The following is a 57,671-nucleotide window of genomic DNA, read 5'->3' as shown; positions in this document are numbered from 1 at the left end:
TATTCTTAATGGATTTGCTGATGAAGAGCAACTCGAGCTCAGCCTCAATCAGTATCAAACCTGGTTTACCCAGGTTTACGCCCCTAAAAAAGTACATGAAGTGTCGCAATACAGCCGTCGCAATATTCGTGCTCCAATGCGAATCATGGAAGCCGTGCAAAAGATAAAGGGCATTTCATGGCTAGACGATATTGACTCATCTGAAGAGTTGCTTAATGCGTATTTTAATTTACAGCAGGCGCCTGCTCATCAGGTGAGTAGAGACAAACAATGGCGTAAATACCCGCATCGCAGCTATGATCCTGTCGGTTTGGGTGATTGGAAATATATTCCTCTAACTCACCATTTGAAAAAAACTGTTAAACTGTTTACCGACTTTTTCAAACCTTATAAAACCTCTGCTTCATGGCATCCATTCAAACAAGACTTAAGACAACCCCTGGTTGGGTTGCTGAATGTGGGCAGTGGCCTCCTTAAAACACTTGTTGGCCTGCTGACCTTAAATCCTTGGCGATTTTTGGATGGAATATTCAGTTTCGTGAGGGGGGCGATAGAAATTGCGACCACCCCGCTGACCTGGCTGCTCAAGCCAATTACCCGAGGTATAGCGACCTTAATCTACAAAAGTTTCTGGGGGCCTAAAAAAATCGAAGACAACACCGGCATGCGAAAACTTGCTAAATTAGGTATTAAGGCTGTCGATGAATTCGATCAAGAATCCCGCGATCATGACCCCTCTCCCCAATCTAGTTATAACATTATAGCCCTTTGTCATGATATGCATCGCAAATATATGAAAGGCATTCGTCATCAACAAATGACGGATGTGGCGATGGATGAACATGCAGCCTATAAGCAGGTAGTGGATGAGCCTGTTGTGGATCCAACCACCGCGCGCCAATACTTCTCCCTTTTCTATAACAAGCCAGAGAATAAGGGCGATACAGCTGAGGCTCCAGCGGATAAAGAGGGTTTATCCATCTAATTATAAAGCCCTGAGGATGCAAAGCGGAATCAGGGCTTTTTTCTATCTTACTTCTACACTGCGACTTCCACCATGTGCTCTTGCGTAAATAAAATCAAGCAACTAACCTAGTGTCTTTGCGAACAAAGTGAAGCAGATCGATACTTGGACAGAGTAAGGAGATTGCTTCGCTAACGCTCGCAAAGACGGCTTTTTGCGCAAAAAAACCTGCTAAATAGGCGAAGCTCAATAGTTGTGGGGTCTACATGTAGAAATGCCGCGATCAAGTCGCGGCATTAAACGGAGCGGTAATTCAGGCAAACTCTGGCAAGCAGGGCAGTTGATTGTCAACAGGCCTTGTCTTGATCTTAGTCTTCTTTGCGGCTGCTTAATTTTTCTTTGATGCGAGCAGCACGGCCAGCCAGATCACGCAGATAATATAATTTGGCACGACGAACATCACCACGACGTTTGACAGTAATGCTGTCGACGATTGGGCTGTAAGTCTGGAATACACGTTCTACACCGACGTTATGAGAAATCTTACGCACGGTGAAGGCAGAGTTTAAACCACGGTTACGTTTGGCAATTACAACCCCTTCAAAGGCCTGTAAACGCTCACGAGTACCTTCTTTTACTTTTACTTGTACTAAAACGGTATCGCCTGGGCTGAAATCAGGAATATTTTTACCTTGCATTTGCTCGGCATTCAGCTGATCAATAATGTTAGTCATGAATCATCACTCCTCAAGTATGGTCTGTCGCTGCAAGCTCAGGTGTATATCGATGCTCCATAGCTTGCCGGTTGTTACTTCTCTCGGTTATTCCGTGAGAGCATTCATTTTAAAAGCTTTTAATGCTGCAAGCAGTATGCTGCAGTAGAAAAATGCTCCGTTTTTTAGCAGGAATCACTGTGTTCATTTTGAAACTCCCTCAGTAATTCCCTGTCCAAATCGTTTAAATCGATTTTTTCTAATAAATCCGGTCTTTTTAACCAGGTATTTCCTAAAGATGCCTTACGTCGCCAGCGTTCAATTTCCCGATGGTTACCGTTCAGTAAAACGTCTGGAACCTTCTGTCCGTTAACCAGCGCCGGGCGGGTATAATGCGGGCAGTCCAGCAAGCCATTCATAAATGAATCCTGCTCTGCAGAGCCCGCGTGGCCCAGGCTGCCGGGCAACAAACGCAAAATTGCATCAATAAAAATCATTGCGGCTAATTCTCCGCCGCTCATCACGAAATCGCCAACCGTCCATTCTTCATCGACGTGTTGCTGGATAATTCGCTCGTCTATCCCTTCATACCGACCTGCGATAAAAAGCAGGGGGGTCTTATCCTGGGCAATTCTAATCAGGTCGTTCTGTTTAATCTGCCTGCCCTGCGGGCTCAAATAAATAGTACGGCATCCTGAAGGCAGAGCCGCTTTGGCATGCTCTATTGCGGCATGCAGGGGCTCATACATCATTACCATTCCAGGACCGCCGCCGTAAGGCTTGTCATCAATCTGACGGTAAGGCCTTTTTGCCCAATCACGTGGGGTCCAGTATTCAATTCGGGCAAGCCCCTGTTCAAGCGCTCGTCCTGTTACACCATAGCTCAAACTGTTAAAAATTTCCGGAATGAGACTAATCACACCAAGATGTAACATTAAAAATCCGCGTCCCAATCAACCAGAATCTGTTGCTGGCTTAAATCGACCTTTATAACGTAATGACCAGGTAAATAGGGAATCAGATGACGTCGTTCACCATTCACAATCAGGACATCGTTTGAGCCAGTCGCAATCACCTCGGTGACTGTACCCAATAGCTCATTGGATTGATTGATAACTTTCAGCCCAACAAGCTGGTGCCAGTAAAACTCATCTGGCTCTAGCACGGGTAATTGCTTGCTGCTTATCGCAATCTCCAAATTGGTCAGTTTGGCCGCTTCTTCTCGCTCATTGTAACCTTTTACTCTTACGAGAATGTGTTTATCGCTGAGTTCAACCTGTAACAGCTCAACAGGTTGCCACTGTTTGGCGATAGAAATATGCCAGTCTGCATAGTCAAGAATATTATTACGGGGTTCAGTAAAGGAATGTACCGTAATAAGGCCTTTTATACCATGAACTCGACCAAAACGACCTACAATTATCCAATCAGTTAAATCACTCACATTATTCAGCGTTAGCAGCTTTCTTATGTTCTTTAACAAGAGCGCTTACGCGATCGGATAACTGTGCACCCACGTTTAACCAATGCGTTAATTTATCCATTTCGATATGGAGACGAATGTCTTGTCCCTGAGCGACCGGGTTAAAATAACCAATGCGTTCAATGTAATTTCCATCACGACGTTTGCGGCTGTCTGTAACAACCATGTGATAAAATGGACGCTTTTTAGCGCCAGCTCTTGATAAACGTATAACGACCATTATTTTCCTCTTCTAAGAGTGGTTACGTAAAAATGCCGTGTATTGTACGAAAATTCACACGACATGTGAAGTCATTCTGACAATTATTTGAAATCATCGGGTAAAATACCCTTCATTCCAGTAAGGCCACCCAAGCCGCGCATCATTTGTTTTAAGGCGCCCGGCTTGGAAATTTTCTTCATCATCTTCTGCATTTGCTCATATTGTTTCAGTAAGCGGTTAACATCCTGAATCTGTGTGCCTGAACCCTCTGCAATGCGCTTCTTGCGGGAGCCAATGATAATCTTGGGCAGACGGCGTTCTTTTTTGGTCATCGAATTAATAATAGCAATTGTTTTTGCCAATGCTTTATCATTCACTTGCGACATGGCCTGTTGCGGCAGCTGGCTCATACCGGGCAGTTTGCTCATCATACTGCTGATGCCACCCATATTATTCATTTGCAATAACTGCTGCTTGAAATCTTCCAGGTCAAAGCCCTTTCCTTTTTTCAGCTTCTGCGCCAGTTTCTCACTGCTTTTTTTATCCGCCTTACGCTCAACTTCTTCAATCAGCGTCAGAATATCGCCCATCCCCAAAATTCGGGACGCGACACGGTCAGGATAGAATGGTTCAAGGGCATCAATTTTTTCGCCGGTTCCCATGAACTTAATGGGCTGACCAGTGATTTCCTTCACGGATAAAGCCGCTCCTCCACGGGCATCACCATCGGTTTTGGTGAGAATAATACCGGTTAAGGGAAGGGCATCATGAAAGGCCTTGGCGGTATTGGCTGCATCTTGTCCAGTCATGCTGTCGACGACAAACAGAGTTTCAACGGGTTTGACCGCTTGATGCAATGCTTTGATTTCGTCCATCATGTCCTGATCGATATGCAGACGGCCTGCTGTATCGAAAATAACGACATCCACATATTGCTTTTTAGCATTATCGAGTGCGCGCTGGGCAATATCGAGCGGGTTTTCATGCGCCTGCGCCGGAAAAAATGCAATATCAAGCTGCTCCGCGAGCAATTGCAACTGTTCGATGGCCGCAGGTCTGTAGACGTCCACGCTCACCAGCATGACTTTTTTGTTCTCTTGCTCTTTTAAATAGCGTGCGAGCTTGGCTGAAGTGGTCGTTTTACCGGAACCCTGCAAACCAGCCATAAGAAAAATGGCAGGGGGTTGCGTTTTAAAATTGAGTTCTGAGCGCTCACTGCCCAGAATGACAATCAATTCATCATGAATAATTTTGATCAGTGCCTGCTCGGGCTTGAGTTTATCATCGACTGCCTGACCAAGCGTTTTTTCCCTGACTTTCTCTATAAATTGCTTAACAACAGGTAAAGCAACATCCGCTTCCAGCAAGGACATGCGCACTTCGCGAAGCGCCTGCTGTGTATTCTCTTCGGTAAAATGACTTTGCCCAGTCAGTGTTTTGAACGCCTGGTTCAACCGTTTGGTTAAATTATCAAACATGGAATGTCTGCCTGATTTCAAAAATAATCATAGTACCACAGGTGTTTCTCTCTGTGTAATCTTTACTTTATAAAGAGTATAATTCGGTTTGTTATTTAACCGGATAAGGAATCCAAGTGCAGTTTTCACTGGTCACACTATCGATTATTCTCTTTATTCTGATCCTGCTTTCCGCCTTTTTTTCGGGAACGGAAATCGGCATCATGTCGATTAATCGGTATCGACTGAAGCATTGGGTTAAAACGAATCATCATCAGGCTGTTCGGGTTTCCAGGTTGCTGCAACGACCTGATAGACTGTTGGGAGTTATTTTAATAGGTAATACCTTTGCCAATATCACGGCCTCCATGATTGCTACTCTGATAGGTCAGAGGCTGTACGGAAATGCCGGGGTCGCCCTGGCGACACTTGTGCTCACTTTAATTATTCTGGTTTTGGCGGAAATGGTTCCCAAGACGCTGGCGGCATTGCATCCCCAGCAGGTAGCGTTTCGCTCCTCTTTGCCATTGCTCCTTTTACAAAAAATTCTGGCGCCGCTGGTTTATCTGATTAGCACTATCACTAATTGGATTTTACGCCTGTTTGGTATCTCTCTGGATAAAGCCCAGCGCGAAGCGTTAAGCGCTGAGGAGTTGCGTTCTGTCGTTAATGAGGCTGGCGGCTTATTGCCCGCCGAGCATCAGGGAATGCTGATTAGTTTACTGGATCTGGAAGAAGCGACCGTTGAAGACATCATGATACCCAAGGCTGATGTGATTGGTATTGATTTGGAGCAGCCCTGGCATCAGATTCTTGATGAGCTGGAAACAGCTCAACATACCCGCCTGCCACTGTTTCGTCACAGCATTGATGATTTGCTTGGTATGGTGCACGTGCGCAATGTGTTAAATCTTGCTCTTGAAGAAAGGCTGGACAAGGACAGTCTATTGAAAATTGCAGACGCTCCTTATTTTGTTCCCGAGGCCACCCCTTTAAATGTGCAGCTTTTGAATTTTCGCAAGGAAAAGAAGCGCAGTTGTTTCGTGGTGGACGAATATGGCGATTTGCAGGGGCTGGTTACAATTGAAGATATTCTCGAAGAAGTGATTGGTGAATTTACAACGGACATCGCCGCCCTGAGTAAAGACATTGTGCAGGAAAATGAAGAGACAATTATTGTCGACGCCAGCATCACTCTCAGGCATTTGAAACGCGGTTTAGGCTGGCAATTACCCATGATTGGGCCGCGCACACTCAGTGGACTTATTATTGAGCATTTGGGTTATATTCCAACAGCTGATAGTTGCCTGCAGATTGAGGATTTTCAAATTGAGATTTTGAGGGTGGGTGATAATATGGTTAAAACGGCAAGGATAAGAAAAGTAAACAGGAACGAGCCAAGTCAAAGTTAAACCTTGAAGCATTGAGCATCAGGATTTAACTCTGTCTCTGCGTTTGCTGTTGATTAGCAAATAAATGCCGGGCAGCACAAAGAGTGTAAACAAAGTGCCGATTGCCAGACCACTGACTAACACTGTTCCAATTGCATGTCGTGACTCAGCGCCTGCATCCTGGGATAGCAGTAAGGGGATTGCACCAAAAATCATCGCCCCCGTAGTCATTAATATAGGGCGCAGGCGAAGTGAACAAGCCTGCCTCACCGCTTCACTGACAGCAAGTCCTTTCGCACGAAGCTGGTTGGCGAATTCAACAATCAATATACCATGCTTGCTAATCAGCCCGATTAAAGTGATTAACCCCACCTGTGAATAGACATTCAGGGATTGTCCGGAGAAATAGGTAGCGGCTAAGGCTCCTGAACAGGCTAAGGGTACGGTAAATAGAATAATAAGCGGGTCAATAAAATTTTCAAATTGAATCGACAAAATGGCATAAATAAACAAAATCGATAAAAGTAACAGGAACAGCATGGTATGAGACGATTCGTTATAAGCTTTTGCAGCACCGCTCCAGGTCAGTTTGTACTGGGAGGGTAATTCAGTTTTGGATAATTTCCATAACTGCTTCATTGCTTTATCAATAGATTCTTTGGCAGGAAATTGAACATGCAAGGTGGTAGAGCGCATTTGCTTATAGTGCTCGAGGGTGGCTGGTTGGGATTTAGCATTCATAGCAGTAAAAGCTCCCAGCGAAACCCGCTTGCCCTCCGGTGTAGTTAGATAAAGCTCGTTTAAGGTCCAGGGAGCGCTATTGCCTTTAACCGTTAAATTGTAAAGCACACTATCTTTTTGAAAAGTGAGTGATTTATCGGAACTGAAAAATACTTCAATGGTTTTGGCGACCTGGGCGGGAGTTAATCCCAGTTTGCTCAAGGCATTATTATCCAGCTCAATGGAGTAGCCGAGAGTATCCAGACGTAAATCATAACTGGCGGATTCAAATTGTCCGCTGCTGTCGAGCACCGCTTTTAATTTTTCAACATGATCAAATAAATCACGAAAGCTGTCGGGTGTTGAAATAATGAGAGAAAGTTCAGCTCCCTGGCCTGCATCATCAATTCCCGGCAAACCAGTATTCCAGCTCCACACGGAAGGATCCACTGAGGGAATTTCTTTAAACTGCGGGCGCAGATGCTCAACGATCTGTTCTGCCGACTGTGATCTCTGAGAATGAGGTTTTAGCGGGAGTAAAATACTCGCGCCCCAATCCCCCATAAAAGTTAATTTGTAATCCGACTCCTTGATGGAGGTGGTAGTTTTTTCAAAGGCACTCACTTTCTTATCCAGATCATCTAAGGATTCGCTGCTAAGAGGCGGGGTATAAATGCCAACCAGGCCGCGATCTTCCTTGGGAGCGGTTTCTGCAGGAGTATTATAATACAGCAGAAAGCAAATGCTGATGGTGAGGATTGAGGCCAGTGCTGCAAACCAGCGTTTGCTGAGAACACGCGTAAGCGCATGGTTGTACTGCTTTGTCAGGTTTTCCAACAGTGTGTCAATTTGAGGCCAACGAGGCGTTGCATGGTTACCTAAAAATTTTGCACACATGAGCGGTGATAAGGTAAGAGCCACCATTCCGGAAACAAAAACGCTGCCGGCCAAAGCCACCGCGAATTCTACAAATAATTGCCCCAGCATCCCATCAATGAAGGCGAAAGGCATATAAACGCTGGCAAGGGTGAAGGTCATCGCTATAATAGCGAAGCCAATTTCTTTGGCACCCAGTATCGCCGCATTCAATGCGGTTTCACCTTTTTCGATGTGACGCCAGATGTTTTCCAGAACAATGATAGCATCATCAACTACCAGGCCTATCGCAAGCACCATCGCAAGCAGCGTCATTAAGTTGATGGAAAAACCGAATAGCTTTAGAAAAATCATAGCGCCGAGCAATGAAATGGGAATGGTCACCAGAGGAATGAGTGTGGCACGCCAATTTCTCAGAAAAAGAAAAACAATAATGAGCACCAAAATGACTGCTTCAAGAATTGCGGATTGAATATTATGCAAAGAGGCATTAATAAATTGCGATTGATCCAGAATAATACTGGCATGGACTGAAGAGGGGAGGCTTTGCTGGACCGCCTGCAGGGTCGCTCGAACTTGCCTGGAAACCTCAATAGGGTTGGCGTCATTCGCGCGATTAATGGATAATACGATCCCTGAATGGCCATTGACGCGCACTCGAAACTGGCTGTTATCGCTTATCAATTGAACATCGGCAATTGATTTTAAAAAAACAGGATGTTTTTTATCTGCTTTAATGAGCAGGTTTTCATAATCCTCCACAGATTTTAGGTCGGAGTTTAAGGTGCTCGGGATTTTGTTTTGATAATTCCCTGCCGGCAATGAAACACGGCTTCGCTCAAGGGCGCTCATTACCTCATCTACATTGATGCCAAATGCGTATAATTTCTTGGGATCAAGGCTGATGTTATAAGTGTAAGGCTGTCCCCAAACTCTCACTGATGAAACACCTGGAACACTGCGAAACTCATTTTTTAAGCGGAGATTGGCAAAATGAGTCAGGTCGGCGAAGGCTAAAGTCCTGGATTCAATCGCGATCCCAATAAACGGCAGACCAGTATTCTGGCGCTGACGCTCGATGCGGGGGGATTTTACTTCGGCGGGTAAGTAGGATTTTGCCAGACCTACCGCGTCCTGGGTGGCGCTTAATGCTCTGTCCATCGGAGTGCCGATGCGAAAGCTCAGAGTGATTTCAGAAGAGCCGCTTTGTGATTGAGAGGTGATGGTGTCCAGACCTTCAATCCCTGATAAATTATCTTCAAGTATATTGGTAACAGCGGTTTCGACCAAATCCGGACTGGCGTTGGGGTAATTGGTACTAACACTGATCGTTGGAAAGGTGATGTCAGGATATTCTCTGAGTGAGAGCGACTGAATACACAGTAGCCCCACTACTACGACGAGTGCGTTAAGAATAATGGTTATGACCGGGTGTTTAATGAAATAACTGGTGATTTTCATAATGAGGCATTTTTTATTGGCTGTGGTTTAAATTCACTGACTGACATTCCTGGATATAGGCGCTCTTGCCCTTTAATAATCAGTTTTTGCCCCTCTTGCAAGCCTTCAGTAATTTCTACAGTCGATTTATCTTTGAGTCCCGTTTTAATCGATGCCAGTTTGATTTTTCCACCATCAAGAATGTAGACGAATGGAGCGCCATTTCTTAGAAAAATGGCGGATGAGGGTACCACTATTACATTTTTCTGTTCGCGTACAAGCAAGTCGAGTTCCACGGTTGAACCAATCAGGCATTCCTTACAAACAATGTCGATATCGGCAGGGCACATGTGCGTTTCTTCATCCAGCATTGCTTGTACATGGGAAAGCTTATAATTCCGGTTCAATAATTTCACCGTTTGCCCCACCCTTATTGTCGGGAGAGTGCTGCAAGGCAGGTCGATATCGACGGCCAGCGATTTGGGGTCATAGATAGTAACGATTGCATCTCCTTGGGTGACCTGCATGCCTTCACGTTTTTTGTAGACACCAACCACGCCATCAAAAGGCGCATAAAAACGCAGATTGTCCAAATCAAGCTTTGCCTGAGCTAATTCTTTCTGCGCGGCCAGCCAGATTTGTTTTTGCTCATCTGCCTCTTTCGGGCTGACATAGCCTTTTTTAATCAAAGCGGGATCCGCAAGGCGCTGATATTGCTGACGAGCTATTTGCTCAGCAGTTTCTGATAATTGCAGGGATTTTTCATTATCGGGATTATCGATTTTGGCAATTAATCCATTTTTGGAAATTGTTTCGCCAGGGTTAGCCATGATATCGAGAATTCCGCTGCCTTTTGCGGTTAACACCGCAACGTGCTTGGGACGAATAGTACCTAGCAGATGAATAGTTTCCTGAATATCGGCTTTTTTTAATGTCAGTGTTTCAACTACTTTTACCGGGTTGCTATTGTCCTTGACGGAGCTTTTATGAAAAAGCCAGTAGGCAACAATCACAAGAGGCAATATCACAAAAAGGATATGTTTTTTGGTTAATCGAATTGGCTTAACTCTAAAATTCGCCATAATCAGACTCTCTAATCATTGGTAATATCTGAGCGAGGATGGATTATCCTAACACAACTACGGTAGAGATTGGACAACTTATTGATTAAGGTATTTTAATGAGATTCAACTGACTCTTTCAGCACTTCAACCGGTGCTGTAAATAAATACCCGCCATTACGAATCGTTTTTATCAGCGCGGGCTTTTTGGCATCCAGTTCAATTTTCTGCCTTAAACGGCTAATTTGAACATCAATGCGGCGATCGAATGGGTGGAGATCGGAATGTTTGGTTATCTGTAACAAAAACTCTCGTCCCAGCACTTGCTGCGGCTGTCGAACGAATGCATGCAGCAGGTCATACTCACCCGCGCTTAGCAGGAGCTCATGGTGATCATTGCTAAAAACCTGTCGAGATGCCGGGTAAAGACGCCATTCTGAAAAAAGTAGTACTTCTTTTTCAGCTTCTGCATTTTGAGTTGCCCTTGCGACTCTTCGACTAATGGCTCCGATACGAGCGTGCAATTCGCGCGGATGAATTGGTTTAACCAGAAAATCATCAGCTCCGGCTTCAAGCATGTTTACACACAGTTGTTCATTGATTTGATTGCTGATAACAATTAGCGGTACATTGAAACGTTCATAGATCTGATGAATTTTTGCCGGGTTTGCTTCAAGCAGTGTGGCCGAAATAAGCAAGGCGACAGGCTCTTCACAAGTTGTTTCAAGTTCTGACAAGCTCTTGATCGAGACAATATTAAAATTGAATTTATTAAAATAATCAGCCATTTGGCTTTCCGGGAGCGCATCGTCAATGAAAAGCAGGGGTTTGCGATGCATGGGCATAAATAAAACTCCATCAATTTTTAATAGAAAGTATTTTCACAATTATATACCTATTACACTTTAATTTCATCGCGTGTGAAGGGGATATCCGCCCCCATTTTCTGCTGAAAATTGTTATTGTTCAGTGCCTTGGGACTAAGCTACAATCAAATAATAAGCGCTATTAGTTAAGGGAATTTGCAATTACCTACAATAATCCTTACTTAAGGGATGACAGAAACCATGCATGTACCGTTACCTTGGTTGATTGATGAAAATTGCCGATTAAAGGCTGAATTAAAATATGCGATTAAAATTAACGAGGCTAAGCTAAAGCCATTGCTGGAATCTTCGCCGACCCCATCCTACAAAACGAGCAGTATTGTTGAGTATTGCCATGAGTTAATTGAACTGTATGAGAAATTATCCCGTCTAAACTCCTCTGAGGCTAATCCCGTATGGGAGTCGCCGCTTTTGTTTGAAACAATTTATTCACAATGTATTGCCAGAATTGAAAAATGCCGTATTAAATGGAGACAGGGCAGTACTGATGAAAATGAAGCCCGCAGCGTTGATAGCTTATTATTTTATTACAGGAATCTAATGGCCTTGGTTCTTGACCACGATCCAAAGGCTAATTGCGGCGATAATGAACTGCTGGCTCCTTTACTGAAAAAAATAATACAGGCGAAATCAGTCAGTGAATGGCTGAGTGCAATTATTCATTTCGCCAATCGCTTCAATGACAAGGTCAATATGGCGAAAGAGCAGTTTTTGCATTTAAATGAACGCGATTGTCTGGGTTTTTATCAGCAATTGACCGAGCCTGAATATGTCGAACTGGTCAATGCCCTGTTTTTTTATAAAACGCAACCGGGATTGTTATACGGCAATCGATTGAGTACTGAAAAAGAAATTGAAGTTAAAAATACGCTCTGTCAGTTACATTATTTTATCGAGGTCATCCATCAAACGATTTTCCATAATCTAAAACAGCGTGGCTATAATCCAGTTCAGGATTATCTTTTTCATGGAGATGAATTACCTCCCGGGATTTGCGTTGAAATAAATGAGATGACAAGAGAAATTATCAAATCCGCCCTCCAGCAATGCGAAATGCCCAATTTTCTGTCCACCAATGATCTTATCCATCAGGGCCTTAATGATTTGTTCCGCGCGTATAAATACTGGTTTAATCCCAATCGCCTGATTGACGCCGCTATGTACCTGCGAAGCCAGTTGGTCTCTCCTGTATCAGAACCAGAGGGCAATGAATTTCTGCAGCAAATGGTTATTCTTTATCAACAGCTAAGCACAGAGCAATGTATCGACCTGTATGGTTATTTTTCAAATAAAGATACACGCTATTTGCTCAGGACTTTACAGGCAGCGGCGCAGGGTCAGATGATTCGTGATGTGGAGTTGCTCAAGGAGAATGAGCGATTAGCAGTCATTCGTGTTTACCAGGTTATGGAAGACTTGATGGCCGCTTTACTATGCGAATTAAAAAATCGCCATATTCTAATGGCGGCCTATCCTGATTTCAGACAGGATACAGTTGTAAAGCCAGGGAGGCGAAATCTGCAGGCTCTAAGCCGTATTCTGACGCTTTATTCGTCACCAGAGATGAATCAGAATTCGAGACTGGAGACATTATTTAAGTCCCTGGAAAAACTTCAGCAGGGATAGACAAGCCCTCCGCGGGCTACGTCATCCCGTTCATGAGGATGAGTTAGAAATCTTTGGCATCTCTTTAAACGCTGGCGGAGTTTGCGGATAACCTGACAATTGTTTCTGATAAAAATTAAGCAATTGTTCGAGCAGTTTTTGTCTCGGTGAGTGTTTTGCGAAAGCCGACTGGGCCTCATCAGTCCATTCCCCGGTTTTTAAATTCAGGATCACCGTAATATAGGTCTCATTATCGGGATAAAGAGCAAGCAGCCAATCGCCATCCAATATTCCATAAAGCTTCATTGCATCGATAAGGGGCCAGCGATCGGGACGAATTTCCAGATCATCGGTTTGAGGATTCACCCAGAAAAGCAGTTTGCCATATTCGACTGCTTTTTCATTACTTAGGGCTGAGTTGGGTAGAAATCCGCTTTCAAGCATCACCGGTCGGCTTTGTTCATTCAAATGGGTTTGTGTTTTTAAAAAACCTGCCAGTGATACGCCGTCAGATAATGGGGTCGGGTGAATTTTAAGATAGGAGTAGACAGTGGGGGCGATGTCCATTAATACCACACGGTCCTGCACAGTTTTTACCGGGTTAACGGTTGCTCCCTGCTGAAAACTTACCATGCCCAGAACACAGAAAAACTGGTCCGGACTTAATAAATCGGAGCCATGTCCGGCGCTACGTTGTAATTCAGTAGCGGTTTTTTGAGGAAAATAGGACTCGAGACGACTTGAGCCGCTGCCCTGATACAGCTCAGGATCGATTTTCCTGGAGCCTTTTTTATATAATACTTCGCCATGATCACTTAATAAAATAATAAGACTGTTATCAGTGATTGCGGTTTTTTGCAGGAAATCAAACAATGTTTTAACTTGCTGATCGACTTTATGCAGTGCTGCATAATAAAGTCCCTCCCGCTCTTCGAGACTGTATTCATTTTTAACTTGGGCCGCAGAAGAGGCTGCCCAGGCATAGGGCCAATGAGGTAAGGTAAAATGTACGGCTAAAAAAACAGGTTTTTTCCTGTTTAGCTCAAGAATAGAGTGCTGCAATTCTTTATTGAAGGTCTCAGGGTAATAGGAAAAATGACCGGCGCGATTCATGTAATTGTAAGGAAGCAGCCAGCGGCTAAGGCGAAAATTAATTAAAAAATTGCTGAGCGGAAAATCATAAAATGAGCCGAGCAGTACATCATTAGCGCCAATTTTAGGGCCGACTATTTTTTGAAAACCAAACTCTTCTCCCAGATTATTGAATCGTCTGTCGTCTGTGGCAAAAATGGTTTGATATCCTGCCTTCTTTAAAGTCCATGCAAAGCTTGCGGCACTGTCAATTTCTTTCTTTGAGATAAGATTTTCTCTGGCGCGATGATGAAGTGGATGCAGGCCGGTTAAGATACTTGCCCAGGCAGAGTAAGTTCGTGCCAGAGGACTGACCGTGTTGGTAAAATGCACACTATTGGCAAGAAATTGAGCGATGAACGGGGTATGTGCCTTGCTAACCTGGCTCGGGCTTAAAGAATCCACGCCGATGATGATAACATTTGGCGATGCCCCTGCGATAAAATGTGTCTCTTTTTTTGACCAGGGCAGGAATAGAATAATGATTAATAATATTAAGCTGATGCTCACTTTTGTATTTAGCAAACAGAATCGATAAAGGCTAATCAGACTTGCCAGCAATAATAAGCCAAGTGAGATCAGAAGGGCAGCAGTAATCAGAAAGGGTGGAAGTCCCGGAACAAACAATTTGCTAAAGGCGCTTAAGGGAAAAAAGTAGCAGTTAAGGCTTAGAATGGCAATCAGAGAAACTATTAGGATAGTAAGAATACGCTGGTCCAGGCGCTTTTGGGAAATGGGTATCGGTGTAATTCCCCATAATAAGAAAACCTGAATCAGGGTCAGGAGAACGTGCAGGATAATTTGCAGCAAAAAGGCGGCAATTAACTCCACATAAACTTTCCAGGGCAAGGTTACCGCGTGGATAAAGCTGGCGCTTAAGGAGAAACTGTAAATTAATTGAAATAAGAGAAATAACAGGTTAAATCCTGCAAAGCTATAAATGCCCTGTTTTATAATCTGCCTAAAACGCGTTACCATCCGATGAGTAGAATATTAGTTAACCCTAATGGCATTCTGAGCTTGAAAGGCTGGAATAGCAAGTAATCTTAACCGGCCTGATTTCCAACGGTTGTATTCAAATGCCAGTTGTAAACATAATTGTCAATGGTATTAACATGCTTTAACTGATGTTTGAGGGGCTCTTTGGCAAACTGCCTGATATGATTAATTACATTTTGTTTGGTTTCGCCAAAATCCTCACTAAACCAATCGTATATTTTGGAAACGACCAATTCACCCTCAATAACCTGCACGCCTCGCAGAGAATTGACATAATCAAAGGCCGCCAGATTTAATTGCTGTTCCAGTTTTTCGCCGGTATAAACCTCTTTCCCCAGGTTAGGAGCACCAATTGCGCCATTATTCAGGGCATAATGACTACGGGAGTCATTCCATATAGGGCGAATAATACGATTTTGAATTTCGTCCAGAGACAATGAAATATTATTGACAGTAATCAGCTTGGCTCCCCAGGGCCCAATACTGAATAAACCGGGTGAAATATTGATTTCATCAATGCTGTTTACCGGGAAATAACTGGCAACAGTATGTACAGTTATTGCGTTATACACATTGATCCAGTAAGCGAGTTGCTCTGCTCGATTGTACTCGCTGATATTAATGCCTGACATTCGCTCAATGTATTTTTTTAAAAGCTGACGATCGGTTTCCCTGACATTGGGATAATCAATCAGATTGATTCCTTCTTCATTTGTAATGAGATGTTTTTGCAGAAATTCCTGCCATTCTGAATGTTGAATAACTGCTTTAGACAGTGGATTGTTAACTTCCCAAATAGGCCATAAACTTTTGTTAAAAGAGGCAAAGATATTACCTGTTATAAAAAGCAATAAAAAAAGAACTGAAATTCTAAGGCTTTTACTCATTCAAAAGGGCTCGATTACGTAGTGCATTACCAATGGTAGTGACATCCAGGAACTCCAGCTCACCGCCAGAGGGGATCCCTCGTGCCAGCTGACTGATGCGAATGCTGCAGTCACTAAACAATTCGCGAATAAAATGGGTGGTGGTTTGAGCTTCAACGGATGGACTTAGGGCAAGGATAATTTCCTCAATCTGCTCTGACAGAGCCAGATGGCGTAAGCGCGGCAAACCGATGTCCTCAGGACCCAATCCATCGAGTGGAGAAATTTTACCCATGAGTACAAAATACTTTCCCTTATATACTCTGCTCTGTTCAATTGCAGCCACATCAGCAGGTGTTTCAACGACACATAAGACAGACTGCTCACGGGTGTTATCCTGGCATAATGAACATAATTCGGTTTCTGTATAGTTGTGACAACGTTCGCAATGCCTGATTTGCTGCATGGCTTGCTCCAGACAGGCAGCAAGATGCAGGCCGCGTTGACGCTGGTGTTGCAGCAGGTGGAAAACCATGCGCTGGGCGGATTTTGGACCCACCCCTGGTAAACAGCGCAGTGCCTCGACAAGCCTGGTCAACGCATTCATAAAACTTATTATTCCTTGTCTTCTTCTTTCATGAAATCTGTTGGAATATTCAGTCCGGCAGTCAGTTGGCTGATTTCATCTTTAGATGCTTTTTCAACTTTACGATTGGCATCATTAATTGCCGCTGCAATTAAATCTTCCAGCATGCTAACTTCTTCATCCAGCAGTGAAGGATTAATTTTGACTTCGACCGCGTCATGGTTGCCTCTCATTTTAATACGCACCAGGCCGCCGCCAGATTCGCCGAGTACAGTCAGCAAATTCAATTTCTGTTGTGCTTCCTGCATTTTTTGTTGCATTTTTTGGGCTTCTTTCATTAGATTGCCAAGATTTTGATTAATATCCATGTGTAGCTACCTCATTTAAGTTGATTAACTAATTATAATGTATCTTTGTTAGGTACAATAGAATTTTTGACGATCTCTCCGGAAAACTCCTGAATTAACTGTTGTAAAAAAGGGTCTTCCTCCAGGTGTTTCTCTGCTTCCTGCATGTTTTTTGTTTGCTCTATTTGTTTAACCTGCGCAGGTGAACTTTGTATGGTTTCCTGAACGCTCAGATTAATACGGATATTGGTTTTATAAAATGCAGACAGAGTTTGTTCTATGCGTTGTGTAATCCCGGGCGAAAACAGGGAGTGGTGTCCCTTGGCTACTTGCAAAAAAATATCCTTGTCGCTGCGTTTAATAAATTCAGCATTTTCTACGGCAGTCAGGGCTAGTCCGCTCAATTTTAACTGGGGAATAATTTGTGCCCAGTTTTCCTCAATACTAACCGGAGCTGTATTAATCGCAACCTCCGGAACTTCTGAAGGTAAAGACATGGCCTTAACGGGTGTTTCATCTAAATGCCTGACAACGTCCTGCGGCGGCGTCGTAACATCGTCAGATGGTCCTGGTTCATCTCGGACAATTTCTTCTACAGCAAAAGCCTTAGGCGGCTCTGGTGCTTTGGAAAAGGGAGCTGACTCTAATTGCTCACCTGTAAGCGGAGGAATGACGGATGTGGTCACCGGCTTGAAACTAAGCATGCGCAGCAGGGTCATTTCAAAACCGATTAAAAGGCTGGGAGCCAAATGAATCTCATCGATGCCTTTAAGGGCAATCTGATAATACAATTGGACATCTGCTGGTGTAACCTGAGTTGACAGGATTTGTGTCTCAACGGAAAAGTCAAGTAAGGGATGAGAACCAGATAAAGCCTGACTGACAGAAATCTGGTGAAGGTGATTGATCAGTTCTTCAAGAACAAAAATGAAATGACCTCCCTCGGCAGCAATCTGGCGGCTTGTGTTAATAATACTTCCCGCATCTTCAGCAAGCAGAGCTTGCAGCAGAATAATGGCATAATCTTTTTTTGTATGTCCTAAAAGGCTTTTCGCAATTTCAGCGGTCAAATGATTATCAGCAGTGGCAATAGCCTGGTCAAGTATACTAAGTGCATCCCGCATGCTGCCTTTAGCCGCTCGCGCAATAATCTCAAGAGCCTGATGTTCAAAACTATAGTTTTCTTCTTTGAGGATAAGTTCCATCTGACTAATGATAACCGCAGGCTGCAATGGTTTAAGATTGAATTGTAAGCAACGAGATAGAACAGTTGCAGGCAGCTTCTGCGGATCTGTGGTCGCTAACAAAAACTTAACATGTGCAGGGGGTTCTTCCAGTGTTTTGAGTAAGGCATTAAAACTATGCTGCGAAAGCATATGAACTTCGTCGATCAGATAGATCTTGTAGCGGCCTGTCGTTGTCGCATATTGTACATTTTCCAGAAGTTCACGAGTGTCTTCAACACGTGTTTTTGATGCACCGTCTATTTCAATCAAATCGATAAACCGGCCCTGTTCAATGGCGAGGCATGTATCACAGGACAGGCAGGGTTCGGCACTGACACCGAGTTCACAATTAAGTGCTTTGGCCATTAAGCGCGCGATACTGGTCTTCCCAACGCCGCGGGTTCCAGTGAAAAGATAAGCATGATGAATACGTTGCAGGGCCAGTGATTTGCTAATGGCTTTATTAATATGTTCTTGGCCAACCAGTTGCGAGAAAGAACGTGGTCGCCATTTACGCGCCAGCGCAAGATAACTCATAGACATTCTTTAGTAATATGGCGGCAGCTTCAGAAGCCACACCTCGGCGCCCGAATCAATTACTACCGCTGCTCCCTTCCGGGCCTGACGGGGTTCATAATCTATCGTCGCGTGGGGACCAATGAAGCCACCATTGTTCAATTCCGAAGATTAACAAAAAAAGCAGAGAATCACCAGTACTATTCACATAAATAGTCAGTTACTTGCTTAAGAAAGATTGAAAAGCGCCAGATAGTATATATATTAATAGTGTAGGCAGGCAGGCGTTGAAAAAAAAATTAGAAATATTTTGAATTAATACTGGCAAAATTCAAAGAATGGTCTAGACTGAAACTTGAGGCGTTTCATCCGGGTACAGATTTCAGATAATTGAGAATAAGTCAGCTTCTGAAATAAACGAAAGTACTTTGCGATAGTGGTATTCCTCCCCAACTTATGAAGTAATAATGAATGTAAGCTCTGCTAAACGTTCCATTTACTGGGTCAAAAAACTTTTTTGAAGAAATTTGCAAAAAGTGTTTGACAAGGGAAGCGAAATCCGTAGAATACGCATCACGCCTTCGGGGCGAGTTGATTAAGAAGATGAAGACAAACTGTGTGGGCGCTTGAAGAGATTTGAGTGCTTGAGAAGTAAAGAATATAGTCAGAGAAATTTGACACAGGATATTAAACTGAAGAGTTTGATCCTGGCTCAGATTGAACGCTGGCGGCATGCTTAACACATGCAAGTCGAGAATGTGTTAAGAAACAGGTGTTCGAATATATTGAAATTTATTACAATCGGAAACGGCTTCATTCGATGCTTGGCTATAAATCGCCCGCAGCATTTGAAACCCATAAAGTGGCTTAGTAATGTGTCCGATTTTGACGGGTAAGATCAATGAGTTTCAATATGTCCCTGAATTAATCCCAGCAATAAAACAAACATCCGATAATCTTTCTGCCACTGAAAAAGGTAAATTTCTTTTAACTGGCTCTGCTGATATTTTCAGATCTGGAAAAACACAGGAAGCTTTACCAGCACACATGGCGAGGCTTGAACTTTACCCTTTATCCTTATCGGAAAAGTTTAATACCCAAAACAACATTATCGATTTATTATGTAACCAAAATTTTAATATCAATTTGATAGACAGCATTAGTCATCAACAATTGGCAGATTTGATCCTTTTAGGGGGCTATCCTGAGGTTCAGGATAAAAGTCCGAGAGGTAAACAGATTTGGTATAATTCTTATCTCGAAGGTCGCTTATTTAAAGATTTTGAAACACTATATGCTGCGCGAGGCGATTATCGCGCCAAATTAAAATCATTAGTTCCCTATCTGGCAGGACTTGCTGGAAATCTTATTAAATACTCAAATATTTCGAATGATCTTAGTCAAGAAGACAAACTTATAAAAGCGTACATAGAGATCCTTGAATTAATGTTTATTATTAAAATCGTTCCCGCTTACTTAAAAAACAAGGCTAAACGGCAAGCGATTACCATGCCTAAACTTCAAATGATTGATACTGGTCTGGGTTGCAGTCTTCTTGGTATAAAGAATGTAGATCAATTAATAAATAGTTCTTACTTTGGAGGACTCTTAGAAAATTTAATTTTCATGGAATTGTTAAAACAAAATGGTTGGTCAAATGAACAGGTAGAACTTTTTCATTTTCGAGATAAGTATAAAAATGAAGTGGATATCGTGCTAGAGCGAGACAATAGTCAGATCATTGGGATAGAAGTGAAAGCCTCTGCGACCATAAAGCAACAAGATTTTAAAGGACTAATCAAGCTAGCCGAATTCAATCCGGCAAAATTTCAATATGGTGTTGTCTTTTATTCAGGTAAAGAGGTATTACCATTCTCACAAAATAATGTGCAACTATATGCTTTGCCTATAGGTTTATTTTTAAAATAAAACAACTGGTAAAGATTGGAAACCGGTATAGGTTGGCTTAAACGAAGTGAACGACCCACTATGGAAAAAATGCAATTAGAAATCGATATTGTTATTATACCCACTCAGTTTTGATTATCTGAGCTTCTCTATGCCCAACTACCAGGATATACAAGCCACGCTTCATCCATTTGACGAATATAAACGATTTAAACCATGGTATTGGATAGCCAAGGATGACCCATTAATGGCTCAGTTACGTCTAGCTTTTCCTGACGCTGATGGTCCGCTACAAACTAATCGGGAACTAAGCAATCAAGAAACCATTGCACTAGGCAAAGTGCTTATAGAATTTAATAAGACTTATGAAAAATTATATCCCTTCATCTCGCTTGCACTACGAACTGGTAATTATTTTTATTTAGTGCTCGGTTCACTGCTTTATGAGATCAAAGCGATTACTCTATTTGCACAGCTGAGAAAAAAATTTAATGGGGCTCTGTTGTGGAATATGGAAACTCTTGCAGCACATGAAAGTCTTACTGAGCGCCTTGCTTCTCGGTTACTTACAGATAATGATTTCTCCAATATTCTTTTTTTCCTGCGCTCGGTCCTTGATAAGAAAATTATTGCAAAGCTTTCCTCATATCCCGATTTAAAAAAACTAAATAGCAGTCTGTATGTTTTAAATATTCGAAACTTATCAACCGCTCAGAACATTGATGCTTTAATGAAGTGCCCGGCACCGCAATTTGTGACTGTACTCTATTCAATGCGCAGTGATCTTCTTGATCAGAACCTTTTCGAAGCGGCATTACCTCATTCCAGATTATTGGCAAATCCACGTATCTCAATGTTCATTGAGCATCTACCAGAGCATTTTTCTATTAAAAAGGAACATTTAGAGCATCTACTCGAAATCTGCTTCCAGTTCAAAGACAATTATCTGGCGGGGGTAGATGCAATCATTAACTACTTGAATACACAGGTAGAATCCGACTTTTTTACTCAGTTTCTTCGCCAACGGGGACGCTTGCCTGCTTCACTAATTAATGATCGACAAAGTACCCATACTGCCAGCGTTCACATCAGCGCCTCCCAGTCCGCCTTGCGTTTATACAGCGCTTATCAGACACAATTAACTCCTGCAACAACCACTGTCATTCTGAATGAATTATGCGACTGGGTTCTTTCTTTTTCTAATCCGGATTTTAAAACTGCAGCAGCGCAGCGGGCAGTACGTGATGTTCTGAATAATCACCCGCTTTATAAATATACTGATAAAACCTCGCAAATTAGCAATCGCGAATTATTGTGTCTAGCCTGGCTCGCCATTCATGATGAAAATAGCCGCCAGGGCAGTCTTGAAGATGCAAAGAGAAATCTGCTGGAGGCTCTTTATGAAATTCAGCGGCAAAATAACATCAATGATGAGGGTATTGATAATGTCCTGACTGTGGACGACTCCTGTTGTCCGCCAGGCGCCTTCAATAAAGTGCTTGAGAAACTGCAAAGTATTCATCCCCTGGTGGAGCTTCTTTTTGTTAACAAAAAAACTTGTTCCTTAAAACTACGCGCTTTAGTAAGACAAGAGCTAAGCTCGCTCCTTATGAATCATCCTCAGGAAACCCTGGAAGAAAAGAAATTATTTTATTCTAAGCTGAAGCATCTTGAGAAAAAAGGCTGTCGTGCACTCTGGAAAGAGATCGAACCCGCCGTCAGCCAGAAATTTGCAGAGGAATTTGCCAAATATTTCAGTGGAGAAGAAGAGCTATCGCTTGTCGTTAATAACGGACAATACGCCATTTGTGATGATTTAATTCAACCTCATATTAAAACTTTTACGGATCAATGGACACCCCAGCAACTGGAGAGCCAGGGATTTTTCGCTCCGGTAAAGAAAAAGAGGATGACTGTTCCGCAGGCCAATTTCAAATATGGGGACTGTATGCCTGCTTTTGCTAATTAGATGTTGTGTGTAATTCTTTATGATTAACGAAGCTTGTAATTAAATCTTGTAGCCTGGTTGGCGCATTGCGACAACCGGGTCTTCAGCCTGCCCCCAATTTCCAGGAAGACTTCCATTCCTGATGTATTGATGAATGCTGGACAAGACACAAGAATTACCATTTTTAAAGTGAGCATGAGAACCCGGTTGTCGCGCAAAGCGCCAACCAGGCTACGCGGTTTATTGCGACAACCGGGGTCAGCCTGCCCCCAATTTCCAGAGAGACTCCCTTCCTGATGTTTTGATGAATGCTCGACAAGACACAGGAAATTTCCATTTTTTGTGACCATGGAAACCCGGTTGTCGCAAGGCGTCAACCAGGCTACGCGGTTTATTGCGACAACCGGGGTCAGCCTGCCCCCAATTTCCAGAGAGACTCCCTTCCTGATGTTTTGATGAATGCTCGACAAGACACAGGAAATTTCCATTTTTTGTGACCATGGAAACCCGGTTGTCGCCAAGGCGTCAACCAGGCTACGCGGTTTATTGCGACAACCGGGTTTCAACCTGCCCCCCAATTTCCAGGAAGATTTCTCTTCCGGATGTATTGATGAATACTGGAATATTGCCAATCGCCAGGTCTTTTGACTAGCTGATGTTTAACCGGATTATAGTGAATATAATCAATATGGGTTTTCAAATCGTCTTCATTTCGGATTCGATGCTCCCAAAAACGTCTTTGCCATAAAGAATATTCATTCCGATCATTTTTTGACAGAATCACGCCTGATTTAATAATTGCCTTGGAAAAATAGGTTTTTATCAAGCGCCATCGTAAGGAATAATTAAAGTCAGTGGCAGGTAATTCCCAAACTACATGAAGATGATCAGGTAATACTACCATAGCATGCGTTTTGAACGGGTATTGGTGCCGTACCCATCGGAAAGACTGTGTTAGTAGATTACTATGCAGAGTCAAGGCACAGGAATTTCGATTTTTTAAAGTAAGAGTAAAAAAATAGATCGCTCCGGGAGAAAAATCACGCCGATATTGTACCACTTGCATTCCTTTATTAGCGGGTTGGTGGTTCGTAATATAATTTAGAAAAATATAACCTTCAAGAAAAACCCCAGGGCTGCCTATAATTAAATCCTCGTAGCCTGGTTGGCGCATTGCGACAACCAGGTTTTTCAACGGTGGCTGCCAAATCCCCATTTTCCAGGAAGGCCCTTCCTGATGTATTGAAGAATGCTGGACAAGGCACAGCATGAGAACCCGGTTGTCGCCACGCGCCAACCAGGCTACGAAACTAAGCAAATATGAATTTTTTTAGAACATGTCTATACTCAATATATATATGTCCTGAGATTCTTGGTTGGTGTTATGGGGGATAATGCATATTATTACGGTCCTCTCAATAAAAATAACGCAACAAGGCTTCTTGAAGAGGCAACCGCCTTATTATTATCAGATGCACAGAGTTATCAAATCAGAAGAGAATTTGATAACAATAATCGCTTATTAGAAGTGACTATAGCAGCCAACAATTCTAAGACTTATCCTTTAAAAAAATTATTGTCATTGGCAAATTTGGAACATATTACAATTGATGATGCTACCGTACAAAAATTTAATGATTTTTTGAATCAAAATACTCCCTCCTGCCCTCCTTCAATTTTAGAATATGGTATCAATTGAACGATTAGACAAATGTTCGGATAATTTTTTAAAAGAAATTTTTCTTGCCAGTATGATTTCGCTTTCAGCTCTTAATAAGCCATTAGAACCATTAGAACCTGGAGAGGAGGCAAAAACATACAGGACCATACGAGGTGAAAAAAGTGCAAAATTTGCAAAACAGGCAGATGCTAATAGAGAGAAATCCCCAGACGATCCATTTTTGTTAACGCAACAACGAATCCTTAGCACTACAAAGGGAACAGAGGTTGGTTGTCATTATTTAAATGAAGACAGGGAAATAATTATTACCTATCCCAATGCCATGGGTAAAGATATTAGTGGTATTTCATATTACCAGGGTGAGGGGGAAATTCTTATAGCAGGACAGGATGCTGAGTATACCCTTACACTGAGAGAGGAATCGCCAGGCAAGATAGTTGAAGAATATACAGCAACCCAGATGAGGGTACTGAAAGATAGCCTACGCGAACTGAAAGATTCAGGGAATGAGCAGCAAGAGTCAAATGACATCAATAAAGACGCTTTTAAACCTTAACTTTCTTTTTTTAATCTGATCCAACAATAAGAAAACCCGGTTGTCGCGCAAGGCGCCAACCAGGCTACAGGTTTATTTTTGATTCCATGTAGCCTGGTTGGCGCATTGCGACAACCGGGTTCATGTTACTCTCTTTAAAGCGTGACCAGTTTTATCCCGGTAGCGCCATTCATATTCGTGCCAGTTAAAGTGCAATTGGTTAAATTGCCATTAGCAGCCACATCACACTGATTAACCTCGCCGCTATCATTAACCACATAGGCCCTTGTTTGTGCTGAATTGAAAATAATACCTACGGGTTAGGAGAACCCAGGCCCTGTTGGAACCAATGACCCTACTCGAAAACCCAGACAGCTAATCAGGCCAATACCAGGTAGGAATATCCAGGAGTGATTGCCCAGGAATGGTGGTTTGTCCGGTTTGTTTTTCAAGCGCTATAAGATGACATTCCGGATATTGTTTTAAACTATTAATCAGTAAATCGGCGTGAGAAACAATCCAAACCTGTGTTTTTTCGGATACATGTAATATAAGTTTCGCTAAAGCCGGCAGCAGGTCAGGATGCAAACTGGTTTCAGGTTCATTTAGAATCAGTAGCTTTGGGGGCCTGGGGGTTAGTAATGCCGCAACCAATAATAAGTAGCGTAATGTTCCATCGGATAATTCTGCGCAGGTCAGTGGTCGCAATAAACCTTGTTGAGAAAGTCCTACAGAAAGATAGCTGCCTTCGTGTCTGGTTATAACCAGTTTTGTTCCTGGAAAGGCATTACTAATCGCTTTATCCAGCGCCTCACTATCACCAATTTCTTTAATTGTCTGTAGTGCAGCAGCCAAATCATCCCCCTCATTACTCAAAACGGGGGTACGGGTCGCAATTTGCGTTTTTCGAGCGGGTGATTCTCTGTCACTACGAAAATGATCATAAAACCGCCAGTTGCGTATAAACTCACGCACATAGATAATTTCTGGTGTCTCTTTTATATTACCAATCTGAGAAAACAGACTTTCAAACACATTGAGATGTTGATCAACGACTTCCCAGGTTCGTGATGAGCGAACTTTTACGATTGGTCCCACTCTGTCCACAAGCAAACTTGCGGGTCTTAGGCAAGGGCCTGCCCAGATACACTCCCTCTTGATTTCTGGATCTAATGAAAATACAGAGCTTGATGGTGCAGGTAAGCCCAGTGAAATAGCATAGCCTAATTCCGGAGTTGAAAAACCAAGCCGCATGCGCACGGCTTTTTTACGTATACTGCCTTCAATCGCTGCCTCAGCTTTTTGCATTGCTTTAGACAATGTTTCAGGGCCTGCCCAAAAAGTCGAATTTAAGCCCCCTTCCTGAGCCAGGGCTTTAACGACCCCGCCAGTTACTGTTTGTGAAAGAAGGCGAAGCGCTCGATAGATATTCGATTTACCACTTCCATTGGCACCAGTAATCACATTGAGTTGGCTCAAGGGTACTTTCAAATCTAAAATTGAACGATAATTGTTAATTGCCAATACTGAAATCATTAAATTAAACCCGATAAGATCCAATAAGATTATTGCAGCAGAATGAGCCGGCATCAATACGAGTTTCCAGGGAAGGCTGTTCAACACTGATTTTATTGGCTTGTTGAATTTCGCTGATGGTATACTATTTCTCTTATTAATCAGAGCGCTAACCCTATGATGTTATCTCATTTAGAAATTGCCCTGCGTCTTTGTCTGGCAGGGGTCTTGGGTAGCGTTATTGGTATGGAACGCGAACGCGTTCTTTGGGCTGCTGGTTTGCGTACTCATATGCTGGTGTGTGTGAGTTCCTGCCTGATTATGATTGTTTCCGCTTTCAGCTTTTATGATATCCTGGGCACACCTAATGTGATTCTTGATCCCTCTCGTATTGCAGCGCAGGTGGTTTCCGGTATTGGATTTTTGGGTGCTGGCGCAATTTTATTGCAAGGCAATGTGGTTCGCGGACTGACTACCGCCGCCAGTATTTGGACGGTGGCGGGAATTGGTCTTGCGGTAGGAGGCGGGCTTTACCATGCTGCACTTGTTGCCACCTTCATTATCCTTGTTATTCTATTGGTCATTAAGCCCCTGGAAGAGAAATTTAAAAGCAAGAAAACAAGCTGCAGTTTAACTTTCTATGCCACACAGTCTTCGATTAATTTCCAGACACTGCTAAACACGCTCGACGAAGGAATCGACACCCATATTAGCCAGTTTATTGTTCAGCCCAGTCAAATTCCGGGCTATGATGAAATACATATAAATCTGGTCAAAGTTAAAAAAGCATTGGTGACTGATATCATCGATCGAATGAAACACTTAGATGCTATTAAAGATTCTGAAATCAAAGTCAAATTTCATCATCCAGTTTCATTCAGATAATGAGCGTCTGAACTTGAGTTCTTCTACATTTGGTATCCATCTTTCTGATTCATCTCAGCCACAATAATGTCGTGGAAATCATCCGATACCGCTTCGAGTAAATCCTTAAAATTAGTCGCGCGATTAAATGCAAAAACAAAATTTAGAAGCCTTTTTGAGAACAACTCGGTATCCTCAGGCAAGCTGGCAATTTCGATGGATTTCTCTATATATTTATTAAGACTGACAGGATCAGGATTTAACTTATCCCAAAGACTTGTATCTAAATTTTCCTTGAGCAGACTAATAATTTTCTGTTGCCTATCCTGGAAAGATAATGCTGTATCTTTTGCAATACTATCTATAGCCCGGATCAATTGTCTGGCTTTAATGATATCGGCATTATCTGCTTGCTCATCTTTTTCTCCTTCAAAATCATGTAATACTTCATACTGATGAAGTAATGCGGTCATATGGTTTTTTTCATCATCAATTTTTGAGTATTTCATTATTCGCTCTAAAAGATTTTCGCCCTTACTGCCAATACAACTCAAAAACCAGGAAAGGGGTTGTTCCGCCAAATAGAGAGGGTTCTTGCTGCCACTTTGCATTTCCCAGTTTAGGACGAGGAGTTTAATTTTAGCAAATGATTGGTTAACATCGGTGGGATTTTCCAGGTCTATTGCCTTAATGATTTTTTCGATATTTTCAAGCATCCATTCATTGCCGCCCGCCTCTTTAGGATACTTCCTGAGTTCCTCAATAATACGCAAAGCGATATCCCTGTTTTCTTTACGCTTTTCCGGATCGATTCTAATAACTTTCAGCTCATCCTTCATTGATGCTGCCGAGTGGGTTTCTGGAACTCTCAACATGGATGGCTTTTTAGGCACATTATTTGTTATAGGAGCAAGAAATTGATTCACTTCCGGCACCTTGGAAAGTGCATCAAGGTAATTGAGGAAAATGAAGGATGTAGCCAGATTATAAGGTGGATCACGGAATATTCCTATAATTTTCAATGTATCCGGATTATTCCTGTTTTCTGGCTTTTCCAGTTTGTTAAGGTCCAGAGCTTTCTTTAAATACCGGGCTAATCTGGGCGTAGAGGAATAAGCAGAGAATATACCCTTGCTTTTCAAAGCGTCCTTTAAAATCGATTCGATAGACTCTGGTGAGGCTCTGTTTATTGTTTGGATGAGATTAATAGCTTCTTCTCCCTCCGCTTTTTGCTCCTCGGTAAGGCTATTAAAATAAGCAGTAAAATCACGTAATGGCCTTCCCGCCAGTGCATCTCGAATAGTATCCCTGGTGAATCTATCCTCCATGATGAAAGAACCAGTTCCTGCTAGTTCTCTCTGCCAATCAGCCACAGCAAGATCACTGAGAAACCATGCCAATTGCTGGAGAACCAATTGCTTGGGTGTCTTAACCCCTTCCAGGATATCCCAATGCTCGATGAGATGTTTAATGCCTACAAACGTTCTTGATACTTGTACAGGATCTCCTTCAGGATCAATTTCTTTGACTATTTCAATAATATCTTTGATTAAATCAGATTTTTTCCCTGCCGGATTTTTAGTTAATTCACTGTTTAAAACTTTTAATAAAAGCTCTTTATGAAGGAGTCTGTTTTCTCTATCTATTTTCAACTCAACAGGGGAAATTTGTGCTGAGGTATCCGCTTTTTTATTAGGAAATTTCTTTTGGTCTCTCAGCTTAGACTCTTCATTTCGCTGATTCTGATGAAGCGCATCGATTCTTTGCTTTAACTGGTCTTTAAAATAGTCTTTAGCTTCTTGAGTAATCTCGGTAAATTTAGCATTATTTTTAACCAGCTTTTCACAATCGGTTAAGCATTGGCTCAAACTGGCGGGATTTAATTTTGAAGCGATATTTAAGTGGCTTTGTGCCTCTTTTAATATTTCAGAAACGACTTTAATCTTTTCTTCTTCACTTAATCTTGAACCGTTTACAGTATGCAGAAATTCTATAATTACAATTCCTATTTTTTCTTCAATATTTACACGGGTAGGCATCTCATTACCATGCCAATTATAATAACTTCGTCCTTCAATCGCTTCACTCAAAACTTCCTCCACATTTTCGCTATTCACTTGGGGAAGATTCTTCAATTGTGATAATAGTGTTGCCCCACTGCGCTCCACTAACTGAGCCTGAACGATTTGTGTTGCAATTTTGTGTTGAATTGTTTCGATTGTTTCCATTGATTACCCCCCCAAATACAATATGTTTTAATTATAGTCTTCGGGTGACCTTAAAGATAATCTGAGGGTCTTCATCAAACTGTGTCATGTCATTGTTATCCCGAACGCAGTGGGAGGTCCCCGAATGGTGGCACAAACCAGGATTTGGGAGATCTCTCACTGCGTTCGAGATGACGGCATGTCTGTGGGTAATAACACAACTGAATGAACAATCTCGATAAATCACTGGCTTAACTCCGTGTAATTGTTCATCAAAGATGTACGATAATCAGCTTCTAAAGAGAACTTATTTCAGGTTAATATGTTTCGGTTGTTAAATATGTTAATAATAAAAAGGAGTTTGTTTTATGCCTCGTTCGTTTATGCCTGCACTATTGGTGCTTGGATTATCAAGCCCTGCAGCTTTGGCTTCCCCCGAATCCATGATCATCCATAACACAACCAATCTGATATCCAATGCATTTGTGGATGAAATGCCTGGTCCAAGACCCACTCTACCGCATTCTACAAGCAAGGTCTCATGGTTCATCGTGCAGGGAGGTTGTCGGAAGCATAAAACAGAAGCTTGTCCTGCAGTGTTTAAAATGGCTATTGATAAAGCTAAACCCATCGTAGTGGGTACTCTCTATATTGATATTATCACTGGAGTGATTACACCCGTACATTTGGAAGGCAATGGTTTTACAATAGATGTAGATGCTCCCGGAGAAATTACTATTTCTGCTGACTAATACGCCTAGCTGCAGGGGTTTGATATTTAACCCCCTGCATTTTACAACCCAATTAGCTCATATATTGCACTTTAGGTATTGCCAGTTATCTGCTACTCATATACCTTTCCAGCTGACATTTTATCGAATCAATATTCCTGTTAAAGAATTAAATGACAAGAAAGATTATTCATATTGATATGGACTGTTTTTATGCGGCCATTGAAATGCGTGACTTCCCGGAACTGGCCAATAAACCGCTTGCAGTCGGAGGAGACGCCAGACATCGGGGAGTAATATCAACTTGTAATTACATTGCCCGCAAGTTTGGCGTGCGTTCGGCGATGCCAACAGCCCAGGCGCTTAAGCTATGCCCTCAATTGGTTCTTCAACCGGTGCGTATGGAAATTTATCACCAGGAAAGCCAGTATATTCGCGCCATATTTGCGGACTACACCAAACTTATTGAACCTTTATCGCTGGACGAAGCCTATCTGGATGTCACTGAATCCACTCAATGCCAGGGAAGTGCTACCTGGATCGCTCGTGAAATCCGGGCACGAATTTACGAGACAAGAGAACTCACTGCCAGTGCCGGCATTGCCCCAAACAAAAGTCTGGCAAAAATAGCCAGTGACTGGAATAAACCGGATGGCCAAATGGTGATTCGGCCAGAGGATGTTTCCTCTTTTGTACTTAGCCTGCCGGTGCGCAGGCTCTTTGGAGTAGGTCCTAAAATGGAGGAACGGCTAAAAGCCCTCAACATTAATACCTGTGCTGATTTACAGCAATATTCTTCAGAATATCTGGCAATGAAATTTGGCGTAATGGGCCAAAGGCTTTATGACTTGTCCAGAGGCATTGATAATCGCCCGGTCAATCCTGAACGTATTAGAAAATCCATCAGTGTCGAGGAAACCTATTCCAGGGATTTAGCGGATATCAGCGCCTGTCTTAATGAGTTACCTGCACTCATTGTGCGCCTTGAAGCCAGAATACAACGCAGTGGGGAACAATCCAACATTCACGGGCTGTTCGTAAAATTAAAATTCAGTGATTTTCAGCAAACTACCGTTGAACGTCTGGGTCACAGAGTTGATTTTGACATACTGCATCAATTGATACAGGAAGGATTTGCCAGAAAATATAAGCCTGTGCGCCTATTAGGGATAGGGGTTAAACTCAAGCAGGAAAAACTCGAGGGAAACGTTCAACTTCCTTTGTTTTAATTTATAGGGATAAGGGACTTCGCAATAGCTTTTCTACTCCGTCAATGGAATAGAGAGAGGTTGCGGGAAACAAATATAGTTGTGCTATAATGTGTACATGTAAACACAAATTAGAGAATCTAATGGCCTCAACGACAATGACTATTCGACTAGACCCCGAAATGAAGGATCGTTTAGATAAGTTGGCTGAAGTTACTCATCGCAGCAAATCTTTCTTAGCTTCCGAAGCAATAAATGAATATCTTAAGGTTCAGGAATGGCAGCTTGTTGAAATTAAAAAAGGTATTGCAGAGGCAGATGAAGGCCAACTTATAGATCATAAAAGCATCCTTGATTTCTGGGAGAACAAGAAGAAGTGAGAATCAAATGGACTAAAGGTGCGCAAAGCAATTTAAACCAAATCGAAGACTATATCGCACAGAATAACCCCAAAGCAGCAGTTGATATCGTAATAAAAATCATTAAAACGGTTGGAATGCTTTCCGAGAACCCCACTATGGGTAGAACAGGTCGGATTTTCGATACACGCGAATTAATAATTAATGGAACTCCATTTATTGTTCCTTACAGAATTAAATCCGAGCAAATTGAAATACTAAGAGTATTACATGGCTCAATGAAATGGCCAGATTCTATGTAGCGTAACCTTGATGCAGCGCCGCATCAAGATTACATTGGCTTTCCACCTAGTTCAAATAGTTATGTTCCGCTTTTTACTTTGGAAAGGTATAGATTGTAGCAATGTAGGACAAGGGGGGAAACCACTAGCTCAGCTTCCATGCTCCGGATTTTTTTATAATCTGAAAAAATCATTTGCCGCTCTCCGGCCAAAGCAATAATTCCAATACTGCTTAAGTAATCCACTGTATGAGGAACCCGGTCGCCATTTTTAAACCAAATGTATTCATCCAGTAATGTGGGTAATTGATAAATTCCAGCCATCGCTTCGACATTGGAGATTATCCCTTCTACAGGTGATTTCAAAAAAACGGGTACAACTGATTTTTTAAATTGATATTCCTGGGTCAGAACATCTCCATCAACATAGATTTCAACTAATTTGTCAGCCTGACTGCTGCCTGTGGCTTCACGGGCAAATCGCACAGTGGGCCCGCCACATATTCTGGCGCCAGACTCAATAAGCCGCGGCCCATTTGAGGTGAGCATGATTTCAGTGTGCGCGGCCCCCCAGCGGATGCCCAAAGCATCCAGAACCTTTTGAGTATAGGAAAATAATTCTCGATGATGTGTATCGCAATAAGGTAGGAATTCAACATAATCAAAAACCGTTTTACGGCCATGAATTGAGGTTTTATTGTATTGAATTAAATGGGCGAGGTAATGCTTCCCATTAGCGCTCACTGTTCCTACGGCAAACTCTGTACCCAAAGCCTGTTCCTGCACGACCACCGTTTCACTGTTTTTACCCGTTGTTTTAGATGGCTCATGCAGCACTTTATCAAAAGCCTCTTTCCAATCCTGATTTGCTTTAATATGAAAAACCTTATCGCTGCCCGCGGATACAGGCGGTTTGACTATTAAAGGAGAATTGCTCAGTCCATTGTTTCTAATCCATAACTCCACTTCCTTTTTCGATGCTGTGTTAACTGTCTTAAGAAAAGGAATCCCTGCTTCCTGCAATGCTTCTTGCATGAACGCTTTATGTGTTCTATGAAGTGATTTTCCGGGATCATTTGCGAGATGGGGAGTTAATACTTCAGTCAGTTTTTCCGCAAGGGGCACGCCTCGTTCATCTCCTGGGATAATAGCTAGCGGATTGAATTTTTTAAGAATATCTGCAAGATTAGGCTGATCAGGAATAATTTCGATAAAATCTGAGGTCTGTACGTCGAGACCAAATCCTATCTCTTCCAAAGTTTTATAGGTAATTGCAATGGCGGGTATGCCTCTGGATTTAAAAGCCGGAGCCAAATCGATTCCCGACGATAAAGGGTCAACGATAACAACCGGTCTATTCATGTGTTCTCTCCTGATGCATCCTTTCAACAAAGCTCAATTTTATCAGCAAAAGAAAATATAAAAGCCATTTTATTTACACTTCTTTGCATTCAAGGGGATAGCCGTTTGACGGTGAATCCCTGAAGTTCTGAGAGATATTCCCATACATCCGACAGTTCATCAAGGCGATAGCTGTAAAATAGAAAGCGCTGCGGTTTAACTGCAATTCCATAATAGTCAGGAGAAAGAGGGAGCGGGTTCTGTCCTGCGGTCTCTTCAATCTGTTTTCGCTTATTTTCCAGTATCTCCTTATTCTCTATGGGCAGACCGGATGTGGGGGCATAACTGCAAAAACGAATTTGCGCCCATTTTGGATAGGCATTCCAATAACTGGCATTGTCTTCTCCTGATAAAAAACGCGCCTCTCCTTCGACGATCACTTCTCGTGCGTGGCGTTCAAACCAGAATGTGAGGGAAACACGGGCATTGTGTTGTATTTCCTGCACTTTTCTTGTGATTTTCTGCGTAAAGAAAAGCAGCTCTTCCCCGCAAATTTCGCGAATAGCAACCACACGGCCATGACCGGCGCCATTTAAACCCTGAGTGGATAAAACGGCATGCCGAGCATATTGCGCTCCGGCAGATGCTTCTTCATCCAGCCATTTTTTTAATAAGTCCAAGGGTTGATGATCAGCCATTGGAATGTTTTTACTCACTCGAATTCTCTTTAAATAGCAAAATTATTTCATTTTAACCCAAATTTAACCTGATGATTATATTTAAATATTAAGATTAAATTAAATCCATTTAGATCATTTTATTTACAAGTTAATTCTATTTGATTTACAATTGAACATATTTTTCAGGAGGAGATAGGATATATGACGACATCAAATAAAACGCAGTTCACAATAAACCCGGGCAACGATTCACGGCCCTTGCAAAATGCTTTATTGCAAATGAAGCTAATCACTTGCAAACAGATTAAAAGCGATCCTCAGCGAGATAAGCTATATTTTGAAACATCTGATACTCAGCTCTATGTAGTATCTAAGGATAGTGATTCGTTTCTCTATTATCGCGGCATATTGTTAGCTGTTACATCGGGAAATGAAGCGACTGAAATCTGCATGTCTGCTTTGCAAAAACTCTTCACCAGCCAGATTAACAGCAAACTAAAATCTACCACTAGCTATCTTGCTCAGAGCATGAATGGCTTTTTGAGTGAGGCTTCCAGGTTAAGCAGTGGTTCAAACATCACCGCCAATAGGATAGGCTTAACTGATAAGGAACTGGAAGAACTGTCACCTTATCTATCCAAAATTTTAAAAGTTACCGAAGCGCAGCAAAAAAACTTTTTCAAATTAATCAGAGATCAGCGCATTCAAACACACCAAGGGTCTGAGCAATCGAGTTTCTCTAATCCTTTTTTGGAAAAAGCCTGCGATTTATTTTCCAAGGGAATTTCCGTAGAAGAATTTCTGTCTCTGGATGAGCAGGAGCAGACAGGATTTGCCTGTCAGGCTAAACAGGTTCTGGCTTTGAAAAATAATGGAGTGGAATTCAAAGAGATTATGAAAATAGGCGCTAAGGGCTTGCTAGAACTACGAGAGCGTCTGGGTTCTGAAATTTATCGAGCAGGAACCGAGTCAATTCAGAATAAATGGATTCAGGGGGTGACTCCAAATTCCGATAATCACAGCTCCCCTTCCCCATTTTAACGCTTGTTTATCAGGCTAATTCTCCGCACAAGCGGGATTCACTCTCTTGCTACAAGGAATGAATCCCGCCTGCATGTTACTGATCAATATGGAATTTCAAGGGTAAAAGAACTTCCTTGCCCGCTGCCTTTGGATTGTACTCGCAGTTCACCGCCAAGTTCACGTGCTAATAGAGCACAATTATGCAGTCCATAGCCATGTCCTTCTTTTTTAGTCGTAAATCCAAAAGAAAAGATTCGAGTTAAATCATCCTTCTGAATGCCTATACCATTGTCACGTATTGTAATGCAGACAAGAGATGGAGAAGTTGTTTCAACTTTGATAATCAGACGTTTTTCATGCTGCTCACCAAGTATCAGCGCATCGATTGCGTTTTTGATCAGATTAATCATGATTTGCTGGATTTTGGTTTTTACTGAAATAATTGGGGAGATATTGTTATATTGACGTTCTACATTAATACTCGCTTTTCGCAACCGATTAGCATATAAAAGGAGTATATCCTCGATCAGCTCCTCAAGGTCTATCGTTTCCTTGATCTCGGAGCTTGCCTGACCAGAAGATTGCTGCATGGCAATAACCTGATTTACATGAGTGAGATTATTATTAAGTTGATTTAATTCCTCACTCATCTTCACCTTTTCACTTTCCAATTGCTCTATCAGTTTTTTAAAATAAGGTATAAATAATTTTCCACGCTCATCGTCCTTTAAATAGACATCGAGATGATCCAGATTTTCCTCCAGTATAGACAAAAGCTTGGGCAACTGGACCACATAGCTATGCTGAGCGGCCTCCGACAACATTGCAACAGAAGTGTTAACACTATTCAGTACATTGCCTACATTATGCAGAATACTGGTGGCTATTTCAGCTACCCCAGCCGAGCGCGAGGTTTCAATCAAACGTGTTTTGGCGCGATCCAGCTTCATAACCATTTCATTTAAATGGCTCTGCAATTCACCGATTTCATCCCGAGTCAGAATAGGCAGCATTGGAGCTAAATGGTCATAATCAATTTTTCCTGCAAAATGACTTAATTTAATAATGGGTTTTGAAATAAGATTTGCCAAAAATATACTTAGTCCAAGTGTAATCAGAATAATGATGCCATTCAGTATTAATAACAAATTGAATAAGGCAGTGGAAGCCGCAATGGTCTTCTCCCTTTCCTCCTCCAGAAGGGTGCTTTCCTGGACTAACACTCTATTAATAAATTCATTCAAGTTCTTTTCTTTAATTTCAAGAAATCCTTTCTTTACCGTGATCTCTGATACAGCCCTTTTTCTTTCACCAGCTAAAAATAAATCGAGCGCCGCCAAGACTAGCGTATCACGTAGTTGACTAAGTTTTTTTCCATTTTGATCGGCAGAGGAAGGTTCATACTTTTGATATATTTTTTGCTGTTCTCCCAGCTCTTCAAGAATTGATAGAAATTCATCTTTAACTGTCGACAAATGTTCTCTATCTCTTTTACTTAAACTTTGAGAAAATTTTTCATCATAACTCATAAAAAAATTAATTTTCATAATTAAGTTTTTCATGGTTAACAAGGCTTCCAAACGCGGAACGGTTCGTTCGATAATGATTAGAAAATTTTCTTTAACATCGAGATAGCGGGCCAATAAAAACAGATTGATCGGTATAAATAAAAAAGCGACCAGCAGCATACTTAGGAGAATTTTATGACGAATACTCATTTTATTCTCAGCGATTTCGATTGAGCCTTGATAACTGCTTCACCCACCTGTTGACCCGTTACCAGACCTTGCTGGGCATCAATTGGAAAATGGATCCCTCCCCAGACGCGACTGGAACTGGCCTCATTTGCTTTTTTCCACCACATTTTTTTGTTCTCAGGAAAATAATAAGACAAAATGACTGCCGCTGTAGCTGAAATACCAGAGTGCCCCGCCGGATAACTGGGATGATTTGGTGTGGGCATCACTGTATTGATGGATGGATCAAGCATAAAGGGCCGTCTTATCCAATAGGTATATTTGGTATAAAATAACGTGATTACTTCATCTGCGATACCCATTGCCAATACTGAGCGAACCAGCAGCATTTTGGAGAATGAAACGTGCTCGCTTTCCATGTACTCATTGGCAAACTTTAACCAAATCCCAGGCGGCGTGATAGTCGAGGGATTTCCTGCCCAAAAAACGACAGCTTTCGTTTGCTCAGGGCTTATATTCTTTAAAGCCATTTCGGTCTGTTTTAACTGGCTCTGCCATTCCGTTGACTCAGGCTTTGGGGGAGATTTGGAAACATACTGACTGGGAGAGCTGATTACCCAGGTTTTCCAGAATCCTATTTCCTGACCAAAATAAGGGGTAGTTCCTTTCCAAAAAAGGGGACCTCTTTTTTCCGCTGAAAATTTCTCCATTTTATTGTCGAGATCCATGCGTTTGATTATTTTATTTACAACCAGTTCTGCAATTCTTTCTGAGTAGGGATCTGTTTTAATCAGAAATTGAATCGTTGAGCAGTCTTCTTTAAAAAACAGGCAAAGAACCCGGGCTGAAACCACATCAAGACTCCCCATAAACTCTTGTTTTGCGTTATAGGATAGAAACGCGGCATCGCGTTGGGCAGTATACATATAGGCATAAATTTTTGATGCCGGGGCATCCCCCAGTTTGTTCGACTTAATCAGGCCAAACATCAGCTTATCCCATTTATTTAGTGAAGCTTCTGTCATCGATTGAGCAGATTGAAGGGATTCTATAGAAGCGAGTTCTTTATCGGTATATTCAAAATAAGTGGGCAGCAATGTCGACTGGTTAGCACGATAAAAATAAACAATAGCTAACACAGCAACAAGCAAGAGAGTAATAATCAGTCCAATTTTTTTCATATTACTCCTTAATGTTATTTTCCTGGTTCAATATTTTCTCAATAGCTTCTGGATGCTCCAGTAAGTAGGTAAGTTCGTCTACCGGTAAGGGTTTGCTAAAATAAAAGCCCTGAATCTGGTTACAGTGATGCTTTTTTAAAAACTCGAGCTGCTTTTGTGTTTCGACTCCCTCGGCAAGCACTTCAAGATCCAGACTGCGCGCCATCGCAATGATTGCGTGGATAATGACTTCATCATTACGATTTAACTGGATGTTATTAATAAATGAGCGATCTATTTTAAGCCTGTTTAGTGAGAGATTTCTTAAATGATGCAAATTGGCATAGCCTGTTCCGAAATCATCCAATGCAATCTCAATACCCATCTCTTTTAATTCATTCATTTTGCGAATGATCATTTCATTGATTATCGAGCTTTCACTGAGTTCAAGCTCAAAATACTTAGGGGCCAGTTGAGTTTCCTGCAAAATGTTTTTAATTTTTTGTACAAAATCGAGCTGGCTTATTTGCTGTGAAGTAAGGTTAACTGCCATTCGGATAGGCGGCAAACCCATTGCCTGCCAGCGCTTGTTCTGCAGGCACGCCTCTCTTATCACCCAGTCACCGATAGGAATCATCAATCCGGTTCGCTCAGCCAGAGGAATAAAATCAATAGGCAGCAGCATGCCTTTCTGTGGATGAACCCAGCGAATTAATGCCTCCACTGCCTCCAGTTTATGATTTTCAATATGGAATTGCGGCTGATACCAGACTGTAAACTCCTTATTATTAACGGCCTGATAAAGATCCGATTCCAGTTCCAATTGCTCAAACACTTTATCATTCATCTCTTTTGAATAAAATTGATATTGGCCGCCCCCCAATTTTTTGGCGTGATACATTGCCGCATCCGCATTTCGCAGTAGTTCATCTGCCTCTTCTCCATCCCCGGGATAAGTGGCAATACCCATACTGCTGGAGATACTTAAATTGCGATTGGCAATATCCATTGGTTCCTTGATGATCTGTAATATCTTTTGTGCGACATTATGAATGTAATCAATCTGCTTGAGCTCGGTAACAACAATAACAAACTCATCTCCACCCAGACGAGCTACTGTGTCAAAGGCACGAATTGTGGGGAGTAGACGTTTCGCAATGCGGATTAATAACTCATCGCCGGCGGAATGTCCCAGGCTATCGTTGATGAGTTTAAAACGATCCAGATCGAAAAACAGAATGGCGAAACTTACTTTATGGCGTTTGTAGGCAGCAATGGCCTGTTGAACTCTGTCATGCAAAAGTGCCCGGTTAGCCAATCCTGTCAGCATATCATGCGTTGCCTGGTATTTTAATTCCTCAGTGCGCTCTTCTACAGCCTGTTCCAGCGATTGTGTGTACGCTTTGGATTCGCCAATTAACTTCCATTTTCGAGTCAGCGCATAAGCTAATTGTCTGACCGCGATGTGATCGAAAGGTTTTTTCAGAATCAGGAATTTATCACTATGGCCTAGCTCTTGTATCGTCTCTTCCCAGTTGTAATCGGAAAAAGCAGTACAGATAACGACGTGGATGTCGGGATCAATTGTCCAAATATTTTTTATGGTTTCGATGCCGTCCCAACCGGGCGGCATACGGATGTCTACAAAAGCCAAGGCAAATGGTTCACCTTCATTAAGGGCTTTTTCAATCAGCGCTGCGCCTTCCTGGCCCTGAGTTGCTGTATCGATTTTAAAACGCGGCAAGATCAACTCATTGGCGTTGGCATTTTCCATATCAAATAATTGAGCGCCAAGATCATCCAAATCATTTTTGGCGTTTTTTGTCAGGATTTTTAAAAAGTCTTTATGGATTTCAACATTGTCATCAATGACAATGATACGAAAATCATATTTATTATTGTCCATGCTTTTACAGTTTCTTCCTGGATAGGTAAATTATAGCAATTGTCCAGCATTCTTTTGTAATCAATCGCTTAATCCCTGGACGAAATATAACCTAACAACTTATGGATTTTTTTCTCTATTGGAATTTCAATTACTGTCACCCCTTTAAAAGCAAGGGCCTGCTGGAAGGCTGTTTTAATGTCATCGATATTGGCGGCGAAAGAGGCCTCTGCACCATAGCCTTTTGCCAGCGAAACCAGATCAAGACCGGGAAGATCAAGACCTGGAACATTGGGTGTATTCTCAAGTAATGCAAAGGACTTCAGTATGGCATATTCTTCATTTCTTAATGCCAGAATGATGAGATGAGTCTGATGCTGCACGCCTGTCCATATTGCCTGGAGTGAATATTGAAATGAGCCGTCTCCAATAATCAGAATCACCGGCCGATCACGACCGCTTTTTTGCTCAGCAATAGCGAGCCCAACTGCTGCAGGCATATCCCAGCCCAATCCTCCCGAGCTCATAGTATAAAAAGAATGAGGTTTAACGACAGTGCCCAAACCTGATTCCTGCAGATCATGAGTATTTGAAGGTGATTCCGGTACGAGAATATAATCTTCAGGGGCAATCCCTGACAGGATATCGAACACCTGTTTTGCAGTCAGCGGGTAAGCCGGTTGAACCGTGAGCTGACTTCGTTCCTGTTTACGATTAGTGGAAAAGTTTTGGTCACTACCACGCTCTTTTACCTCATCTAATAATCCTTTTAAAGCAAGCAGGCTATCACTTACCAGACAATCTCCCACTGGTGCCTTGGCAGCCTCATAAGGATCATCAGTCACCTGAATCAGTCTAGCCTCCTCGGGTAAATAGTCACCGGCTATCCAGGGATAGTAGCGGAAAACAGGAGCTCCTATAACAATAATTAAATCATGGCCTTTAAGCATTTGGCTGAGCAAGCCTTTTGCCGACGGCAATTCGCCCTGATACAAAAGATGATCTTCTGGAAAAGACACTAATTCGGAAAAAGGTCCTTTCCATACTGGACAGCCCAATTTTTCAGCAAGTAAAACCGCCTCTTTCCAGGCATTGCTGCGAGCGACATCGGCGCCATAGATCAACACAGGGCTTTGGCTTTCATTAATTTTCCGGGCAAATTCAGACAATCGCTCCGGATCTGGCCCCACTATTCGAGATGTTGAACGAAAAACATCCACTTCATCAATTTCCTCATCCCACAAATCAAGAGGAATTGACATAAACACTGGCCCCTGCGGCGCCTGTATTGCCGTTGCATAAGCCCGCATAAATGCCGCAGGAACATCCTCAGGCCGCATCACCTCATAACTCCATTTGACCCAGGGTTTAGGCAAAATCGTCGACTCCACATTGGTGAGAAACGGTTCCATTAACAGCATTTCACGGGTTTGCTGGCCAGCCGTTATAATCAGCGGTGTTTTATTCAGATAGGCTGTCAGGATACAGCCCATTGCATTCCCCATGCCTGCACCTGTATGCACATTCACGAGCACGGGCTTGCCAAGACCTTGCGCCAGACCGTCGGCAATACCTACAACGCTGGACTCCTGCAAAGCCAGAATAAAATTGAAGTCATCTGGAAAATTGGCTAAAAAGGTTTCTTCAGTAGAGCCTGGATTGGAAACAAAATTGCGCAGATCCAGTTTGCGCAGAAGATCAAATGTAGCGTCCCTAACCGTTGGCATAGGATTTCTTCCCTGAGTTATTTCTAAATAGTATAGATTAAACGCGGCATCAAAGAACTATAGGCAGCATTTACAGAATCAATTTAATAGAAGAGATAAACGAGGATTGCTGCTCATTAGTCGATGCCGGTTTGAAATGAACGGGACCTGAATAGCGCATCACTGAATCTTTCTGCTCTTGATCATCCCCAAGGATTGCATTGAGACGTCTGATTTCAGACTGAGAGATAACGATGACCCAATCCTGTTCGCCAGCCTTCACCTGCTTCAGAAAAAAGTCATTGAATTTAATTGGCGATCTATTCTCATCCAGGGAACAAAACTCCTGGCTATAGGGTCTGAGGCTGTATATTTTGATAAAAATCTCTTTATCAGAATTCAGACAGGCTATTTCTCCTATCATTAAAAACTCAATTTCTCCTTGCTCATCGGGCTCTATGCAACTTAGCTGATCTGAATTGCACAACAACTCCATCTCACTTTCATAGCAGTTTTTTTTATTAAAACAGTACTTAAATACGCCCTGCTTGATGGCTGTAATGACCAGTGATTGGTTAAATACGGGGTAGTTTTCGATGATGATATCGTCTGAAAAGGGCTTAAGCCTTAAATCTCGCTTAGCTTTTATCAAACTTAACAAAGTATACAGTTTTGTCATGTATCACGTTGTAGCCCGGAAATCCCAGGCTACTCCCAAAATAATTGCTGAAGGTTAATAGTAACAACCGAAACTGTCTTTACCAATGAACAGACAATGGCTGTAGGCGCTAATATCCCGCACATACGATGCTCCCTGATAATTCAGGACAATTTGTTTAGCTTGCAAATGAACCTCAGGTGTAAAGTAGGCTTCTTCGGCCTGACACTGTTTTTTAATCAGCTTCCAGTCACTATTCTTCAAGGTCTGGGAAGTAAGTTGGTGGTTTCGGCAAGCCTTGAGATTCAGTTCCTGGAAACTGGGCGGACTGATGATGGCATCAAAAGTTGCAGCAGCAGCCTTTACTGCATTGTCTGCATCCAGAATTCCATGTCCACAAGGCTTTGAACCTGTGCATGACTTATTGCTGTCTGATGTTTTGCCAAATGGATGAGTTGTGGCATACAAAATCTGCTCAACTTTTTCAGGTGTAATCTGACCCTCGCTAATTGCATACACAAGCCCGGCGACACCCGCGGCATGAGGAGCGGCCATACTGGTGCCCTGATAAAAATCATAGCCGCTATGCTGATAGCCGCCGCCGGGTTTTACCGTGGATAAAATGGCCCCGGATCTTCCATAACGTGCATCACCACCTGGTGCTGCAAAACTCACCCCCGGGCCATAGTTGGAATAATAGGCCCGCAAACCTTCAGGTCCAGTGGAAGCGACTCTGATTGCTCCATTACAAACACCCGGAGCATTATAGTGCTCCCATTCATTGTCATTTCCAGCGGCAACAGTCACCACAGCACCCTGATGTCTGGCAAAAAACATTGCCTCCTGTAAGGCTTCATCGCAGTGATCAACTTCTTTTCCAGGACGCTCGTCCACACCAAAACTCATATTCAGAACTTTCGCTGGCCAGGGATTATGAGGAACACCGGGTACATCGCCACCCACAGCCCAATAGATTGCGTTGATGACCTGGCTTTCATAAAACATCCCGGAATCATCTGGTATTTTTAAAGCCAGAATTTTAAGCTGCTCACCCACTCCTAGCATGGTGTCGCTGACAGCCGCTATGGTGCCGGCAACATGGGTTCCGTGATAGGAACCGGTTTCATCAGCCAGATTTCGATTGTTACCCGCAAAATTCCAACCCCAGATATTACCCTTTCCATCTTTCAACAAGTTATTTAAAAGAGCTGGATGCGCCTCTACCCCGGTATCCAATACCGCCACGACAATCGGGGGAGAGCTTTCTCCACTTGTATACATCCATGCGCCATCTCGTTTGTCTGGACCGCTCTCAAGCATAATACCGCCAGGTGCGGTAAACTCATCCCACTGCAAGCTATGATTAAGTTCGATGTCTGCCAGACCATCAGGCAAGGGCAATGGTTTAAAATGCCCTACTCTATCTTTGACTGCATACAGAATGCGGGGATCTTTTTTCAAGGCCTCAATAGCCTTTTGCAATTCTTTTTCCTCTGAAAGACCGGCTTTGGAATGCGCGCTGTGCAAGCTTAAGGAATACGCTCCGCCAGCTATCGGCTTTAAGGAGTCAATTGTCCAGTCTTTGGAAGACTGCAAATGCTGTAAAAGCGAGCTTGAGGAAACTGGCTCTTTATATTTAATGATTAATTTCAAAGAATCATTTTGAGCAAAACTGGAAAACGATAGGATTGAACCCAGTAAGACGGATGGTAATCGCATGAATATGCCTCCCTGGCATGTCATTTTTATAAGGGAAATATCATCGCATGATAACAGGCAGTCTGCCAAGACTACAATCCATCTGCAGGACGGTTTAACATCTAAACTACCTGACCTGCAGCCCAACCCGATGACCAGGCCCACTGAAAGTTATACCCGCCCAGCCAGCCGCTGACATCGAGCACTTCACCAATAAAATAGAGCCCTGGTACTTTTTTAGCCTCGAAGGTCTGGGAAGAAATTTCATTGCAATCAACTCCGCCCAATGTCACCTCCGCCGTTCGATAGCCTTCTGTGGCATTGGGCTTGATTGACCATGCCTGCAGTCTTTCGGCAACTTGCTGTAACTGTTTATGATTGAATTGTTTAAGCGGCTTTTCCAATACTTCAGGCTCATAAAAAACATCCAGCACGCGCTTGGCCGTGAATCGGGATAATACGGTTTTTAAGAAAATATCCGGCGAGCTATGGCGGGCCTGTAATAGTTCTTCATATAAGTTAGTCTGGGGTAAAAACTGAATCTTTACTTCTTGTCCAGGAAGCCAGTAGGAAGAAATTTGTAATATGGCAGGACCACTTAATCCCCGATGAGTAAACAAGACATTTTCCTGAAAAGAAATCCTGTTACAACTCACTGAACTTTCGACTGAAATTCCAGTCAATTCAGCCAGGCGCTCCTTATCCTTTTCATGCAGTGTGAAAGGTACAAGCCCCGCTCTGGTCGGATAAACATTCAAGTCGAACTGGGCGGCAATCTGATAGCCAAATGGGCTGGAACCCAAGGTGGGAATCGACAAACCACCGCTGGCGATAACCAGCGAGTCACAATGATAAGTACCCTGCCCGGACACGACTATAAAATGATCGTCTTTTTTCACAATAGAAGTAATCGAATGATTCAATCTAATATCGACATTATTTTTGCGGCATTCTGCCAAAAGCATATCCACAATTAAATGAGACTTTTCTTCACAGAAAAGCTGACCCGCCGTTTTCTCATAAAAGGCAATTTTATGACGTTTGACCAGCTCAATAAAATCCCATTGCGTGTAACGCTTGAGTGCTGATTTACAAAAATGCGGGTTATGAGAGATATACTGCTCTGGGCTGGCATATAAATTGGTAAAATTACAGCGGCCCCCTCCTGACATCAGGATTTTTTTACCCGGCTTATTACTTTTATCGAGAATCAGCACGCGGCGCCCGCGGGCTGCTGCTTCAATAGCGCACATCATTCCCGCAGCGCCAGCGCCTACGACTATCACATCCACTTTATTGATCATATTTTTTGACAACAACTCAAGTTAAATTTAACGAAATCGGCCAGCCTAAGCAGTTCCTTTTGTAAAAAACATCCACTTGTTCCTGGAATTTTCGAGAATCCTCACTATCCTCGATGAAAAATTCCATTGCCTGATCCTCATTGCCGTAATCAATAATTTCAGGCATTTGCAAATGATCCTTTGTAAAATCATGGATCTTATCCCCCCATATTACTTTTTCCTGGCAATCAAAATGCCCAGACAGGGGTCCCAAATGCAAACTACGGGCTTTAATAAGTCCCATAACCTCTCTTGCCATCCACACAGACGGCAGCGGGAATGCGCCGGGTACTATCACTTGTCGCCATTTACCGCCAGGAGCAAAATAAACCCCTTTTAGCAGGCAGCCATAGAGATATTTTTTTTGGTTAGAAGGAAGCTGATCATAAAACACTGCAGCGACCTCTGGCAGTAATGAGAAGCATATTGAGCCTTTGTTCAGGCCGGTTTCAGAGTTCGCGGCCACAAAGAGTTCATCATTCGTGCGAAAACCCCCATTCTTTATCATCTCGCCCGGGGGAGTTGTACATAAGCGATAAACAATCCTTCCCGGTAAAAAGCTGCCCTCCATGACACGAGGGAATTTTTCGCGCATTTTGTCAGCCGTTTTTTTATGATGCTCCTCTAACTCAAGCACTTTCAATGGATCAGGCCGTGCGCCAAAGGTTTTAAAATCGGAACGCAAACCTTCCGGCAGTGTTGAAAAAAACCGCTGCCCCGACCAGATCGTATTATTTTTGATAAAAGTAGACAAAAAGCGCATTTCTACAACCTTACAGCAAATTTATCGCTTTGAACTATGGCAAAACGTTTTTTATTTTAACTAATTGACATAATTTAGCCATAGAGACTTCTGGTGTCTACTGTTTTTATGAATGACTGGCTAACTTTACCGATTTTATCATCATACTGCTGTTTTTTTGAGAACAAAGCAGGCTAATTCCGCTATAATGGCATTATTTAATGTCTTAAAACATCATGGCTCAAAAAACAGGCAGCGCTAATTTACCTTTGCATTATGGCAGAGTACCTCAATGGTTAGCCGAACGTATGGCCAAATTGGGGGCCATTATGAGTCAGGCCATTATTCACCATTATGGGCGAGATGAGTTTTTGCGGCGCTTGGCGAATCCCTTCTGGTTTCAATCCTTTGGTGCCGTGATGGGAATGGATTGGCATTCCTCAGGTATTACAACCAGTGTCCTCGGGGCGCTTAAAAGAGGGTTAAATCCCTTGTCACGAGAACTGGGGATTCATGTGTGCGGAGGCCGAGGGAAATATTCGCGACAAACGCCGCAGGAACTTATAACCATTGGACATGAAGTTGGTTTTAATGGCCAGCAACTCGCGCAATCCAGCCGTCTGGTGGCCAAGGTGGATAGCGCTGCCATTCAGGATGGCTTTGATCTTTACTTACATGGTTTTATTGTAACGGACGATGGGAAATGGGCTGTGATTCAGCAGGGCATGAATACCAGTAAAAAACAGGCGCGTCGATACCATTGGTTATCTGAGGGTCTGGAAAATTTTATCAATGCACCTCATGCAGCGATTGAAGGACGTCATCAAGGCAATATTATTAATCTGACCGATGAGCGCGCTGAATTTTCCAGAAGCTCACAGCTGGATCTTTTAAAGACACTTTCACCCGAACGTATTCTGACAGAAGCTGAAAATTCTATACAAATTAGTTCGCAAATAGTTCCCAGCCATAGCAATCAACTTTTATTACCTCATCTGGATATGCCTCATCATCATGACGTCAGATCTGAAAATATTTCCATGAAGCGTTTGCATGGCAATATAGCCGCAGCTATTGAACGTGGCCCAGAGGATTTTTCAGACCTGCTCTTAACTCCTGGCGTAGGTGCCAGAACAGTTTTAGCGCTTGCAATGGTCGCTGAGGTGATTCACGGTGCTCCCTGCCGATTTTCCGATCCGGCCCGTTTTTCACTGGCTCATGGCGGTAAGGATCGGCATCCCTTTCCTGTTCCTGTCAAGGTCTACGATGAAACAATACGGGTTTTAAAAACTGCAGTACAAAAGGCAAGTCTCGGAGAAAGTGAGAAACTGGATGCGATTAAACGCCTCGATGAACAGGCTCGAAAACTGGAACATCACATCATCAGCGGCCCGGATTTTGAAGAGATTGTTAATCATGAAAAAAAGCAGTCGTCTTTATATGGCGGCAGAAGTGTGTTTGGGGTTGAAAAGTAACTATGGTTCACAAAAGGAAATAGGGCTACATCATGCTAATCATACTGGGCGGTTTACCGGGTACAGGTAAAAGTACCATTGCCAGACAATTGGCCAAAACAATAGGAGCTGTTTATTTACGCATCGACAGCATTGAGCAGGCAATAAAAAATGCATCTCAGTTCAGTAGCCAGGGCGGGATAAATGTCATGGCTGAAGGCTATATGACTGCTTACGCCATAGCGAAAGATAATCTGGAAATTGGCTTAACGGTGGTTTGCGACTCTGTAAATCCTATTGAAATTACAAGGGCGGCCTACCGTCAAATTGCAATAGAAATGAATCAGCCCTATCTTGAAATTGAAATCATCTGCTCGGATGAAACCATCCACAAAGAACGCGTTGAAACAAGAAAAACGGACATTCAGGGCTTAACACCACACACCTGGCGGGAAGTTCTCGACAGAGATTATGAATACTGGGAAAACAAACAGCTAACCATTGATACTGCCACACAAACCGCTGAACAAGCCGTTGAGGAAATTATTGCTGAGCTCGACCAGAATAAGCTCAGCAGACAATGACAGTCATTGTTTAGACTATAATCTGATCAAATCACAACTGTGTAATATTTATGCACGTCACTGCTTCTGATTTTTCTCATTTACTGAAAGTGCTGACTGATATTGGAACTGCCCTTTCTGCTGAAAAAAATCATATTCTGCTGCTGGAATCGATTCTGATGAAAGCCCAGGAAATCACCAATGCCGATGGCGGAACTTTGTATACATGCACTGATGATCAAAAACTCAGATTTGAGATCCTGATTAATAAATCACTTAAACTTCATCTGGGTGGAACCAGTCAAAACCAGAATAAACTTGACGATCTGCCTTTATACAACGAGCAAGGTGAAGCCAATAATAATATGCTGGCTCCCTGGGCTGCCATTAGTAAAAAAACTATTCATATTGAAGACGCATACAAAAATACGCAGTTTAAGCTATCAGGAACCAAGCAATTCGACCAGCAAATGAATTATCATTCCCAATCATTTTTTGTAGTTCCAATGACCAATCATCTTAATGAGGTCATTGGGGTGCTTCAATTAATTAACGCCATTAATCCTGAAACAAAAAAAATCAGCTCCTTTTCAAAGTTAAATCAGCAAATGGTTGAATCTCTGGCCTCACAAGCCGCTATTACCATTACCAACCAAAGGTTGATTCAGGCACAAAAAGAGCTTTTTGATTCATTAATACAGCTGATTGCCAAAGCAATTGACGAAAAGTCACCTTATACAGGAGGTCATTGCCGGCGTGTGCCTGTCATTACCCGCATGATTGCTGAAGCCGCCTGTGAAATGGATTATGGTCCATTGAAACACTTCAGCATGACAGAAGAGGAAATGTACGAGCTGGAGGTCGCAGCCTGGCTACATGATTGCGGTAAAATTTCAATCCCTGAAGCAGTGGTTGATAAAGCAACCAAACTTGAAACGATCATCGATGGGATTAAATTGATTAACACAAAATTTGAAGTATTGCAGCGTGATGCCATCATCGCTTTCTTGCAAGCCAAAATTAAGAAATTAACCGGAACAGAATTTGATTTATCTCAGGATAATCAATTGCAGGAACAACTGAGTATCTTACATCAGGAGCGCAATTTAATTAAAAAAATGAATCAGGGACAAGAGTTCACCCCGGATGAAGACATCGAGGCCATGAAGAAAATAGCTCAGCATCAATGGACTTCCTCACACGGACAGAAAGAAGATCTCCTTTCCGAGACTGAAAAGCAGATGCTGTCAATTCGCCGCGGCACTCTGTCTTCGCAAGAAAGAGAGATTATCAACAATCATGTCAAAGTCACTATTAAAATGCTGGAGTCTTTACCCTACCCTAAAAATCTGCAGAATGTTCCACTCTATGCAGGCGGACATCACGAAAAACTCGATGGCACCGGCTATCCTCGCGGATTAACCAAAGAACAGCTTCCTATACAAGCGCGCATTATTGCTCTCGCAGATATTTTTGAAGCGCTCACGGCGAGTGACAGGCCTTATAAAAAAGCAATACCCCTGGAAGAAGCCCTCAAAATCCTCAATCAAATGAAAACTGAAGGGAAAATTGACGCGGATTTGATGGAAGTATTCCTGTCGAAAAAAATCTATGAGCGCTATGCCAGGCAATATCTGTAGGCCAGAATATAAAGTGACTAAGCCAATATAATCCACTACAATCCGACTGCAGTTCTTCATTACAACTGCGAAAATTACCTTAATTGATTTAAAGGGATAATACTTTTTTAAGGATGTTGCTTATGTCTAAATTTTCCACATTTTCTGTATATGAAACAGAAATGCGTCTTTTTATCAACTCATTGAAACAATCCGCAGTGGATGTCGAAAAAATGACTGACTGGCTGTATGGCGCCGGCATTTATGCCTATACACGCGCTCAGGGAGCTTTTTATTATCCATTTGAAGCAGAATGTCTGGAGAAATTCAAGCATAGACCCTTAATATCTCGCTACCATTCCCAAGGGCAACATTTTGAAGGTTTATCTGCTTTGCGAGAAACACTGGTAAGTGAATTTGCTAAAGACAATGCCGAGTTGGCTGAAATGCTGGCAAATAATTTCAATATGCTGGTATTAGCAAAAATTTATGCACATAGAGAGTTTATCAAAATTGAGGCCGAGATTGCTTCAGAGTTCAATGAATTTCTGGATGCAAATGGGCGATTAGACCCTCTAGCCTCTCTGGAAAAGGTCACCCAACTTTTTGAAGGAAGAAAAGCAGAGTATCCCCAGCTGGAGAATGATTTTAACAACAAATTGACATTAATGAGAGAGTTTCTCTCCGAAGCGAAAAAGATGGCTGAGCAGGCTAAAAGCCCCTCCATCAAGGACGCTGGATCAATCACTTTCCTTAAACCTCTGAAAACGAAAGAAGAGGAAGAGACGCCCGTATCCTCTGCAAAATTGGGATATAATTCCAATAGTGAGTAGTTTAGTATCTCTCCCCTGTGAGTCCTCTCGCCCCTCAGGGGAGAGAGTCAGAGAGAGGGGGATAAATCAACCCTCGCCCTAGCCCTCACTGCCATTAAGTTAAGGAAATTTTGTCTTTCCCGCGAAGGCGGGAATCCATTCCTCGATTGGCATTATAGCCAGCTCAGAGATGGATCCCCGCCTTTCGCGGGGATGACAGTTTAATATACAATTGAGCTTAACTTATGGCAGTGAGAGTTAGAGAGAGGGGTTTAAAATCAACCCTGTCAATTATCCTGCCAGCTTGCAATGCGTTTCATTAAAAGACCGCAGCCGTACAAAACAGCTCCTGTTAAAATAAGGCATAGAATGCGAACTACTGTGGGCGTCGATGCCGTGTCGTACAGGAGTGCTTTTCCAGCGGCAACACTTAAAATTAACAAAGCCGATTTAGCCATTGTTTTATCCTGACGAAAATAGGCATAAGCAATGACGCACACAGCATATAATAGCCAGGAAGCCGATACGGCCAACGAGCTGACTTCGTGGAAGAACTGGTATAAAGCGCTGACTCCAAGTAGATGCGCAGCAACTAACAAGCTCAGCCCATATTCTTTTTTATGAATCAAACTGCTGCGATGTCGGGTGATTAATAACCACAAACTTGCAAATGACGCAAAAGAGACCAGCACCCATGAGTAAGTGCTGTTATTTAACAGATGCATCAGCATACTGCAATATTCAATAACCAGGATTAAAAAAATGGCAAGCGATGGAAGATAAAAAGCACCATCCCGCTGTTGGCCCAATAGCCTGACCGGAAGAAAGGCGATTCCTACTATAATCGCCACGAAAAGCCAGGGTTTGAACGCATCGGGCAAAAGCTCAAGATAAAATGAATGGAAAAAAACGATGGTGGAAAATGCTAAAACTAAAGCTCTTGAACTGATAGCCCTATCTGGAAACCACTGCCTGGCAGAAAGATAAAGACTGCAGAGAATCGCAGAAAATCCTATAGAAACCCAGGGAGCCAAGCCTGGATAAGCTCTGTCGATGTAAAAATATTCCATGGAATAAAATATTAGCAGAACCGGAAAAAAAGCCCAGGACTCCCGTTCTGTCAACGGCTCTGCGCCATATTTTGAGTATAAATACGTTCCAATCGCGAAAACAAGAAAATGCAGTGCCAGGAAGATGGCAATAGTGCTATCCATTTCTAAGCCAAGACCAGTTAAACCAGTGACCAAAATAGATAAATAGGCTGCAATCACAATCAGAATTCGGGATTCCACCCAAATGGATATGGTCGCATAAGTCAGCGAACAAATTAAGAAATAATATAATGAAAATAGCGTGTTAGCATTAATGTTTAAAACAACCGGCGCTAAATAGGAGCCTATTGCAGCAATAATAGAGTAGATATCATGTCTGAATCTTAAATAAAGCGTAATACAAAGAATGGAGATTAAACTGGTTAATACAATCGCAGTTTCAAATGAAATTAGAAAATAAAGACGATGCGCGGCAAAATTGCTTAGATATAAAACAATAATTCCCGCCGCCGGAAGCAGACTGGCATAGTATTTATCAATAGCGATAAACACAAAACCAGAGCCAATCAGAAGTGCGCCGAATAAAAAAGCCAGGCCGATTTGCCGCTCTGGCGTTAACCAGCCAGATTCAATGGAGAGTTTGATGATAAAGCCTGCAGCGAGGACAAAACACAGTGTTGCCACTAATCCAAGCCAATTTCCTTGCTTAGGCGGCTTGGAAGGCTCATTTGTTCTCTGCTCACTGGTAACCGTTTCGCCAGAAACCTCTTCGGAAGCGGGCAGATGGAGAAGAGTCTCTATTTGCCCCAGTCTTTTTTCAATCAGCAGCAGTCGTTGCTCCAACAGACTAAAATCCATTTAACTCTCCGTATCCTGATTATAATAAAGCAGCGAGACGACAGGCCTGATCAATGGCATGACGAGCATCCAGCTCTAAGGCTTTGAACGCACCGCCAATTAAATGGACAGATCGCCCCCCTTCCTTTAATGGCTCATATAAATCCTTTAATTCAGTCTGCCCTGCACAAATCACCACGGAATCAACCTCGAGGCATTCAGGTTTATCATCGATAAGAATATGCAGTCCCTGATCATCAATTCGCTGATATTGGACCCCGGATAACATCTTGACCTGTTTATGTTTCAGGCTAAGGCGATGAATCCATCCCGTCGTTTTCCCGAGATTTTTACCAAGCTTTTCTTTTTTGCGCTGCAGGAGATAAACCTTTCGCGGACTTTTACTTACAGAGGCTGGTTTGATCCCCCCCCGATGCTCTCCTTCCAGATCAATACCCCATTCATTGAGAAAACTATCAGCATCAGGCCCATGATGTTCATGGGTTAGAAATTCCGCGACATCAAAACCAATACCACCAGCGCCAATAATCGCCACTCGTTCACCGGGAATTTTCCTTTCTCTGATCACATCGATGTAACTCATCACTTTTGGATGATCGATACCTGGAATATCGGGAACACGGGGCTTAATTCCTGTTGCAATAACGATCTCATCGAAAGATTCCAAAAGCCCGGGATGTCCTGCGGTATTCAGTTTGATGTTTACCTTGTATTTTTCAAGCTGCTGAGTGAAATAATCAATCGTATGTTGAAACTCCTCTTTACCAGGAACTCGTTTTGCCAGATTAAACTGCCCCCCAAGTTCATTCCCCTTTTCAAAGAGGGTCACATGATGACCCCGTTCAGCCGCTGTAGCCGCAAATGCCAACCCAGCGGGACCCGCTCCAACTACCGCAATTTTTTTAGGATTGGATGTAGCCTGATAGACTAATTCTGTTTCATTACAGGCTCTGGGATTCACCAGGCAGGAAGCTGTTTTATTAACAAATACCCGATCCAGACAAGCCTGATTACAGGCGATACAAATATTTATTGCCTCACTTTCACCCAAACGGGCTTTTTCAGCAAAAAGAGGATCTGCAAGAAAAGGACGCGCCATTGAGATCATGTCAGCAACCCCGGCTTCCAGGAGCTGATTCGCTTTCTCAGGGGTATTAATACGGTTTGAAGTAATCACCGGAATACTGATTTCAGGCTTCAGGCGCTGTGTGACACGGGTAAACACTGCGGGGGGAACCATTGTGGCAATTGTGGGAATACGTGCTTCATGCCAGCCAATTCCTGTATTGATAAGACTTGCCCCTGCTGCCTCAATGGCTTTCGCCAATATAACAACCTCCTCCCAGCTGCTTCCATCCGCAATTAAATCCAGCATCGACAAGCGATAAATAATGATGAACCGTTCTCCAACGGCCTCGCGAACGCTCTTAACGATTTCAACTGGAAAACGAATACGGTTATTGAAAGAGCCGCCCCATTCATCCTGACGCTGGTTGGTATGGGTCACGATAAACTGGTTAATAAGATATCCTTCGCTACCCATGATTTCAACGCCATCATAACCAGCCTCTTGGGCCAATTTTGCACAGCGGGCAAAGTGCTTAATCGTTTTAAGAATTCTACCCTTGCTCATTTCCCAGGGTTTAAACGGGCTAATCGGTGATTTGATGCCGCTAGGAGCGACATTGAAAGGATGATAGCCGTAGCGTCCGGCATGTAAAATCTGCAATGCAATTTTTCCACCCGCTTCGTGCACAGTTTGGGTAATCAGTTCATGCCGCTGAACCTCCTTATTATTGCTAAGCTTTGCGGCAAAAGGGGCCAGACGGCCTGAGCGGTTCGGTGCAATCCCCCCGGTGACGATAAGCCCTGCCCCTCCCAATGCTCTCTCACGATAAAAAGCGGCAAGACGCTGCAATCCCTCTTTATCTTCCTCGAGGCCTGTATGCATGGAACCCATCAGCAGCCGGTTTTTTAATTGAGTGAACCCTAAATCGAGCGGCTGAAACAATGCCGCAAAAGGGGCGTTAGTAATTTTCAGTTCCATGAATACTCACCTAGATAGTAAAATTATGATTATAAAACTTTTATTCCATTTTGACAGTGTATCCTATAAACGAAGCGCATCAAGACTGAAACTTATATAGATGACTTATTTTTGTTCGAGGATCCAGCAGTCCCTGCAAAATCACTGAAAACAGGTTTAATATTTTGTTAATGGAACAGCGTTATAATTTATATAACACTGATTAAAAAGACAGTTCTATGAGCAGCACAAATTTACAACTGGGCGCATCGGATGTAGAGAAGCGTCTGCACCATCTTTTCGGTTCAAGATCTCCTTCAGAATTTATTAAAGCCTCTGATGAAATCGATTTTGAGTTTTTTTCGAGAGAAAATATTAAGGGCTATATTTACAAACCTAACGGCAGTGGTTTTGATCCAAAAAAATACTGGGTAGAAGAAAATAACAACCATATTATTATAACCACCGCAGTCTCTGTTCACCATTCTGTAGCTAAAAAAGGCACTTACGTCACTAATTTTAAAAAAGAAGAATTGGACGAAATTCTTAACCACATTAAATCCTTGCATCCCAACAAACCAGTTCATATGATTTCCCCTCGAGTTGAGAGCGGTTTACGTGAAGACCATATCGTTATTGAATACACCTGCCATGACAAGCTTTCCAAGACCTGTATTATCGATAGCAAAAGCTCGCCCAGCGGGAGATCTCATGCAGAAGTTTCGCGAATTCACACCGAAAAACAGGCATTTCTTAATTCCACTGATTGCGGGTTTCATGTAGTTCGCACGATCCCCATACTCGGTGACATCATTAGAAACAACCAGCCCATTAACCAAACTACTCTAAGAAATCACTTGCAGGTAACCGATTTTGAGCATTCAATCGCCTATGAAAAATTAAAAAAACTGCATGATATTTATAGTGATCGCACCGCTTCCGGCGACAAAAAACACAGTACGCTTTTCTTCTTCAGATTCGGCATTCTCCCATCGGTCAAAAAAGCCAGTGTCGAGAAAATTTTAGAGAATATTGACAATAGCCGGGATATATTTACCGGGATGAGCAAACCAGAGATTGAAGCAGCAAAAGATAGTGTTTTAGGTGAAACTGTAAAAGAGTATATGCGCACTGCAGCCGCTTCATTTCAGCCAAACCCCTTTATCCATCCTCGCTAGCGCTATCGTTCAGGATGATAAATTATGGACATTATATAATTCGCATACTCTATCCCATCCAGATAGGACTTGATAAGGACGTCATTCGCGACAGGGATGCTTTCCAGTTCCTTAAAATTGGCTTGCTCATAATCGATTGTAAATTTAAGAATTTTACCCAATGTTCCTTCATAATTTAACAACGCTTCATTTAGGGATTCACTTAGCCCCATTTTTTCAAGAAGCGAAGTCATCGGTTCATTTAATATTCCATCCAGGGTTGAGAGCAGTCCCACTGTATAGGCTTGATGGGGATTTTGATAATTCATTGCCCGCGATAATAATTCACACATTTTGGCGCGAATTAAAGTTCTTTCCAATAAATCTGTCGCCATTCGTCATGACTTGCCAGTAATAACAAACTAAGCCAGTGACTAATCTGTTTTAAACCCAGTTTAGTGATAGCATCCATTAGCGACTCGATTTTCCGGCTGCTATAAATTGACGCAGAGTTCGCTAAACGAAGAATCCGATAACTTAATTTTGGAATTTGCAGAATAATTTCTTCAACCCTTTCAACTGCTACATCCTCATCATTTATTTCAGCTAATAATCGCAGAATCTGCATTTTATTTTCGCTGATCGCCTGCCCTTTTAGGGATTGAGGTTTATCGAGAAAAAAACCTTGGAAAAGCTCAAACCCGAGACTAAGGCAAATATCAAATTGATTCTTTGTTTCAATTTTCTCAGCAAGTAATTGGCCATTAAATGAATGAAGACAGGAAAGCTGGGCAACTATTTGCTCGCGATTTAGATTAAGAACGTCAATTTTAATAATGTCAGCGATTTGAATCAGGGGAATAAGCTCCTCCCTGAAGATAAAATCATCCAGAGCAATTTGATATCCCTGCTTTTTTAAGCTGATTAAACTTAATATTAACTCCTGATTAATAGCTACTGTTTCAAGCACTTCTATCACTATTTTATTTTTAGGGAGCAGAGCAGGAATTTGTTGAACAAGATGTAAATGAGTAAAGTTAATAAATGCCCGTCTACTGCCGACAATGGCCTCCACATTAAGATTGGTAAATAAATCCAATAAAACGGAATAAGTCGCCAATTCACCCGGGACGGCACTCAATGCAAACGTCTGATTCTGTATCTCACTATTACGATATAGCAGTTCATAGGCAAAAACGGAACTGGTTTTATCATAAATTCCCTGACGCGCCAGTAATGTGCGAAGTGGTGGCTGGGTCAATTACACAATCCATTATTAGTGTTTTATATAAGTATACGACACTGATTAAAGTATTTATCAGACAAGTGAAAATTGGCTTATGATCTTTCCAATGAAAACTATTTTTGTAACTCCCCAGGAATGTCATCCTGAGCGTAGCGAAGGATCTCCAACTGCTTAGAGCTGAGCCAGGCTCAGGAGATCCTTCACTCCGTCCAGGATGATGTTGAGATGATTTGATTGAATTAAAATCAAATTTATCCACAGTCTGGGGAGTTACCTATTTTTGGAATATTATCGATAACAGATCTAATACCTTGTTTTGAGCTTCCACCTCAATAACACCTAATTTTTTCACAATACGAGTACGATCAATTGCCCTTAGCTGATCAAGAGCAATCTGTCCTTTTTTATCTTTAAATTCTGTCAATATTCTAGTTGGGAAATTGTCTTTGATAGTGGTTGTCATCGGAGCAATGATAACTGTTTTTAACTTACTCAAATTCATTGAGTCTGGTGATATAATTACCGCTGGCCGTGTTTTTTTTATTTCAGAACCCATTGTAGGATCAAGATTTACTAAAAAAACATCAAACCTTTTTATTTTCACCATGTCCATTCTTCCATATCAAACTCATTGCCTGGATTTAAATGAGCCGTATCCTCGCTACTATCATCAACCGCAGCATTGAATTGCTCTAACCACCCTTCTTGCTGGTTTTTGATTGGAATTAATGTAAGCACTCCCTTTTCATCAGCTCTGATTTCCAACTCCTCCCCTAGATGTAAATGAGCTTCTTTAATGATAGCGGAGGGAATACGGATTCCAATAGAGTTTCCCCATTTGGTTAACGTGACCGTAGGCATTGTAACTCCTGATATGTATATTCATAATATAATTATACATAGTATATACATTTGCACAACCCCATAACTTAATAATGTTCCAGGGGAGTAATGCAATGCCGCACTGCCATTAAGTTAAGGAGTTATGTCATTCCCGCGAAAGGCGGGAATCCATTCCTCAGTCAGCATTGTAGCTAGCTCAGAGATGGATCCCCGCCTCGCTATTTTTTCTTCATTAGTTTAGAATCGGCCGCTAACCGGATTTTTCCATGTATAAGGAGATATATGAAGACACTTCTAGCAACCTTTTCACTACTTGCCTTCACAAGCTTCGCCGGTCAGGCGAGTCAGGCTCCCTATGATTATTGCAATAAATTACCTGGCAAATGGCATGCAGCAACACAT

54 protein-coding genes and 1 other RNA gene (2 of these 55 cut by a window edge) are annotated in these 57,671 nt (G+C 42.4%); 20 read left to right on the top strand and 35 right to left on the bottom strand.

Annotation, left to right across the window (positions count from 1 at the left end; all coding sequences use genetic code 11):
• Window positions 1-985 carry the 3' portion of a hypothetical protein gene (locus LXA66_RS05725; RefSeq protein WP_233012378.1) on the top strand. It extends 989 nt beyond the left edge of the window, so 985 of the gene's 1,974 nt are visible here — the last part of the coding sequence; its start codon lies beyond the left edge, outside the window; it ends in the stop codon at window positions 983-985.
• Between the two features lie 347 nt (window positions 986-1,332).
• Here the strand turns inward: LXA66_RS05725 and rplS are convergent, their stop codons facing one another.
• From rplS to ffh, 5 genes are all read right to left on the bottom strand, one after another.
• A complete protein-coding gene (rplS, locus tag LXA66_RS05720) occupies window positions 1,333-1,698 on the bottom strand; it encodes a 50S ribosomal protein L19 (protein ID WP_112220451.1) in 366 nt (121 codons plus the stop codon).
• Between the two features lie 164 nt (window positions 1,699-1,862).
• The gene (trmD, locus tag LXA66_RS05715; RefSeq protein ID WP_233012377.1) at window positions 1,863-2,612 is read right to left on the bottom strand and encodes a tRNA (guanosine(37)-N1)-methyltransferase TrmD; all 750 of its coding nucleotides are present in this window, start codon (window positions 2,610-2,612) and stop codon (window positions 1,863-1,865) included.
• Entirely contained in the window at window positions 2,612-3,121 is a 510-nt protein-coding gene (gene rimM, locus LXA66_RS05710) for a ribosome maturation factor RimM (RefSeq protein WP_233012376.1), read from the bottom strand. Before rimM ends, trmD begins: the two co-directional genes overlap by 1 nt.
• Window position 3,122: 1 nt before the next feature.
• Window positions 3,123-3,380: a 30S ribosomal protein S16 gene (rpsP, locus tag LXA66_RS05705; RefSeq protein WP_058507999.1), complete on the bottom strand. Its 258-nt coding sequence runs from the start codon at window positions 3,378-3,380 to the stop codon at window positions 3,123-3,125.
• A gap of 83 nt (window positions 3,381-3,463) precedes the next feature.
• Window positions 3,464-4,840: a signal recognition particle protein gene (gene ffh / locus LXA66_RS05700; protein WP_233012375.1), complete on the bottom strand. Its 1,377-nt coding sequence runs from the start codon at window positions 4,838-4,840 to the stop codon at window positions 3,464-3,466.
• Window positions 4,841-4,956: 116 nt separating this feature from the next.
• On the opposite strand from ffh, the gene LXA66_RS05695 reads away from it, so the two are divergent.
• Complete coding sequence (locus LXA66_RS05695) at window positions 4,957-6,231, top strand: HlyC/CorC family transporter (RefSeq protein WP_112220447.1); 1,275 nt, start codon at window positions 4,957-4,959, stop codon at window positions 6,229-6,231.
• 18 nt (window positions 6,232-6,249) lie between these two features.
• On the opposite strand, the gene LXA66_RS05690 is transcribed toward LXA66_RS05695, so the two are convergent.
• From LXA66_RS05690 to LXA66_RS05680, 3 genes are all read right to left on the bottom strand, one after another.
• A complete protein-coding gene (locus tag LXA66_RS05690; protein WP_233012374.1) occupies window positions 6,250-9,267 on the bottom strand; it encodes an efflux RND transporter permease subunit in 3,018 nt (1,005 codons plus the stop codon).
• Window positions 9,264-10,328: an efflux RND transporter periplasmic adaptor subunit gene (locus LXA66_RS05685; RefSeq protein ID WP_233012373.1), complete on the bottom strand. Its 1,065-nt coding sequence runs from the start codon at window positions 10,326-10,328 to the stop codon at window positions 9,264-9,266. The genes LXA66_RS05690 and LXA66_RS05685 overlap by 4 nt, the downstream gene beginning before the upstream one ends.
• A 95-nt stretch (window positions 10,329-10,423) precedes the next feature.
• Window positions 10,424-11,152 carry a winged helix-turn-helix domain-containing protein gene (locus tag LXA66_RS05680; RefSeq protein ID WP_370637187.1) on the bottom strand — a complete coding sequence of 243 codons (729 nt, stop codon included), beginning with the start codon at window positions 11,150-11,152 and terminating at the stop codon, window positions 10,424-10,426.
• 222 nt (window positions 11,153-11,374) lie between these two features.
• Here LXA66_RS05680 and LXA66_RS05675 point away from each other — a divergent pair, with 222 nt between their 5' ends.
• On the top strand, window positions 11,375-12,820 hold the full coding sequence (locus LXA66_RS05675) for a hypothetical protein (protein ID WP_233012372.1): 1,446 nt from the start codon (window positions 11,375-11,377) through the stop codon (window positions 12,818-12,820).
• 30 nt (window positions 12,821-12,850) lie between these two features.
• Here LXA66_RS05675 and LXA66_RS05670 read toward each other — a convergent pair whose 3' ends face one another.
• From LXA66_RS05670 to ffs, 6 genes are all read right to left on the bottom strand, one after another.
• Window positions 12,851-14,908, bottom strand: a complete 2,058-nt coding sequence (locus LXA66_RS05670) for a sulfatase-like hydrolase/transferase (RefSeq protein ID WP_233012371.1) — start codon at window positions 14,906-14,908, stop codon at window positions 12,851-12,853.
• Between the two features lie 68 nt (window positions 14,909-14,976).
• A complete protein-coding gene (locus LXA66_RS05665; protein WP_112220442.1) occupies window positions 14,977-15,816 on the bottom strand; it encodes a DUF547 domain-containing protein in 840 nt (279 codons plus the stop codon).
• Window positions 15,809-16,402, bottom strand: a complete 594-nt coding sequence (gene recR / locus LXA66_RS05660) for a recombination mediator RecR (protein WP_233012370.1) — start codon at window positions 16,400-16,402, stop codon at window positions 15,809-15,811. Before recR ends, LXA66_RS05665 begins: the two co-directional genes overlap by 8 nt.
• An 8-nt stretch (window positions 16,403-16,410) precedes the next feature.
• Window positions 16,411-16,749: a YbaB/EbfC family nucleoid-associated protein gene (locus tag LXA66_RS05655; protein ID WP_233012369.1), complete on the bottom strand. Its 339-nt coding sequence runs from the start codon at window positions 16,747-16,749 to the stop codon at window positions 16,411-16,413.
• 32 nt (window positions 16,750-16,781) lie between these two features.
• Window positions 16,782-18,491, bottom strand: coding sequence for a DNA polymerase III subunit gamma/tau (dnaX, locus tag LXA66_RS05650; RefSeq protein WP_233012368.1), 1,710 nt, complete (start codon window positions 18,489-18,491; stop codon window positions 16,782-16,784).
• 27 nt (window positions 18,492-18,518) lie between these two features.
• Window positions 18,519-18,615, bottom strand: an RNA gene (ffs, locus tag LXA66_RS05645) — signal recognition particle sRNA small type.
• 579 nt (window positions 18,616-19,194) lie between these two features.
• Between ffs and LXA66_RS05640 the strand changes: the two genes are divergently transcribed.
• From LXA66_RS05640 to LXA66_RS05630, 3 genes are all read left to right on the top strand, one after another.
• The gene (locus LXA66_RS05640; protein ID WP_255665330.1) at window positions 19,195-19,341 is read left to right on the top strand and encodes an IS3 family transposase; all 147 of its coding nucleotides are present in this window, start codon (window positions 19,195-19,197) and stop codon (window positions 19,339-19,341) included.
• Window positions 19,342-19,355: 14 nt separating this feature from the next.
• Window positions 19,356-20,399 carry an ATP-binding protein gene (locus LXA66_RS05635; protein ID WP_233012367.1) on the top strand — a complete coding sequence of 348 codons (1,044 nt, stop codon included), beginning with the start codon at window positions 19,356-19,358 and terminating at the stop codon, window positions 20,397-20,399.
• A 130-nt stretch (window positions 20,400-20,529) separates the two neighbouring features.
• Window positions 20,530-22,347: a hypothetical protein gene (locus tag LXA66_RS05630; protein WP_233012366.1), complete on the top strand. Its 1,818-nt coding sequence runs from the start codon at window positions 20,530-20,532 to the stop codon at window positions 22,345-22,347.
• A gap of 23 nt (window positions 22,348-22,370) precedes the next feature.
• Here LXA66_RS05630 and LXA66_RS05625 read toward each other — a convergent pair whose 3' ends face one another.
• The gene (locus LXA66_RS05625) at window positions 22,371-22,892 is read right to left on the bottom strand and encodes a hypothetical protein (protein ID WP_233012365.1); all 522 of its coding nucleotides are present in this window, start codon (window positions 22,890-22,892) and stop codon (window positions 22,371-22,373) included.
• On the bottom strand, window positions 22,889-23,644 hold the full coding sequence (locus LXA66_RS05620; RefSeq protein ID WP_233012364.1) for a transposase: 756 nt from the start codon (window positions 23,642-23,644) through the stop codon (window positions 22,889-22,891). Before LXA66_RS05620 ends, LXA66_RS05625 begins: the two co-directional genes overlap by 4 nt.
• Before the next feature lie 54 nt (window positions 23,645-23,698).
• Between LXA66_RS05620 and LXA66_RS05615 the strand changes: the two genes are divergently transcribed.
• Together LXA66_RS05615 and LXA66_RS05610 are read left to right on the top strand one after the other, a co-directional pair.
• Window positions 23,699-24,025: a hypothetical protein gene (locus LXA66_RS05615; protein WP_233012363.1), complete on the top strand. Its 327-nt coding sequence runs from the start codon at window positions 23,699-23,701 to the stop codon at window positions 24,023-24,025.
• Window positions 24,012-24,563, top strand: a complete 552-nt coding sequence (locus LXA66_RS05610) for a hypothetical protein (RefSeq protein WP_233012362.1) — start codon at window positions 24,012-24,014, stop codon at window positions 24,561-24,563. Before LXA66_RS05615 ends, LXA66_RS05610 begins: the two co-directional genes overlap by 14 nt.
• Before the next feature lie 134 nt (window positions 24,564-24,697).
• Here LXA66_RS05610 and LXA66_RS15820 read toward each other — a convergent pair whose 3' ends face one another.
• Both LXA66_RS15820 and LXA66_RS05605 read right to left on the bottom strand, forming a co-directional pair.
• Complete coding sequence (locus tag LXA66_RS15820) at window positions 24,698-24,820, bottom strand: hypothetical protein (protein ID WP_255665294.1); 123 nt, start codon at window positions 24,818-24,820, stop codon at window positions 24,698-24,700.
• Between the two features lie 97 nt (window positions 24,821-24,917).
• Entirely contained in the window at window positions 24,918-26,078 is a 1,161-nt protein-coding gene (locus LXA66_RS05605; protein WP_233012361.1) for an AAA family ATPase, read from the bottom strand.
• 156 nt (window positions 26,079-26,234) lie between these two features.
• Between LXA66_RS05605 and LXA66_RS05600 the strand changes: the two genes are divergently transcribed.
• Window positions 26,235-26,942, top strand: a complete 708-nt coding sequence (locus tag LXA66_RS05600; protein WP_216362464.1) for an MgtC/SapB family protein — start codon at window positions 26,235-26,237, stop codon at window positions 26,940-26,942.
• A gap of 23 nt (window positions 26,943-26,965) precedes the next feature.
• Here the strand turns inward: LXA66_RS05600 and LXA66_RS05595 are convergent, their stop codons facing one another.
• Window positions 26,966-29,149, bottom strand: a complete 2,184-nt coding sequence (locus LXA66_RS05595; RefSeq protein ID WP_233012360.1) for a hypothetical protein — start codon at window positions 29,147-29,149, stop codon at window positions 26,966-26,968.
• 347 nt (window positions 29,150-29,496) lie between these two features.
• Here LXA66_RS05595 and LXA66_RS05590 point away from each other — a divergent pair, with 347 nt between their 5' ends.
• The 4 genes from LXA66_RS05590 to LXA66_RS05575 all read left to right on the top strand — a co-directional run bounded on the left by LXA66_RS05590 (window position 29,497) and on the right by LXA66_RS05575 (window position 31,728).
• Entirely contained in the window at window positions 29,497-29,880 is a 384-nt protein-coding gene (locus LXA66_RS05590) for a hypothetical protein (RefSeq protein ID WP_233012359.1), read from the top strand.
• A 152-nt stretch (window positions 29,881-30,032) separates the two neighbouring features.
• Entirely contained in the window at window positions 30,033-31,088 is a 1,056-nt protein-coding gene (gene dinB / locus LXA66_RS05585) for a DNA polymerase IV (RefSeq protein ID WP_233012358.1), read from the top strand.
• Between the two features lie 89 nt (window positions 31,089-31,177).
• Window positions 31,178-31,447, top strand: a complete 270-nt coding sequence (locus LXA66_RS05580) for a CopG family ribbon-helix-helix protein (RefSeq protein ID WP_370637185.1) — start codon at window positions 31,178-31,180, stop codon at window positions 31,445-31,447.
• Window positions 31,444-31,728, top strand: coding sequence for a type II toxin-antitoxin system RelE/ParE family toxin (locus LXA66_RS05575; protein ID WP_233012356.1), 285 nt, complete (start codon window positions 31,444-31,446; stop codon window positions 31,726-31,728). Before LXA66_RS05580 ends, LXA66_RS05575 begins: the two co-directional genes overlap by 4 nt.
• 59 nt (window positions 31,729-31,787) lie before the next feature.
• Here the strand turns inward: LXA66_RS05575 and LXA66_RS05570 are convergent, their stop codons facing one another.
• Both LXA66_RS05570 and LXA66_RS05565 read right to left on the bottom strand, forming a co-directional pair.
• On the bottom strand, window positions 31,788-33,068 hold the full coding sequence (locus LXA66_RS05570; protein ID WP_233012355.1) for an ATP-grasp domain-containing protein: 1,281 nt from the start codon (window positions 33,066-33,068) through the stop codon (window positions 31,788-31,790).
• Window positions 33,069-33,157: 89 nt separating this feature from the next.
• A complete protein-coding gene (locus LXA66_RS05565; protein WP_233013019.1) occupies window positions 33,158-33,745 on the bottom strand; it encodes a pyridoxamine 5'-phosphate oxidase family protein in 588 nt (195 codons plus the stop codon).
• A 183-nt stretch (window positions 33,746-33,928) separates the two neighbouring features.
• On the opposite strand from LXA66_RS05565, the gene LXA66_RS05560 reads away from it, so the two are divergent.
• A complete protein-coding gene (locus LXA66_RS05560) occupies window positions 33,929-34,768 on the top strand; it encodes a hypothetical protein (protein ID WP_233012354.1) in 840 nt (279 codons plus the stop codon).
• 83 nt (window positions 34,769-34,851) lie between these two features.
• Here LXA66_RS05560 and LXA66_RS05555 read toward each other — a convergent pair whose 3' ends face one another.
• From LXA66_RS05555 to LXA66_RS05520, 8 genes are all read right to left on the bottom strand, one after another.
• Window positions 34,852-36,468, bottom strand: coding sequence for an ATP-binding protein (locus tag LXA66_RS05555; protein WP_233012353.1), 1,617 nt, complete (start codon window positions 36,466-36,468; stop codon window positions 34,852-34,854).
• A complete protein-coding gene (locus tag LXA66_RS05550) occupies window positions 36,465-37,628 on the bottom strand; it encodes a vanadium-dependent haloperoxidase (protein ID WP_233012352.1) in 1,164 nt (387 codons plus the stop codon). The genes LXA66_RS05555 and LXA66_RS05550 overlap by 4 nt, the downstream gene beginning before the upstream one ends.
• A gap of 1 nt (window position 37,629) precedes the next feature.
• Entirely contained in the window at window positions 37,630-39,513 is a 1,884-nt protein-coding gene (locus LXA66_RS05545) for an EAL domain-containing protein (RefSeq protein ID WP_233012351.1), read from the bottom strand.
• Between the two features lie 68 nt (window positions 39,514-39,581).
• Window positions 39,582-41,219, bottom strand: coding sequence for a benzoylformate decarboxylase (mdlC, locus tag LXA66_RS05540; protein WP_233012350.1), 1,638 nt, complete (start codon window positions 41,217-41,219; stop codon window positions 39,582-39,584).
• A 70-nt stretch (window positions 41,220-41,289) separates the two neighbouring features.
• Window positions 41,290-41,877 (bottom strand): hypothetical protein, encoded by a 588-nt coding sequence (locus LXA66_RS05535; RefSeq protein ID WP_233012349.1) that lies wholly within the window; start codon window positions 41,875-41,877, stop codon window positions 41,290-41,292.
• A 54-nt stretch (window positions 41,878-41,931) separates the two neighbouring features.
• A complete protein-coding gene (locus LXA66_RS05530; protein WP_233012348.1) occupies window positions 41,932-43,575 on the bottom strand; it encodes a S8 family serine peptidase in 1,644 nt (547 codons plus the stop codon).
• A gap of 101 nt (window positions 43,576-43,676) precedes the next feature.
• On the bottom strand, window positions 43,677-44,855 hold the full coding sequence (locus LXA66_RS05525; protein ID WP_233013018.1) for an NAD(P)/FAD-dependent oxidoreductase: 1,179 nt from the start codon (window positions 44,853-44,855) through the stop codon (window positions 43,677-43,679).
• A 19-nt stretch (window positions 44,856-44,874) separates the two neighbouring features.
• Window positions 44,875-45,660, bottom strand: coding sequence for a hypothetical protein (locus tag LXA66_RS05520; protein WP_233012347.1), 786 nt, complete (start codon window positions 45,658-45,660; stop codon window positions 44,875-44,877).
• 215 nt (window positions 45,661-45,875) lie between these two features.
• On the opposite strand from LXA66_RS05520, the gene LXA66_RS05515 reads away from it, so the two are divergent.
• The 4 genes from LXA66_RS05515 (at window position 45,876) to LXA66_RS05500 (ending at window position 50,108) form a co-directional block, all read left to right on the top strand.
• Window positions 45,876-47,114, top strand: a complete 1,239-nt coding sequence (locus tag LXA66_RS05515) for a DUF763 domain-containing protein (protein WP_233012346.1) — start codon at window positions 45,876-45,878, stop codon at window positions 47,112-47,114.
• 32 nt (window positions 47,115-47,146) lie between these two features.
• Window positions 47,147-47,677, top strand: a complete 531-nt coding sequence (locus tag LXA66_RS05510; protein ID WP_233012345.1) for an AAA family ATPase — start codon at window positions 47,147-47,149, stop codon at window positions 47,675-47,677.
• 50 nt (window positions 47,678-47,727) lie between these two features.
• Window positions 47,728-49,296, top strand: a complete 1,569-nt coding sequence (locus LXA66_RS05505; RefSeq protein ID WP_233012344.1) for an HD family phosphohydrolase — start codon at window positions 47,728-47,730, stop codon at window positions 49,294-49,296.
• Between the two features lie 122 nt (window positions 49,297-49,418).
• The gene (locus LXA66_RS05500) at window positions 49,419-50,108 is read left to right on the top strand and encodes a hypothetical protein (RefSeq protein ID WP_233012343.1); all 690 of its coding nucleotides are present in this window, start codon (window positions 49,419-49,421) and stop codon (window positions 50,106-50,108) included.
• 266 nt (window positions 50,109-50,374) lie between these two features.
• Here LXA66_RS05500 and LXA66_RS05495 read toward each other — a convergent pair whose 3' ends face one another.
• Window positions 50,375-51,997, bottom strand: a complete 1,623-nt coding sequence (locus tag LXA66_RS05495; protein ID WP_112219888.1) for a DUF2339 domain-containing protein — start codon at window positions 51,995-51,997, stop codon at window positions 50,375-50,377.
• 19 nt (window positions 51,998-52,016) lie between these two features.
• Window positions 52,017-54,044 (bottom strand): NADPH-dependent 2,4-dienoyl-CoA reductase, encoded by a 2,028-nt coding sequence (locus LXA66_RS05490; RefSeq protein ID WP_233012342.1) that lies wholly within the window; start codon window positions 54,042-54,044, stop codon window positions 52,017-52,019.
• Window positions 54,045-54,262: 218 nt separating this feature from the next.
• Between LXA66_RS05490 and LXA66_RS05485 the strand changes: the two genes are divergently transcribed.
• A complete protein-coding gene (locus LXA66_RS05485) occupies window positions 54,263-55,201 on the top strand; it encodes a hypothetical protein (RefSeq protein ID WP_233012341.1) in 939 nt (312 codons plus the stop codon).
• Window positions 55,202-55,203: 2 nt separating this feature from the next.
• Here LXA66_RS05485 and LXA66_RS05480 read toward each other — a convergent pair whose 3' ends face one another.
• The 4 genes from LXA66_RS05480 to LXA66_RS05465 all read right to left on the bottom strand — a co-directional run bounded on the left by LXA66_RS05480 (window position 55,204) and on the right by LXA66_RS05465 (window position 57,287).
• The gene (locus LXA66_RS05480; protein WP_233012340.1) at window positions 55,204-55,575 is read right to left on the bottom strand and encodes a hypothetical protein; all 372 of its coding nucleotides are present in this window, start codon (window positions 55,573-55,575) and stop codon (window positions 55,204-55,206) included.
• The gene (locus LXA66_RS05475; protein WP_233012339.1) at window positions 55,545-56,441 is read right to left on the bottom strand and encodes an EAL and HDOD domain-containing protein; all 897 of its coding nucleotides are present in this window, start codon (window positions 56,439-56,441) and stop codon (window positions 55,545-55,547) included. The genes LXA66_RS05480 and LXA66_RS05475 overlap by 31 nt, the downstream gene beginning before the upstream one ends.
• Before the next feature lie 259 nt (window positions 56,442-56,700).
• Window positions 56,701-57,033, bottom strand: coding sequence for a type II toxin-antitoxin system PemK/MazF family toxin (locus LXA66_RS05470; protein ID WP_233012338.1), 333 nt, complete (start codon window positions 57,031-57,033; stop codon window positions 56,701-56,703).
• Entirely contained in the window at window positions 57,027-57,287 is a 261-nt protein-coding gene (locus tag LXA66_RS05465; protein ID WP_233012337.1) for an AbrB/MazE/SpoVT family DNA-binding domain-containing protein, read from the bottom strand. Before LXA66_RS05465 ends, LXA66_RS05470 begins: the two co-directional genes overlap by 7 nt.
• A 264-nt stretch (window positions 57,288-57,551) precedes the next feature.
• On the opposite strand from LXA66_RS05465, the gene LXA66_RS05460 reads away from it, so the two are divergent.
• Window positions 57,552-57,671, top strand: partial view of a hypothetical protein gene (locus LXA66_RS05460; protein ID WP_133138519.1) — the start only. 279 nt of this gene lie beyond the right edge of the window; the window shows 120 of its 399 coding nt (coding positions 1-120); its start codon is at window positions 57,552-57,554; its stop codon lies off the right edge, out of view.

The organism is Legionella sp. 16cNR16C (genome assembly GCF_021297775.1).
GTDB classification, from domain to species: Bacteria; Pseudomonadota; Gammaproteobacteria; order Legionellales; family Legionellaceae; genus Legionella_C; species Legionella_C quinlivanii_A.
The sequence above is the reverse complement of the archived record's forward strand: the minus strand, read 5'-3'. Positions and strand labels throughout refer to the sequence as shown.

Excerpts from the sequence above, each read along its gene's own strand:
- rplS (WP_112220451.1), bottom strand. The coding sequence starts at position 1,698 with ATGACTAACATTATTGATCAGCTGAATGCCGAGCAAATGCAAGGTAAA.
- trmD (WP_233012377.1), bottom strand. The coding sequence starts at position 2,612 with ATGTTACATCTTGGTGTGATTAGTCTCATTCCGGAAATTTTTAACAGT.
- rpsP (WP_058507999.1), bottom strand. The coding sequence starts at position 3,380 with ATGGTCGTTATACGTTTATCAAGAGCTGGCGCTAAAAAGCGTCCATTT.
- ffh (WP_233012375.1), bottom strand. The coding sequence starts at position 4,840 with ATGTTTGATAATTTAACCAAACGGTTGAACCAGGCGTTCAAAACACTG.
- LXA66_RS05690 (WP_233012374.1), bottom strand. The coding sequence starts at position 9,267 with ATGAAAATCACCAGTTATTTCATTAAACACCCGGTCATAACCATTATT.
- LXA66_RS05685 (WP_233012373.1), bottom strand. The coding sequence starts at position 10,328 with ATGGCGAATTTTAGAGTTAAGCCAATTCGATTAACCAAAAAACATATC.
- LXA66_RS05680 (WP_370637187.1), bottom strand. The coding sequence starts at position 11,152 with ATGCCCATGCATCGCAAACCCCTGCTTTTCATTGACGATGCGCTCCCG.
- LXA66_RS05675 (WP_233012372.1), top strand. The coding sequence starts at position 11,375 with ATGCATGTACCGTTACCTTGGTTGATTGATGAAAATTGCCGATTAAAG.
- LXA66_RS05670 (WP_233012371.1), bottom strand. The coding sequence starts at position 14,908 with ATGGTAACGCGTTTTAGGCAGATTATAAAACAGGGCATTTATAGCTTT.
- LXA66_RS05665 (WP_112220442.1), bottom strand. The coding sequence starts at position 15,816 with ATGAGTAAAAGCCTTAGAATTTCAGTTCTTTTTTTATTGCTTTTTATA.
- recR (WP_233012370.1), bottom strand. The coding sequence starts at position 16,402 with ATGAATGCGTTGACCAGGCTTGTCGAGGCACTGCGCTGTTTACCAGGG.
- LXA66_RS05655 (WP_233012369.1), bottom strand. The coding sequence starts at position 16,749 with ATGGATATTAATCAAAATCTTGGCAATCTAATGAAAGAAGCCCAAAAA.
- dnaX (WP_233012368.1), bottom strand. The coding sequence starts at position 18,491 with ATGAGTTATCTTGCGCTGGCGCGTAAATGGCGACCACGTTCTTTCTCG.
- LXA66_RS05630 (WP_233012366.1), top strand. The coding sequence starts at position 20,530 with ATGCCCAACTACCAGGATATACAAGCCACGCTTCATCCATTTGACGAA.
- LXA66_RS05610 (WP_233012362.1), top strand. The coding sequence starts at position 24,012 with ATGGTATCAATTGAACGATTAGACAAATGTTCGGATAATTTTTTAAAA.
- LXA66_RS05605 (WP_233012361.1), bottom strand. The coding sequence starts at position 26,078 with ATGATTTCAGTATTGGCAATTAACAATTATCGTTCAATTTTAGATTTG.
- LXA66_RS05600 (WP_216362464.1), top strand. The coding sequence starts at position 26,235 with ATGATGTTATCTCATTTAGAAATTGCCCTGCGTCTTTGTCTGGCAGGG.
- LXA66_RS05595 (WP_233012360.1), bottom strand. The coding sequence starts at position 29,149 with ATGGAAACAATCGAAACAATTCAACACAAAATTGCAACACAAATCGTT.
- LXA66_RS05590 (WP_233012359.1), top strand. The coding sequence starts at position 29,497 with ATGCCTCGTTCGTTTATGCCTGCACTATTGGTGCTTGGATTATCAAGC.
- dinB (WP_233012358.1), top strand. The coding sequence starts at position 30,033 with ATGACAAGAAAGATTATTCATATTGATATGGACTGTTTTTATGCGGCC.
- LXA66_RS05580 (WP_370637185.1), top strand. The coding sequence starts at position 31,178 with ATGTGTACATGTAAACACAAATTAGAGAATCTAATGGCCTCAACGACA.
- LXA66_RS05570 (WP_233012355.1), bottom strand. The coding sequence starts at position 33,068 with ATGAATAGACCGGTTGTTATCGTTGACCCTTTATCGTCGGGAATCGAT.
- LXA66_RS05565 (WP_233013019.1), bottom strand. The coding sequence starts at position 33,745 with ATGGCTGATCATCAACCCTTGGACTTATTAAAAAAATGGCTGGATGAA.
- LXA66_RS05560 (WP_233012354.1), top strand. The coding sequence starts at position 33,929 with ATGACGACATCAAATAAAACGCAGTTCACAATAAACCCGGGCAACGAT.
- LXA66_RS05555 (WP_233012353.1), bottom strand. The coding sequence starts at position 36,468 with ATGAGTATTCGTCATAAAATTCTCCTAAGTATGCTGCTGGTCGCTTTT.
- LXA66_RS05550 (WP_233012352.1), bottom strand. The coding sequence starts at position 37,628 with ATGAAAAAAATTGGACTGATTATTACTCTCTTGCTTGTTGCTGTGTTA.
- LXA66_RS05545 (WP_233012351.1), bottom strand. The coding sequence starts at position 39,513 with ATGGACAATAATAAATATGATTTTCGTATCATTGTCATTGATGACAAT.
- mdlC (WP_233012350.1), bottom strand. The coding sequence starts at position 41,219 with ATGCCAACGGTTAGGGACGCTACATTTGATCTTCTGCGCAAACTGGAT.
- LXA66_RS05535 (WP_233012349.1), bottom strand. The coding sequence starts at position 41,877 with ATGACAAAACTGTATACTTTGTTAAGTTTGATAAAAGCTAAGCGAGAT.
- LXA66_RS05530 (WP_233012348.1), bottom strand. The coding sequence starts at position 43,575 with ATGCGATTACCATCCGTCTTACTGGGTTCAATCCTATCGTTTTCCAGT.
- LXA66_RS05520 (WP_233012347.1), bottom strand. The coding sequence starts at position 45,660 with ATGCGCTTTTTGTCTACTTTTATCAAAAATAATACGATCTGGTCGGGG.
- LXA66_RS05515 (WP_233012346.1), top strand. The coding sequence starts at position 45,876 with ATGGCTCAAAAAACAGGCAGCGCTAATTTACCTTTGCATTATGGCAGA.
- LXA66_RS05510 (WP_233012345.1), top strand. The coding sequence starts at position 47,147 with ATGCTAATCATACTGGGCGGTTTACCGGGTACAGGTAAAAGTACCATT.
- LXA66_RS05505 (WP_233012344.1), top strand. The coding sequence starts at position 47,728 with ATGCACGTCACTGCTTCTGATTTTTCTCATTTACTGAAAGTGCTGACT.
- LXA66_RS05500 (WP_233012343.1), top strand. The coding sequence starts at position 49,419 with ATGTCTAAATTTTCCACATTTTCTGTATATGAAACAGAAATGCGTCTT.
- LXA66_RS05495 (WP_112219888.1), bottom strand. The coding sequence starts at position 51,997 with ATGGATTTTAGTCTGTTGGAGCAACGACTGCTGCTGATTGAAAAAAGA.
- LXA66_RS05490 (WP_233012342.1), bottom strand. The coding sequence starts at position 54,044 with ATGGAACTGAAAATTACTAACGCCCCTTTTGCGGCATTGTTTCAGCCG.
- LXA66_RS05485 (WP_233012341.1), top strand. The coding sequence starts at position 54,263 with ATGAGCAGCACAAATTTACAACTGGGCGCATCGGATGTAGAGAAGCGT.
- LXA66_RS05480 (WP_233012340.1), bottom strand. The coding sequence starts at position 55,575 with ATGGCGACAGATTTATTGGAAAGAACTTTAATTCGCGCCAAAATGTGT.
- LXA66_RS05470 (WP_233012338.1), bottom strand. The coding sequence starts at position 57,033 with ATGGTGAAAATAAAAAGGTTTGATGTTTTTTTAGTAAATCTTGATCCT.
- LXA66_RS05465 (WP_233012337.1), bottom strand. The coding sequence starts at position 57,287 with ATGCCTACGGTCACGTTAACCAAATGGGGAAACTCTATTGGAATCCGT.